Consider the following 57,671-nt stretch of genomic DNA (forward strand, 5'->3'; position numbering starts at 1 on the left):
TGTTCTGCGTAAAGCAAACTACTTTATTTTAAAATAAAAGAGAATTTGACAAACTACCCATACGATCACCCACCGTTCTTGCCGAGACAACACCTCCGTCCTCGTCTCTTTAGCATCTTCTGGAAGCATTAATAGTAGTCATTGTTTAATCAACATAACTTTTTATTCTAAAAGAACTCCCATCTAGCTTAAAGAAACTATTATCAAAATATATGCCATCTCGTATACCACGCTTGATCCACTCTTGATCTTCAGGATCATCACCATATGGCTCACAACCAAAAAAAGTACCCCATCCTAACTCACTAGTTCCTGCTCTATACTGCGCCCAACCTGCTGCACGAAGTAATACTTGCTCTGGAATCTCCAGCGCATTACCTATTACTCCGTAATGATAATTTCCGAATTCTTGATACTCACTACCAAGCTGCTTGAAATCCCATCTCGCACCATTTTTTACCGAGTCGTAAAACCACTGATAAACTTCCGCTCGACTATGGCTCGCTGCATATTCACGAGCTTCTTTTACGTTTGCGTCGATAGAAACGCCAGGTGGCGTCTTTGGAGCATATGCATATTGACTTCCCATAATAACACTTTCCCTCCCTTCTTTTTTTAGATTATACGATATTCTTCCTTAGCAACTTCCAGACAATATAAACTGAAATTGGAAAACATATTGTAAAAACAGCGGCAGACAACAGTAAGCCTAAAAGTCCCAAACCATAATCGTTAGTCAAATCGCTCCGATAAACAATGTTATTCGTTCGCATGTACCAGAATATTAGTAGTTCCGATGAAATATACTCAATAACCGCTACAGGCATAACACCCAATAATAGAGAAACAAAAAAACATATATATTTTCTTGTTTTTAAGCTTAGCTCGTTACTATTAGTTTTTTTATCTTTCATACATTAACGTCCTGTCCTTTAAACATTATTCATATGGATCATTGTATGTCCATGCCTGACCCGTCTATTTATCGAACCATGCAACCCTTTATCGCTGTCATTCATTTATTTTTTCATCTTGTTATAAATAGCTTCGACTACCACTGGAATTAATATATAAATAACCGCAAGCACACCTAAAACTAAGATACTATTATCTATCAATTCCTTTTTTCCAGAACCAATAAATATTACAAGCAAGCATAAGGCAGAAAAAGGATAAAAGATATACGCAATTCCAGCCAAAAAATCAAAATAACCGAGGAAAATTTTCGATGCGATGAAACCAACTAAAAATCTGCAAATCACAATACACGTCTTTTGGGTAATTACTGGTTGCTCTCCACTACCCATTATGCCCCCCCATTCTTCACTGACAAATTTTAGCTGGATCTTTTTTAGTATTCAAAGCCCAAGTATCACGGATTTTCCGTCTCTGTGGCGGCGGCGATGGTTTCCACTTTGTCGTCGACACTTTCGTTGCGGTCACTGATTTGGGCGCTATTCGCGATAATGGGCTAAGCTTGACTCAGTTTTCCTAATCAATGGTAAAATACAGCTTTTGCAGAGAAAAAAACACTTAAGTAAAGCAACAAAACTTCTACTTAAAGAAATTTACGCCTCCATACGGTGATGACCACGACAATCCTCGTAACCCCCGGCCCTTTGCCGGAAAAAGCGTTCCGCAGGAGAAAAGCCGTGCGGTATTCCGTTAAGAAATTCGTACTGTTTGAGTGCAGCGAGTTTACGGATTTTAGGAGTACCGCCTGGCTTTTCAGCTTTTGGAGGCTTCGGGCCTAGACCTTTTGTTACTTTTGGGGCAATGCCAAAAGTAAGACCCCTTTCTTCCCCCAGCTTTATATGGCGATTAAACCTAATATTTCGCTGCTAACTTAGGGCACCTTACGGAGCAGATTCTTAACCATGTTTATATGAGTCGCGGAACCGTCCGAAACCATTGAAAAAGTCTATATTTCAAAAATCATACTAAAAGTAAAAGATTGCTATGGCGCTAAAATGCGCTGTAAGAATCTTTTTTCCTATGCTTATACATTTCAGTACCCCTGAATTTTGTTTGTAATTTTAAATGTAATACTTTTTCAGTGGTTTCGAACCATCCCCTGACTCTCTCAAGTAATTAATACGAAATTTATAACCATATCAATACTGCTTTATATACTCTTCCCAAGTATTCGGGTGAATCTTTTTAATCTGCTTCAGCCTATCACTTGGAATCTTAGTATCCCAATAATTCACACCCTGCCGGGCAAATTCCTCAACAATCTCCATTTTCATCTTATATTCTTCTGATCCTATAGCAACAATCCAACCCCTTAATAAGTCTACCGGAAAAAACTTTTCATTCGGGTCTCCATCGCCATAACCTTTACCTCTGTAATATGGTTCCGATACTTTTGCTTTCTTTTCAACAATCAAATAATGGGCATATGCATTTCTTTCTAATGCCGGCCCCCCTGCTAATAATGCTTGTACTGCAGCTGTGTCCCCGCTTTCCGTTTTATGGTTAATATCAGCTCCTGCTTCTACTAAAGCTTTTGTTTTCTCAATACCACATCCAATAGATTCCATTAATATACTGGTGCCCGGCTCCATACCATGTTCATGACCAATATAAATCCAATTAGGGTCAGCACCATATTTCAGCAGCAGCTTGACATATTTCGGATCCTTTTTGGCAACGGTATCCACCCAGGAAAAACCTGCTGCTACTGAAAGGGGTGTTTCTTCTGAATATGTCTCATACCTTACAGATGCTATATTCGGGTCGGCGCCACATTTTAATAATGCTTCTGCAGAATTATATTTCTCCATTCCTATCGCCCATAATAGTAAAGTCACTTTGTACTTAGAATCCTGATAATTCAATTGCTCCGGTTTATCTTTTGCTATTTTTTCTATGGCTGCAGTTTTTTGTTCCTTTACCGCGATTGCCAATTCCCAAACAGGAGTATCCTTGAAAATATTTATATTCGTCATTTTATATTCTCCCTTCGCGCCTTCACTCTCTTGGCTATGACATCCGGATAATAGAACAGAAAAAATGATCAGCATCATGGGTGCTATAAAGAATAACTTTTTATTCATTGTCTAGTTTTCTCCCCCCTTTTCTTTAATCCCATCTAGTACTGCATCCATCGAATGATTTTTAATGGATCTTTCTTTGCCTCATCAAAGGATTTGGTATAATGTGACCGAGCTTATATTCAAATAATTCATACGAAATTTATAACCATATCGATACCTTTTAACAGAATTCTCATAACAATTCTGCCTATCTTTGGACGTTTTCATCTGCACTCACTATACAAAGCCTCATTAATTTTTTGCCGGGAGATGCTTGCAAAAAAACTTCTATAATTGAAAATACGCTTATACACAGCAGAAATACACCCAAATAATATACAGGCGATTCCACTATAACATCCACTAATTTTGACCCTTTATTTAAAAACTCGTCATAACGAATCCCTATATCCGACAATCTTATCAATATACCTCCCACAAATCCAATAATAGAAAGACTGGCAAAAAGCAAGATTATGTATAAGACTAGAAAACTATCATATCTAGAATCCCTGCTATCAACCTTCTTCCAAAGCCTGCCGGAATTTTATTCGTTATCTCGCATTCTTTATCCGCCACTAAGCCACCTTCTCTCGTTCATTGACTATTAACTCGTCATAGCATTTTCCTCATAAATCACCTTTGTCTTTGTAACTTTGTCATGCCAAGCCTGTCGATGTTTATTCTTAAAACAAACAAAATAACCCACACCACAAAAACCAATACTGATACATTTTAAAATATTCCTTAAAAAAAGAATGCCGCATCCGATACGGTTTCCTTTTATACTGGCTACCCGTAGTCTTACTAATTTTTTCCCAGGAGAGGCTTGTAAAAAATTCTCAACAACTGAAAAGAAATATATACATAATAAAAAGAAAAGCAAATTATAGACACCAGATTCTACGATAAAATATAACATCATGGTCAATTTTCCCACGAAAAATTCTGAGATAATACCATTATATAGCATTATTATGAACAAACCTGCTAAGAATCCAATGATTGGCAAACTTATCGAAAGCAATACTATATATATAAATACGAAAACTACTATATCAAGAATACCTGCAATAACCCGCCGCCTTGCGTAAGTTGGTATGTCATCCGCCACACTAATACACACTCCTTTAGCTTCTTATTGTTATGGCGACCGGGCTTATATCCAATTTAATGAATACGAAATTTATAACCATATCAATACTGCTTTATATACTCTTCCCAAGTATTCGGGTGAATCTTTCTAATCTGCTTCAGCCTATCACTTGGAATCTTAGTATCCCAATAATTCACACCCTGCCGGGCAAATTCCTCAACAATCTCCATTTTCATTTTGTATTCTTGTGATCCTATAGCAACAATCCAATCCCTTAATATGTCTACCGGAAAAAACTTTTCATTAGGGTCTTCATTGCCATAACTTTTACTTCTGTAATATGGTTCCGATACTTTTGCTTTCTTTTCAGCAATCAAATAATGAGCGTATTCCATACCTTCTAATGTCGAATTTGGCCCTCCTGCTAATAATGCTTTTACTGCAACTGTTTTCCCGCTTTTCGTTTTATGGTTAATATCAGCCCCTGCTTCTACTAAAGCTTTTGTTTTCTCAATACCACGTCCAATGGATTTCATTAATATACTGGTTCCCGGCTCTTCTAAACCATGTTCATGGCCAATATAGCACCAGTTAGGGTCAGCACCATATTTTAGCAACAGCTTGACATATTTCGGATCCTTTTTGGCAACGTTATCCACCCAAGAAAAAGCTGTTGCTACTGAAAGTGGTGTTTCTTCTGAATATGTCTCATACCTTACAGATGCTATATTCGGGTCGGCGCCACATTTTAATAATGCTTCTGCAGAATTATATTTCTCCATTCCGACCGCCCATAGCAGCAAAGTCACTTTGTACTTAGGATCCTGATAATTCAATAGTTCCGGTTTATCTTTTGCTAGTTTTTCTATGGCTGCAGTTTTTTGTTCCTTTACCGCGATTGCCAATTCCCAAACAGGAGTATCCTTGAAAATATTTATATTCGTCATTTTATATTCTCCCTTCGCGCCTTCACTCTCTTGGCGATGACATCCGGATAATAGAACAGAAAAAATGATCAGCATCATGGGTGTTATAAGGAATAACTTTTTATTCATTGTCTAGTTTTCTCCCCCCTTTTCTTTAATCCCATTTATTACTGCATCCATTGAATGATTTTTAACTGCATTTTCACCATTCGTCACTGGATTCCACGTATTAGTAGGGTATTGTGCAGGTAAATACTCTACGCTTCCAATTGGTTTTGAAAACCAGCCTTCAGCAGTGTGTAAAATTTCACCATCTACAATATGTGCAGTCATTGAGGCAGAATAGTCTGAACCATTTGGGGTATAAGCATCTAAATTAACAGCTGCAGGATTAAATAGTATCGCATTTCTGTTAGTTTCTACTGCGTTAGCTGCAGCTTCCGCGCCACCTTTGGAATGACCTACAAATGTTATATTTGAGCCAGAATTTCTTGTAACAAAATTTCTTGAATAGGCTATTGAATTCCGCACATCGTCTGATGCGCCAAAAAGCTGTTTAGCATTATCATCTCCATCCGCACTCCAAGCCCAATCTTGTGTTCCTCTATTAACCAGCGTATATTCCGTTTGCCCTCCTATACTCCTTGCATATACGCCTATTTTCATACTTCCTTTTTCCTCAGCATTAACTAACTTCCAATCTCCGGGTAGTGTATCTTTCTTTGCCTCCTCAAAGGATTTGGTATAATAAACATGAGCTGCCATTTCTGCTGCTTCCATTAAAGTGGGTCCGCATGCTGCACCTAACGCATTTTCCGCCTCTGTGGCGGCAGCAATTGCCTCCACTTCGTCGGCAGCGGCCTCGTTGCGGTCGTCGATTTGGGCGCTGCCCGCGTTAATGACGATGGAGATGACGCCGCCTTTGACGCAGGTGAGTTTGCTCTGTTCGATTAGGGCTGGTGCGCCCTCCAGGATATGTTTCTTGTTGACGTTGATCCAGGCCAGCGGCGTTACGGGCGAGCAGGGTAATTTTGTCGCTGCGCAGAAGCCGTATTTCAGAATATGCTGGCCCGGCTTGTGATCGTTGGCGTTTAACAGCGGCTCCAGGCTCGGCGTGTACGCCACGCCGTGATCCTCAGGCAAATTCAGGATGTTTTCCGAACTTCCTTTGCTGCATTTGGATTTGGTTCCCCGAGGGATATACGCGGGTCCTGATGCGGTGGTTGACATATTACTCCCTCACTTTCACCCGTTCCAGGCCGGCTGCCAGCGGTCTTCTTCTTAAGATGCTTTCGGCGGCGGCCAGCGATACGAGCCAGATTTCTTCGACGAGTCCGGCCACTTTGAGAATGTGTTTACCCCGGACGGACTCTTGTTTCACCACGAGTTCCTCCACGATGCCTGTATCGTAAATTTGGGCCGTATCGTGCAGGCACTCGGTCGGTTCGATATAGGGAATCCAGTAGAGCGGTACCGGCGATTGGATGCCTTGCTCCGCGTCAAAATCGAGCGGGTAGAGCTGGACGCCCTTAAACTGGAGCTGGGGTTCGAGGAGCGAGAACAGATCCCGGAACCGGTCGGCGATCATAAAGCAGGGCGATTGGAGCATATCGCAAATTTCAAGACCCATATCGGGCTGATAGTAGGCGACGACCAAGTCCTCCAGTCTGGTAAAGGCGGCCCGATCCATTTTGTAGGGATAGTGTTCCCGATCGAGGTTCTCGATGACAATGGGATTGGATACGATATGGCTTTGGAAAAGCCGGAAATATTCGTCTGTCATGTTATTTCTCCCCGCCTTCCGTCGTTTGGACTGCGGCCAGTTCCTGAAAATCGGAATCCGTATAGTCGCCGCCCTCGATTTCCATTTCCGTCAGCAACGAGTCTGTCAGCAGAGCGCCCGGAAAGCGGCAGTTTATGAGCTGCACATCTTCCAGCGTACAACCGGCGAATTCCAGGCTGCGGTAGACATCGTTTCTTTCATTGTCCCAGCACAGCGGTTCAGCCAGTACGTCCCGAAACCGGACTTCACGGAGCTGCGTATCGAGAAACAAGGCGCCGGACAGCCGGGCCTGCGTAAATACGGTGCGCGCAAAACGGCAGTTGGCAAAGGTGACGTCGCTGAGATCAACGTCATCAAAGGTGCAGTCTTCGAAGGTGCAATCCTGGAACCGACTGAGGCTCAGATCCAGCCTGGTAAACGTTTTTTTGTGGTAGCGACACTTCTCATAGGTACGAAACCGCAGGGAGTCGTCCGTACTGCAATTAAAAATGTCGATGGGCGGCAGAAGGGCAAACACCGCCCCCTGCCAGTCCTGATACTCGCCAAACAGGATATAGAATTCGTCTTCGCGTTGTAGAGTGCAAAGCACCGGAGATGCGGCGAGGTCCTGCAGCCAGTATTTGAGCTTCGTGTACAGGCCGTAGGCAAGCAGCCGGACAGATTGCCAGCGCAGGCTTTCGAGGTGGGCGCTCCGTACCCAGGTCCGCTGGTTTTTTGCCGCTTCCATCAGGGCGTCTTCGTGAAAACGCCAATGGGCAAACAGCCAAGCGGCGTCAATGTATTCGCTGTAAAAAGGGTCGGCTACCGGCCACTCGCTGCTGTAAAAGTCAAGGCGCAGTTTGGTCTCGCCAAAGTAGACGGCGGTGTACAGCACCGATATAGACAGATAGGCAGCCGGCGGCAAGCCTTCCAGCTGACGCCGCGCCGCGTTTTCCATCGCGCTTTCCACGGCGGCCACGCACGGCGCGGCGGCGGCCTCTTTGGCAATATCCCGCATTGTGTCCGCTATCAACCGGTGCGCTAGCGGGACATAGTGTTCCGCTTGGAACGCGGCGAGAAAATTTTTCATGACTTCCCCCTCCTTCCATCAGGTAATGACAACGTCCTTGGCCGCCAGGGTAATCTGGTCTGGCAGCATATTGATGAATGATTCGCCCGATTTGAGCAGGATCTGTTCTTTGGCCAGCACCTGGATGTCTTTTTTGGCCTGTACGGTGACGTTGGCTTCCGATTCGACGGTGATATTCTGGGCGGAGACGATCTTGATACCGTCGTCCTGCGTCAGGTCAATAAAAATTTTCTGATGCTGGCAGATGATATACAGGCCTCCGTCCGTCATCAGGAGTTCTTTGCCGCTGGGGGCTTTGAGGCTCTTATGGCGCGGGTTAGCCAGCGGCGCCGTATTGATCGAGCTGGCAGCAAAACCGTCCGCTTCGTTTTTGGAAGGGAACATGATGCGCACGTAATCGCCAATTTCCGGCATGCAGTACCAGCCGCTGCCGTCGCTGCTGGAGTAGGCGGTCGAATAGGGAAACCACCAGTCGCCGCTGCCGTCATACTCTTTGTCGATCTCGATAAGATGCACTTTGACGGTATCGCGCTGCACGTCTTTAACCTGGCCGATCAGCACCCGGCCGGCGCAGGCGGTGTTGGACACCTGCGGCGCGACAAAGCCGGTTTTTCCGGCGAGGAGGTATTCCATTTCCAGGATGCCGTCGACGAGCCGGGCTTCCACTCTCTTGACGCGGCACTCGCTGCCGTTGATGGAGATGATGTCGCCGAGGTAGACATAGTCGTAGGACCGGGCGATCAAGGCGGAGAAATCCTGTCGCAGCGCCTCACCGCCGTCTGCCATATAGTTCTCAGTAACCCGGTTGTATTCGTCGTCCTGCTTGCCATGCAGAAAGGAGGTTGTCGTAATTTCCTTGGTGTTGGCCACCGGCGGCAAGCCGACGAACACCAGCGGTTTAGGCGCAGTGATGCTGGTGAAGACCGGTACGTTGAAGCGGGAGGCCATGCGTTTGGTAAATTCCCAGTTGGTCTCGTCCATCTGCATGACGAGCGCGCCAATGGCCTGGTCGGTTACGGTCAGTTCCACGCTGCCGTTGCCGTCGTAGGCTTCGTTGAGGATCTGTTCGTAGGTTTTACCGCCGTTTTGATAGGTGCGCGATATTTTTTTGATGTCCTGTAGGAAACTGGCGGTAATGCCCCGGACGGTCAGCACGCTGTAGCCGGCTTCGTTCGCCACCGACAGGTTTTTTACGCCGCCTGTAAACAGGGTGACCGTCTCTTCGCCGGCCGAACTGGTCACGGTAATCGACGTGGTTTCGTCGGCCCGCTGCTGGCAGTCTTTGGCATCTTCCGGCGCGATTTCACCGACAATGGTAATCTGGCCGTGTTCGTTGGGCCGGTGCGAAATATACAGTTCCTTGATACGCGTAAAGGGGAAGCCTTCCACTTGAATCATGTTGTGTATGATACTCATGCCGTTCTCACTCCCTATTTACCAAAATCCGGTAGGATGCAATGATTTCCTCGGCAAGCGGCTCCAGCCGCTTGCGGTCCTGATAACGGAAATTGACGAAGCCAATAAGCAGCCGGGCGTCGACGTTGGCATAGAACATCATGTTATAGAGCGCGCCTTCCAGCGTCTGGCTGATAAAATACATTTTCGCCACCTGCCGGCCACCGCAATGGATGGTTTCCGTTTTGACCACTTTTACCTGCGGGCCGCCTTTTTCCAGCAGGCCGCGGGCCAGTTTGGGAAATTCCTTGATCTGTTCTTCGGGTACTATGTGCCGTGTATGGTTAAAGCCCACCATAAAATACAGCGGCTCGTTGCCCAGTACAAGCTGCGGGCGGTTTCCCAGGGGAAACAGCGCCTGTACGACGTCTGCTTCCAGAGGAATAAAGTCTGCGGGAAGCCGGATGGAGATTTGTCCGTCCAGTAGTTCCCGGTCGGCAAATACGGTCGGATAGCCAAAAATATCGACCGTTTCGTCGTAAATGCTCTGCGTAAGTTCCCGTTCGACAGCCTCGTCGGCATGGGCGTTTTTTTCTGCCGCTTTCACGCTATTTTTTAGTTCCAGGATTCTTTCGTCCATTTCCATTCCAGCATTGCCTCCTTTGTCAATCCACAATAACCTGGCGCCTTTGGCGCTCCGTGCGGGAAAGTTCGCGTTCGCCGTTGTCTTTGATCCGGCTTAATATGGTAAGCAGCGCATCAAAAATCACCAGGTTGTCGCAGTCGGCAACCGCTTTTTTCAGCTTGGTGGCTGTATAGAGGAGTATGACCTCCCGGTTCAGTGCCTCCTTAGCGTTCAGAGCCTGCAGACAAAACGCCGTATCGACAGGGTCCATGGCGTACGCGGCCGCTTCCCGGGCAAAGGCGCGGGTGATGTCCGGCGAAAGCGAGCTGGCCCCGCCAGCGGCAAAGGGTGCGTAGATGGTGTTGACGGTATCGAATTCGGTATTGCGGTCGGCAAAATCCACATAGTTCATCCGGAGCCTGGCGCCGGCCTGCAGTTTAAAGCGGCATAGTTCCATTTCTTCTTTGCCCAGCCTGAGATTGTCCGCAAGCGCAGTTTCCACTTCGCGGTAGATATAGCCGTCTTTTCGGACTTCGTCCTTGAACTCCAGCTTGAAGACCGCCCAATTGTCGGTCGGATAGTAAGCAAGGGAAAGCGGTTCGGTAATCAGGTATACATTGTCCTTATAGCGGATGACGCCCCGGTGTAAGGTAATGGTATCCACCGTTGTCGTAATGCGGCAGCCGCTGACAATACCGTCGCTATAGTCTTCGTGGATAAGCCGCCCGTATTCGTACGCGTAGTCGCGCAGTTCTGTCAGCATGGTCGTTCGCAGTACATGTGCGTGTTCAAAGAGGGGAAAAACCTGTCCATTCATAAATCATTTGCCTCCTTTTTCAAAAGCAGTCCTAAAACAGCGCGATGGCGTCGGGCTGCATGGCAGCGTCTACGCCGATGATGCCGAAATGGTATTCCCAGAACAGCCGTGCCGAAAAGCCAAAGGGCAGAAACAGTTCGAGCAGGAACTGCAGGATTTGCGCCTTCTCTTTTGTTTCTTTCTCGCCGAGATACAAGAGCAGTTCTTTGTTGTTATAGTTGCTTTGGTACAGCAGGCTGCCGGTAAACGCCGTCCGGACCGCCCGGCGGAAAACCCGCAGGCTGGTTCCGGTCTGAAGCTGGGTTAGGAGTTCGTTGGCCAGACTAAATTGCAGCTTCCGGTCCATGACCGCCACCGCCGCGGCCGCTTCCCGGCCGTAAACGCCGTCCAAAAGCTCGGCCCGCAGTTGGCGGACGAAGTATTCCCGCTTGGTAAGGCCGTGCTTTAAATCGATTTCACTTAAGAGATGCATGACAACATCGAAAAAGCAGGCGGCGCATTGGGCAAGATCCCGGTTTTCCGGCCGGGCCAGCAGCTCGGGATGCAGAAGTTCCTGAAAAATATGGCTGAACCGATAGAGCGCGTTGATCTCGACAACCGTGCTTTCGAGCCTGTCCTGATTGATGCAGGGGAACGCCTGCTCGCAATACGGACTGTATTCTTTCGCCTGCTGAAACAAGAGCTCGGCTTTGTCCATGCCTTGCGCTTCGGCCTGTAAAACGATGTCCCAGATAAAATTCACGGCTCCCCCTCCTTATACCAGCCGGCCGCAGCATTCGTATTCGGGAAAGTGACGCTGCACCACGCCCACCAAAAAACTCATAATATCCCGGTTGAGGTAAAAATCGTAGTCGGCAGGCTGAAAATCAAGCCGCATTGCCGTTTCCCAGGTACCTGTCCTGAGTTCGTCCCGGATGAAGTCGTCCACGATATAGGTTTCTTTGTCAGGAAAATTGGCTACCAGCTCCACACCGGCAAAGGTCAGGTCCCGTTCGTAGCCGCAGGCCTGAATCAGCCGGCTCAGTTCCAGCTTGGTCTTGATCGGCTGCCGGAATACGCCCATGAGCGTATCGGCGAAAGACGCCTGTTTGGCGTTGCCCATCAACCGGTTGGAATACTCACGCTTGGCCTGGGGATTGCACTGGTACATTTCCCAGGTCACAGGATCTTCCAGCGGGCAGGTGATCAGAAGATCGCCTTTGGTCCAGCGGATGTTGGCAACGCTCACATCGGAATTGGTCACAAGATACCGCGCATCTTCCTGGAATTTATGCCGGAAAATCCGGTGTTCGTAATTAATCTTGTCCACACACGGCTCCGGATAGGTGCTCGTACGGATGGCAACCGTCTCCAGATTCCACAGCGGCACCTGGTGGTAACGGATCGCCGGGGCGTATTCTTCGAAGTCAATTACGGCTTCTTCAATAATTTCCTGTGCGTTCCAGTTTTCGATCCCGTCGATATAGACGTCGAACAATTTGTATAAATACGGCGCACAGACGCTGCGCCAGGGCAGGTAGTTCAAGTGAAAAATCCGGTACAAATCTTCAATCTGCCGCCTGTATGCCAGGTTGCGGCGGACATGAAACTGTGCAGTGTATTCGCTGTGCCGCGTCTTGATGACGCCGCGGAATTTCCGTTCGGGACGGTCGAATTGGCAGGCTTCCAGATGGTCGGCCTGCAGAAAAACGGTATAGAGAAAAAACGGCGACTTTTCATTGAGGCTTGTAAGGAGCGCCTCGGCGTCCACCTGATGAGGCCGCATGTCTTCCGGCCGCATGGGCAGTAAAAAGTCATCTGTCACGTCATAGAGCCTGCGGTCAATGATATTCGTTACAATCGCCGGGCCTTCCACCGGCATCGGCACTTCCTCAAACACGCGCTGCTCCAGTCCCTTGTACTCTGCTGCGATTTCGCCGTGCAGTTCGAGAAACAGTCCTTCGACAACGGATGTGAAGACACGGCGGCTTTCCAGATTATCAATTTCAAGCAGCCGTTTTTTTATATAACTTTGCATGTCAAATTCTTCGTCAAATATGCGCATGTCTATCCCTCTTTCTCCAGCCTGTCCGCCTGCTGCTGTGCATCCGCGATGCCGGCCGCGCCGGCCGCGCGGAAAAGCTTGAGCGCCAGTTCCTTGTTTTTCTGCACCACGTTGCCGGCCAGGTAGGCTTTGCCCAGCATATACTGGGCCAGCGGCTCGTTTTGGGCCGCCGCCGTTTTAAAAAGTGCAATCGCTGTTTTTTCGTCCTGCTCCACACCGCGTCCGGTGTAATACGCCGTTCCCAGCAGCGCCTGTGCCGCCGCATAGTCCTGACTGGCGGCCAGTTGCCACCAGCGGACGGCGGCCGCGTAGTCCTGGGCAACAAGGCGGCCCCAGAATGCATTGGTGCCTGCCTGCGTATAGAGTTCGGTCAGGGGCGTCTTTTCTGCTTCTTTTTTCCAGTCGAGGTTTTCGCCAAAGTCCAGCTTGGTGTCCGTCCCCTTCTGCCCAATTTTTTGAAGAAAGTCTTTCGCCTGCGGATTGCCCTGCTGCGCCGCCGTACGGAACCGCTTCACAGCCGCCGCTTTGTCCGCCGGCATGTTCGTTTTATAGCCGTCAATGCCCAGCAGCACTCTGGCCAGCGCCGATCCGTCCTGTTCGGCCCGCAGGTAACGCCGCTCGGCTTCCGCCGGGTTTTTCGGCCTACCGCCGAAACCTTCGGCATAGGCAAGCCCCACATAGGCGCCGGCGTCCGGATGGCCGCTGATGGAAGCCCTGCGCCACCACTCGACCGCCGCCTTATCGTCTGTGTCTACCTGGCGGCCGGTATAGTATGCGATGCCCAGGATATACTGTGCCTGGATGTCGCCGGCTTTGGCCATGGCCTCTACCTGCCCAAATGCCTCGTCGGCCGCCTGCTTGGCGGCGTCGGCTTTTTCCCTGGCCGCTTTTTTGGCTTCTTTTTTATTGACCGCCGGCTTTTCCGGCGATGCGCCGGGAATATCCACCTGTGGCGTTTTCGGCACTGCCGGCGGTTTGGCTTTTGCTTTCATTTTTTCTACCGCCGCCACTGCCGTACCGGCGACGGCAATTTTCTTTACGTCGTCCTGACTGATCTTTACCGCTTGCGCTTGAGGCAGTGCGGCCAGGACGACAATCACCGGCAGGAGTGCCGCCATCCATCGGGCTGCTTTTTTCATCGGTACCCTCCTTATGCGTCGGTTGTCACTTTGTCCCGTCGAAGAAATTCTCCACCCAGGCGTCGCTTTCGAAGCTGAAGAACTGCGAGCGTCCCAGCATCAGGATTTCGCCGTCGCGATAGACCGGCAGGACGAGAAATCCCCAACGGCGCGGTTCTGTCCAGGCAAAGAACTTCACTTCGCGGTCGACAATGCTGTCGACGTCATCCTGCGGGATATTGACGCCATACACCTCGCAGATTTTTTCGTACTCCATCGCGCAAAATTCGCCCAATGTGCAGGCGTAGGTGAAATTATAGCGCACCTTTTCGTTCATGTCCTTGAGATAGAGCTTCAGGGTCAGATCGTCCATATTGCGCGAGATATGACCGCAGCTTTTGCCCTTTTGCAGTCCGTGGATCAGGACAATTTCCCGGCCGGTATGCGTGTAGGCGGTGATACTATACGGCAGCGCCGGTGTACGGCTGGTGATTTTGACGTCGGCAAAGCCGTATTTTTTGTCTTTGAGGTACTTTAAGGCGCCGTCGATGCACGTCATTTTCAACTCGAAATCGTCGGAGAGATCGCCGGATTTGCGTTTGAATTTGATGGTCTTGCCCGGTACGAATTCTTTTAACGCGTCGCGGAAAATATCGATTTTGCAGGACTGGCCGGTAAGCTTGATCATGGTGTATTCATCAAGTTCGTGGCTGTCATACATCTCGTCCATAAATTTGTGGATGACGCCGTAAATGTCGGCCCGCAGAATGAGCATGATGTCAAAGATGCTGAAATACACTTCGGGAAATTCCTTGACGGTTACGAGTTCTTTGCCCTGCATCGCCGTCAGTTTCCATTTGTCGACGAAGAGCATGGTGGCCGACGGTTCGCTCTTTTCGTGGCAGGACAGGCCGACGCGCAGCGTGCCCACTTTATTGTAGAATTCTTTTTTGATGCGCTCGGCGGTAGAAAAAAGAAAATAGAAATTGTTTTTCACCTTGTAGTAGTCGGTGCGGCTGAGCTTTTCCCAGTCGCGGAATTTCGTCGGCAAGAACGTTTCGGCTCCGGTGTAGGCGGCGTCGAATTGTTCGTAAATTTTATGCGGACCGTATTCGTCCACATACCGGAACACGTCGAGGTCGAAGGTATTCAAAAGGTCGTTGATGTCCGGGATGTCCTCCTGACGGTCCCGCGGCGCAAGCGCTTTGCACAGCCGTATTTTTAAAAGCTGCAGGATGCGGAAGGTCAGGTTGTTGCCGCCGAAGTCGGTATCGCCGTTTTCATAAGCGGTTTCGATGTCGATTTTATAGGAGACGCGCTGCGTGCTGACGCGAAAGCTGCAGGAGGATAAGTCGGTCGTGCCGCCGCCGCAGTCGATGATGAGCGCTTTATACGTCGTATTTTCCTGGGCGCTCTTTTGCGTGATCATTTCGGAGATGGTATTGTATAGCACGGCGATTCCCTCATCGAGCATATCGTCTTTTTCCACGGCGTATTCGGGCAGGATTTCGGCGAACAGCGCCTGAAACAGGTATTTTTGCTTGACGGGGCTGGAAATATGTACGGCCTGGATATCGCATTTGAAGCGGTTTTTCATGGCTTCGACAATATGGCGGAAATACGCTTTTAGAATGTCCTTGCGTTTGACAAAAGCGCGCCGTCCCTGTTTGTCGATGATTTCCTCGCTCTTTTCATAGTCGCCGATCCAGCGCTTGATATCGTAGAAAACGCAGAAGCCTTCGTCGATATAGCTGGAATTGGCCAGTTTTACGGCATCATAGCCGAACAGGTATTCCGGCTCCGTTCCGCCATTGATCGCCAGGACGCCGACCACGCTTGGCAGGAGCGTCGTCTCATGATAGTCCTGGGTGGTATCGTAGAATACGGCGTAATTGACGTCATTTTCCAGCAGGCCGAGCTGTCCCGGCTCCATGTCGGTGCGCTCGAAATAGAGGCTGTCCAAATACACGCCGGCCGTGGTACTCGTGGTGCCAAAGTCGATGGCAATCGGCATGGTAAGCGACACCGGCTTTTTCACCATAAAGTCTAAGAGCGGCACACGATAGACGATCAAGTGCTGCGGCATATAGGCGTAATCGCCGCTGTAAATGCGGTGCAGCATTTCGGAGTTTGCCTTGTTCATGCACAGCAGGCTGTAGTTCTTGATTTGGGCTTCGCTGCAGGGCAGTCCGGCCGCTTTGGTCAGATACAGGGATTCTTTGCCGCCGCCTTTCGTCTCGACATTCAGGATACCGCACAGGGTATTGTCGGCACTGACAATCAAGGCGTTCGTCCCGGCCAGTTTGGCATGATATTTGATGGTCAGTTCGTCATAGTAGTCGAGGGACAGCCCTTCATAGACGACAATTTTGGCGCTGCAGTCCGGCCGGATGTCCGTTTCGTAGTGGATCTGAACCCTGGAAATCACGTTTTGCAAAGCCGCGTACCCTTCTTTATCATACGTTTTGATCAAAAGATTCTCATCCGCGCCGCGATACCGGAGAATGACGCGAATCAGATCGTCCTTGTCGAGCGGGCTTACCACTCCGTGAATGATCTTTTCCCGCCGGCAGATTTCCCGGAGCTGATGCCCCGTCATCAGTTCCAGGTCGCGTTTATAATAGCAGTTTTGCATTTTTTTGATCGCATTGCCATCAATATTCAAGGTATAACCGTATTTATCCATAAAGTATAGCCTCCATAAGAGCAGACTTGGGACTTGAGCGAAACCATCTGTTCCCGCTCAGGGTCTGACGTCGGTTACTGCGGCAGCGCCGACATAATCGCGGCGTCGGCGTCGATTCGGTCAAGGATGGTCTTGATCTCGTCCGCTTTCGCCTGGTTGCCAAGCGCCAGGTAGAGCTGCTGCGCTTGGCGGTACGCCTGTTTGGCGGCCGTGTATTCTTTCTGCGCGTAGAGTTCGCCGGCCTGGGCTTGTGCCGCCGCGGCGTCGGCCCTTTGCTGGTCGAGCGCTTGTTGCTTGGCGGTCACATTTTGCAGTTTGCCGCTGAGGATGGCGCTCTGGGCCGTATCGCCGAGCGCGGTGTACTGAGCCAGCGCCGCGTTGTAGCTGGCCGCCGCCCCGATGTAGTCGGCGTTCGCGAACGCGGCGTCACCCTGTCCGGCGAGGGCGGCGGCGGCCGTATACTCGGCAGCGTGTTTTTCCGCTTCTTTTTGCGCTGCTGCCGCCGCTTTGCCTCTGGCCTGACCGAGCTTGTCAAGCGCCGCCAGTGCTTCTTTTTTGCCGTCGGCGTGGTAGTGTACCGCTGCCAGAGAGCGCGCGGCCAGGTATCTCTGTTCGGCCATATCCAGATCGCCGTACTCTGAGAGCGTGTCACCCTGGGTGATCAGATCACTGATATCGCCGGTTAACCTTTGTTTGTCTTTCTTTTCCTGTTCGTCTTTTTGCTTTTGTTTGGCGTCGTACAGTTTGTCGAGTGCGGCCTGCGCCTGTACTTTGCCGTCGGCGGCGTGGATTTTGGCAGCAAATGCTTTGGCCCGCAAGTAGTACACTTCCGCCTGGCCGAGGTCGCCTTGTTCCATAGCTTTGTCGCCGAGATTGATGAAGTCGGCTACCGTCAGGTTGTCTTCGGCGCTCGAAATCCGGCGGTTGATGTACGCCTCGCCGAGTTTATCGGCGTAGCGGGACCGTTCCAGTGCCGTCTGATAGCCTTGATACGCATCGTCGAATTTCTGGTTCTGGTAGGCATCGTCAGCCGTGATCACGCTTTCAATCAGCCGCAGATAGTTATTAAGCTGCTGGATTTTTTCCTTGTCTTTGAGATTTTCCGCCTGCTGCAGGGCTTTTTTCACTTCTTCCCGGGCCCGGATGTAGTTGTTGTCCTGGATGCAGGCAATGGTGCTGTCCGCCCTGAGGTTCATTTCGTCCACTTTGTCTTTGTGCCGGCTGTACAGGACGTAGGCAATAATACTCACAATGAGGAGCACAATAAGGACAATAATCGCTATCTTGATTATGCGTTTACGACGGCGATCGCGGTTGGGGTCTGTGAAGATTTTGTTGATAAAGACGGCCGCCATCGTGTAATTGTCAAGGTCCGGCGGCTGCTTCGACAGCAGCATGTCTTCGGTGTTGTTCAGCGGTTCCTGGGGATCGTCGGTCGTCTCGGAAAAGATGTCGTCGATGTCGGCCTCGTCAAGGTTTTCCCAGATGCCGCGCGTATACAGCACGGCGATGTCGCCGTTCATGAGCTTCAGCTTGCCGGATATGTGCGGACGGAAGTCTTTTTCCTGTCCGAGATAGGTATAGAGGTTATGCCTCTCTTCGTGTCTTGACAGCACGTTGGGCGTAATTTCGTCTTTTTCGACCAGGTCCTGGCTTAAGGACATGTCCTTTGATTTTGTATTCAGCGTGCCGTCGCGATACAGGCGGAAGCGCGTGTTGCCGGCGGCAGCGTAGCGTACGGCTTCATAGTCGGTGACAATCACGGTTACCGAGGCCTTGAGCACTTCGCGGCCATTCGCCTGCAGAAGATCGCGGTTGGCGCTTTCCAGGCAGGCGCGCAAGGTCCGCCGCGTCAGTGACGGACGTTCCTGAAAGTGCAGGATGACGCTCTCGACCGCCTTTTGGGCGCTTTCCGACTGCGCCAGGTCCGTAATGCCGTCGGCAATGACGTAACAGGCGTAGTCGTCGAGTTCGACGAAGGCAAAATAGTCGTTGTTCGTCAGCGCCGCCCCGGCTTCCGATATAAATGCGGTTTTAAATTCACTGTTCAGCTTTTTCATAGAATCCCCCTGTATGGACGTTGGACGCTGGATTTTGGCTGCCAAAGTCTAACATCTATAGATAACAATGCTGGCGTTGTCTTTGTCAGGCAATCTGCTGCGGTTAACGCGTTCGATAATCCGGAGCGCCTGCTGCTGCGCATCCCGGCCTTGCGCAAGCTCGTGCTCGATCTCGCGCCAAAGCAGCGTCTCGTAGATGCCGTCGCTGATAAGGACAACGGCGTCGCCGGCGCGCAGCGGCAGCGGCTGGCTGAAGAATTCAATGTCTTTAAAGCCGTCCTGACCGACGAAGTTATACAGACGGTGCCGGTTCAAGAGCTCGATCGCGCTTTCCTTTGCCAGACTTCCTTGCAGGTATTTCTGCTGGGCCAGCACACCAATGGTATGGCCTTCGCTGACCGGCACGAGGTCGCCGCCGTGATAGACGGCGATTTTGATATTGCCGACGAGCGCGTAGTAGAGCGTATGGTCGGCAATGAGGGCCGCGGCGACGCTGGCCGAGCCGCGCCCGTCTTCCACCTTGTTCAATATAGCACGATTGGCTGCATGAAAGGCTTTGCGGAAGTAATACTGCGGTTTTTCAAACGCCTTATATTCTTTAAATAAGTCCACGAACGTCTCCACGGCGATGCGCCCGGCGATTTTGCCGCCGTATTTCCTGCCCATGCCGTCGGCCAGCACCAGCAGGGTTCCCGTCTGATTTGCCAGAACGCCGTAATTGTCTTCCTGTACTTCGCGGTCGCCGATGGTCATGCACTGACCCACTCTGGTATTGCGGGCAGGCGTAAGCGTCATCCGCTTAATGACCAGGGCAATCACCGCTATGGACAGCACGAGGATAAGGGCAGCCGGTGCATGGATCATGCTCTTGCTCCCGCAGCGCTGTTTTCCGTATCTTTCGGCTTCTTCACATCTTCCCAGTTAAATTGCTCGCCACAGAACGGGATAAAGAGGAATTTGCTGTCGCCCAGTTCGATGACATCATATGTATTTAACACTTTCGGCGTATAGACGGCGTCGCCCTGAAGGTAGACGATGCCGTTCGATTCGCCCGGCAAGAGCACCATTTCTTTTTTCTTGGGGTCAAAAACGATGATGCCGTGATTACGGCGCGAAATTTTGTTGTCACCGAGAATCTGAATGTCCATATCGTCAGCGCGGCCGATAAAGTTTTTGCCGTTCTTAATCTTGTAGTCCTTGCCCTGCCGCGGCCCCGAAATACAAACGATCCAGCCGCAGACAGGCTGCACGTCTTCTAAAAACAGCAGTTCTTCCACATCTACGTCCGTCTGGCCGGTTTCCTTTTTTTCTTTGGTAGCCGTCTCGATATTGCAGTACGGGCAGACGGTTCCGTAGCGACGGGAACTAAACATATGCCCGTTTTGGCAGCGAATTAAATTGCTCATACGATTCCTTCTTTCTCTAATGTTTTATCCGATGACTAATCCGCTCTAAGGCTCCCGTCTTGGTATAAGCGGGAGTTAAGAGCGGCTAACTCCCTGGATAATTCCGACTAACATTCAAAAGAGTGTAAAACGTCTCTCGAATCAAGTCTCCATTTATCTTGCCAGCAGTTTGGTCAGGCCGACGATGATGACGTCGCCCGCGTCCAGCTTGCACGGCTGGTCGGCGGCAAGCTTGTATTTCCGATCGTCGACTTTTTTTTGCAGCACGACTCCGTTTTTCGAGCCCAGATCTTCGATGTACCAGTGGTTGTTGGCGTAATTTAAAACCGCATGCTCGATGTCGATCATCGAGGCGTAGACGCTCTGGTTCAGGTTAATATCCACATGGTTTTCTTTGATGTCCTTGCCGATTACCAGGGCCGTCTTGCCGAACATATCCCAGGCAGCAATGGGTTTTTCCTCTTCATTGAGGAGTAACAGTTCCGTGATAGCACCACCCTCCGGAACCGGCGTTTCCTGCACTGCCCGCTCTTTGGTGGCGGCCGTCAGATAAAAGACCAGGAAGGTGATAAAGCCGCTGCCGGCGCAAACGGCAATATATAAACTGATGGGCGCGTCTTCCATCCCGTACAGTGCAATCAGAACGACCAGACCACACAGGATCGCGATGGCCAGATCGATATTTTTTTTCTTGTCCATTGATACACCTCCTCACTTTTTGAAGTCGGAAAAGAAGCTTTCGAACATGGCTGTCGTATCGAGCGGGTTTTTCTTTTTTTTGGCGTTGACGTTGAGTTTTTCCTCGCGCGTAACCTTGCCCGTCTGCGGATCGAAGCCGAAGTAACGTTCAAAGCTGCCTTGCATGCCTTGCGCCATATTGGCAATGTCAAACGCGCCGCCGGCCGGCGCGCCGGCGGACTGCCGCCGGGGCTCTTCTGCCGCCGCGGCCGTTTTTTGCGCTGCCTCATCGTAGGACCGGCGCGCCTGTTTGTCGCTTAGAATCCGGTAGGCTTCGCCGACCTCCTTGAATTTTTGCCCCGCCGCCGGATTGTTCCGGTTGACGTCCGGATGATATTTTTTGGCAAGTTTCCGGTACGCCTTTTTGATCTCGTCTTCGCCAGCGTCCTTTGACACTCCCAATATTGCATAAGGATTCAGATTCATTTTGTCACTCGCTTTCGTCAGTCAATTTAGAAAAGGCGTGTCCGACCGGGACACGCCTTTTCGATTGCATTAGGCAGGGTATCCGCCTTCTACGGTAACGTTCGCTAACTTGTCCTTCTTCTGCCGGAGCGCCAGCGTGAAGGTGCCTGTGCCGTCCACATCGCCGTATTTTTCTTGGTAATCGACGACAAACGCATTGGGAAAGTGGTATTTTCGTTCGATTACGCCTGCCGCGGTCAGTTCGATGGTGACTTTGCGGTAGCAGTCGGCTTTTTCCGCCGGTACGACGGACCACAATGCCATTTTGCGCGTGCTGTCGTCGGGGTCGCCGTCGGTGGCGGCGAGAATTTTACCGATGATGACGAGGCCTGTGCCCACGTCTTTGGTGCGCGCATTGGAGTCGAGTGGAATTTCCGTCGTGAATTGTACGCTTTTGGTGCATTCCGGCGGAATGTCAAACGGTTCCTGTCCTTCGATTTTGATTCTAAATGCCATATTGTTTCACCCTTCCTTTCGCTTATTCCGCCCCGAAGCCGCCGTCAAGCTTCACTGCGGCATTCTGGTCTTTTTTCTGCTTCATATGGAGATAAAAGGTGCCGACGCCGGTTTCGTCGTCGAGTTCTTCCTTGTATTCCATCACGAAGGCATCCGGCAGCGTGTACTGCCGTACCATCTGGCTGGCGGCGACGATGTCAAGCTGGGCGCTTCTGTAGCAGTCCGCCTTTTCGCTCGGTACCTGCGACCATTTCGCCACGTTCAGCGTAGCGTCGGCTTCTTTGCCGCCGAGGGAGTAGAGCATTTTGCCCCACACTTTGATGCTGAGCGCCACGTCGGTCGCTCTCGCATTGGAGTCGTTTGGCGAGTCGGAGAAAAACTCCGCTTTGACGATGGCTCTTTCGTCAAATGCAATATCTTCCGGTCCGCCAGTGACCTTTAATCTGAAACCCATACTAATTCCTCCATTTCATTCTTTATATAAACTTGCCGGCGCAAATCGGATATGGCAAATACATTTAAAAATTCGCGCCGGCATTGGGGCAACGTTTTACGCGGTTCGGCCTGCCGACGTCAGACGGTTGATCTCGATTTCGAGGTTCTTCACGTTGCCGTTGAACGTGATATCCAGCGTGCAGATGCCGTTGGCTTCGTCGATGACGTAGTTGATGTCGTCGCCTTCGCTGATGATCGAGTTGACCTTATCGCGTTTGCCGATCCACAGGCTCTTTTGGCTCTGCGGATTGTTGGAGAAGAATTTGATGATATTGTCCTGTTTGAAATCGCCGGTGCCGTGGCGCAGAACGCGTTCGATGTACGTCGTGACCTGTGTCTTGTAGATCGGCTCGTACACGCCAAGCTCCGCGTCGTAGAGAAGGTTGCGCGCCTTGTAGACCATGATGTCCGTAATGTTCAGGCCGTCAAAGGCAGCGTTTTCCGAAGAGAAGACGAAGCCAAAATTCTTGCGGTTAATATCATCCTTGATACTATTTGTAAACCCGGTGATTTCTTTGGCCAGCGACGTCCGCACGCGCAGCGGGTGGTCGCCGGCTTCGATGTCAAAGCGCACGCCGGGCAGTTCGGTGTCAACGTTGCGCTTGAAAGTTTTCTTAAGGTATTCCGGGCATTGCGTGGCCGCGTACAGACCTGCCGCGACGAACGCCGCGCCAATATAGACACCGTCGATCCACAGCTTCATGATGTCTTCCTTGGCGCCAGATAGTTCCGCCATATTGGCGTCGTTTAAGAACATTTTTTTGTCGAGCACGACACCGGATTTGTCCTTCGGCACGATGGTGAAGTTCGGAACGCAGGGGATTGCAAATTCGCTGTAGGGTTTACCAGTCAGGCTTGTGCAGCGCTCGACGAATTTGTCGATGCCTTCCGTGGCCATGTAGTTGAAGGTCGTCTTGTCGCCCGTCTCGTAGCTGAAGAAGCACTGTACCCGATAGTCTTTCAGAACGTCAAGGATGCGGGCCAGCGATTCCACACTGTTGACGTTGGGATTTTCGACGACCTTGTTGCCCTGGAACCGTTCACGCGTCAGCTTCATCTTGGAGTTTTGATCAAGGGAGACGGACGGGAAGATCGAATACCAGACCGTATTGTTGAAGTCATTTTTCGCATTGACCGTGTTGAGGAAGGTGATCAGGCGCGGAATATTGGACGCTTTGGCCACCATTTCGTTGCTGGCGTTGGTAATGAGAAGGGTCGGCCGCATGCCTTTAAGCTTGGCCGGATATTGTTCAAAGAACAGTCTGACGCCCAGCACTTTTTCGATAAGCGGCTTGACTGTTTTGATGAAATCGTCTTTGGCGGTTTTATAAAATTCCAGATAGGAGTTGTAGTTGGCGATTTCTTTTTCCGTATCGACGGTCGATACGATCGTGGACGGCAGCGGGCAGAACGTCCGAGCGACGAGCGCCTTGACATAGTCGTTGTGATTTTCCTCGTTCAGCGCTTGGTAGTCATCCTCAATTGCCGTGATCAATCCCTGATTTATCTGGTCGTCGAGCGTGGCCAGGGCTTTGGTTTCCGGTTTCGGCGCTTCGAGTATCTTCAGTTCGCCCTCCTCACCCATCGACAGGACGCCTAAGGTAAGCGGCGTGTTGTTCTTGCCGTCGCCGCCCGCGCCCAGAAGCAGCCGCGTCTTGATGTCTTCGATCGCCAGCGGCAGCATAGCCATTACGTTGTTGTAGTTCATGCTGGCTTCTTCAAACATGACGTTCAACTTGTCGCCCACGTCGAGTCTTTTCGGGTCGCCTTCTTCAAGCAACGCGTACTCGGAGTAGACGTAACGCATCTCTTTTCTGATCTGGCGGATGTCTTCCATGACCTTGGCCGGCGAGATCAGATTGGTCAGTTTCTCAAATTTAAAATCGACGTTTAAGAGTCCTTGCGAGCGCTTCGTTTCCACCAGCGTCAGCAGCATCTTGAGAAAGTCGTTGTGCATGTTGAGATGGATTTCCGTCAGTAGTTCGTCCGGAATGGTTTCCGGTTTTTTCAGCGTGTACATGACGCGCTGGTTGTTGGCATTGTAAAAGGAATAGACGACAGGATCGAATTTTTCCAAAAATTCGTCAAAGCTCTTGACCGAGAGATGCTCGTTGATCTCTTTGATCTTCTCATCGTTAAGGCTGTCCATTCCCTTTACGTCGCCCACCATGGTGAGCAGGTCGAGTTTCTCGGGATTGATCTCTTCTAAAAGCAGGGTCCGGTTTGTTTGCGTAATAATAGCCAATTTGTCCACTCCTTTGCATTAGGGCCGTTCAGACGGCTTGACATTTTTGTATTCTAAGATCAGTTCGCTGCGCTCGTCCTCAAACGTAATATGAATTCTTTCGTGGAAATAGACGAGGCAGCTATGATCTTTTACCAACAGGTCCCGGTTTTTCAAAATGGTGCAGTCCGACTTGTTCGTAAGCACCAGCGCCTTGTTGGCACCCGGACTGAAAAAGACTTTATACGCGCCGGCCAGGGCAAAGGAAAGTCCGCAGTTTTCCAGAAGCGCCCCCAGACTGATTTCTTCTTTCCTGAAGTGGCGGTACAAATTGTATTCCATGGGCGCGATGTCGCTGTCGTCCGGTGCCTTAGTGACATAGATTTTGAGTTTGCCGGCGTATTCGTAGCGGCTTGCGGGCGGTGGAGCCGGCGGCACCGGTTTCGGTTTTCGCGTTCTCCACCAGACCAGCACAGCGATGGCAATGGCAATGGCCGCAACGAACGCAATTATTTTCCCATATCCTTCCGGCTGGTTGATCTGCACAGTTGTTGTATCCGGCGCAATGATGTTGACGCCGAGATCTTCGTAACGGACTTTCACAGCTACGCTGCGTGTGCTATCAGCCGGCAGAGAAAAACGGATTGCCCCTTTCTCCACCACCGCCGTGATTTCCTGACCGTCCGCCATTACAAGGACCTGTTTGCCTTCAAAATAGGGGTCATTCAAAAGATGCAGATTCTGATTTGCAGCGCTGACGGGAATCAGCCGCACCTCGGCCGTCTTTTGCTCCGATTGCCCAAGGGTCGTATTCTTCACTTCCACCTGAATCGACGCGTTCATTTCCAGAATCAGGTCGGCCTGCACATTGCCGCCGCCCGCAGACCCGAAACGGATCTCCGCCGTGTCGCTTTGCGGATGCAGCAGGTTCAATACGGCAAATCGTTTGCCGACTAAAATTTCGCCGCTTTGGGCTGTGTAACTGGCGCCGATATTGCCTATCGGTACAGTGGAAGTGAGGAGAATTTTCGCTCCATTGATTGAGTCGCTGCGTGCAAACGGCAAGCGCACGCGCAGCGTATCGCTTTGCAGATCACCGCTGCTGACGGCTGATTTGGCAATGCCGAATACCTCGTATAAAATCTTTTTGGCGATGCCGCTTAGCTGTGCGACGTCACTAACGTTAAACAACAACCCCTGCCGGTTGGCGGAATCGTAAATATTCGCCTGCGGCACGTTGCCCGGCTCACCGATCGCGACCGTACAGACGCGGATGCCGCGCTGAGCCGCCGCCTGCATCGCCCGGTTGAACTGCTCCTCAGAGGCTCCCGTCGCGACCGGATCGTCCAGCCTGATTTCGCCGTCGGAAAGCAAAACCACCGTTTTGTCCGCTGTACTATCCTTAAATAGCGTCAACGCTCTTTCCAGTCCCGCCCCGGCGTTCGTATAACCGGTATAGTTCACCTGGCGCAGCGCAGCGCCAATTTGTTCGCGTTTGGCGTCCAACGGCTTTGCCACCTGCACGTCGCTGCCATAGGCAACAAGGCCTACTGAATAATTCGATGGCAATGTATATAAAATTTCTTCCAGACCATCCGGCGCGAGTTTTTCCGCATCTGTCGTGTTCATAGAATTGCTGACATCGAGAAGGAAAACGACTTCATGTCTTTTTACTGCTTCCGCCGCCGTCGCGCTGTGGGAGGCGCTCCCAAAAAAGATGAGCAGTGCGAGCAACAAAAGGAAAAGAAGCGCCGGATTCTTTATAAAATTCGTTTGTATCAATCCGCTTTTCACCACCTTCCCAAAAAAGTTTTTTGAAATTCTATGTAAAATTATGCCTCATGCTTTTACCCCGCTTTTGGCTAAATTTCTTATCTCCTTTCCAGTATTTTCTTTACCAATTTAAACCATTACCGTTACAATAATACATTTTGATAACTATTTCATCTGCCAAAAGGTATAGATTTTAACATTTTTTATTAAAATCATATATTTATTTACAAAATTGTAATGTAAAGAAAAGTAAAAAGACTACCATAAAAATGGTAGTCTTTTTACTTTTCTTTTTCTATTCTATCTAAAGTATCCAATTCCAGCGGCAAATAGCTGTTGATCTTTGCTGCCAGGGACATTTTTCACTACCTGGTTGCCAATTCGTTCCGAATGACCCATTTTTCCTAATATTCTTCCGTCTGGGCTGGTAATTCCTTCTACTGCTTCTACAGATCCGTTAGGGTTGTAGCGAATATCATAGGTAGGCTGTCCTGTTTCATCTACATACTGAGTAGCAATCTGTCCCTTTTGCCGCAAGCTGTTTATCACTGCACTGCTGGCAACAAAACGACCTTCACCGTGAGATACAGGAATAGTATGAACCTCACCTAATTCTATGTTATTAAACCAGGGAGAAAGTTTTGACACAAGTTTGGTGTTCGCCATACAAGAGATATGTCTGCCGATTTGATTATAGGTTAACGTAGGGCACTCTGGTGATAAGTCAACAATGTCACCATAAGGTACTAAACCTAGTTTAATAAGAGCCTGGAAACCATTACAGATGCCCAGCATCAGCCCGTCTTTTTGTGATAAAAATTCCCGCAGGGCTTCTTTAATTTTTGGATTTCTAAACATGGTGGCAATATATTTGCCTGAGCCGTCTGGTTCATCTCCAGCGCTAAAACCACCTGGCAGCATAATAATTTGAGATTGATAAATAGACTTGACCATTTTTTCTATAGACTCTTCTACTGCTGATGGGGTGAGATTACGAATGACCATCGTATCTACGATACCGCCTGCCATTTCAAATGCTTTGGCAGAATCATATTCGCAGTTCGTTCCGGGGAAAACCGGAATAAAGATGCGGGGCTTGGCAAAAGAATGTTTTGCTTTTTTCGGATTGCTGGCAAACAACTCCTGCTTCGGTTTTTCCTTACTTATTTCTGTTTGCGTGGCAAAAACCTTAGTTAGAGGCTGTTCCCAAGCAGTTTGCGCTTTTTCAAGGTCAATAGAATAACCATTGATATCAATCCTTGGTTGCTCCTGGGTATGACCTATAACAGAATATGTCATCTCGCCTAACATCTCTTTTACAGCGATACCGGAAGGGATCTCTAGTATCAAGGAGCCATAATCGGCAGCAAATAAGTCTTGGGATGACAATGGAGAAGTAAAGGCCATGCCGATTTTATTACCAAAGCTCATTTTACTAATAGCCGCTGCTAAACCGCCCCTTTTAATTGTATGAGCGGCTAACACATGACCAGCTTTTATTAATTGAGTAATGTTAGCATAGTTCTGACACACGACAGGAAAATCTGGCAATTCATATGCATCACGAACTAACGGTACTCGTATGATCTGACTTCCGATCTCTTTGAACTCTGGAGAAATCACCCTGTCCGCTTGAACCACGTTGACGGCAAAAGCCACTAAAGTAGGAGGCACCGTCAGCTCTTTAAAGGTCCCAGACATACTATCCTTGCCGCCAATGGCAGGAATCGAGAACTGTTCTTGCGCATGAAGAGCGCCTAAAAGAGCACTAAAAGGTTTGCCCCATTTTACCGCATCCTGCCCTAATCTTTCAAAATACTCTTGCAAGGTCAGGCGAACGGTGTGATATTCACCACCCATAGCCACGATTTTTGCTACTGCTTCTACAACAGCATATACCGCACCATGGAAAGGACTCCAGGTGGATAGCTGAGGATCATAACCATAAGTCATTAACGTAGCTGTATTCGTATTCCCTTTAAGGACAGGAATTTTACTCGCCATTCCTTCTGCCGGTGTGGTTTGGAACTTACCGCCAAAGGGCATCAATACAGTACTTGCACCAATCGTACTGTCAAACATTTCGACAAGACCTTTTTGGCTGCATACATTAAGATCACGCAAATTATCAAGCCAAGCTATTTCTAGATTGTCTATCTCATTTGCTTTAGCAGCAAAATAATTTTCAGCTTCTACTGGCGCAGTCACCTGTACATCTACTTTTTGTTTAACACCATTCGTATTTAAAAATTCCCGGCTAATATCAACAATGGGAATTCCCCGCCATAACATGACGAGTCGCCCAGTATCCGTTACTTTTGCCACTACTGCCGCTTCTAGATTTTCTGTTGCGACATAGGACATGAATTCCTCCAGATGATGAGGTGCTATGACTACAGCCATACGCTCTTGGGATTCGGAAATCGCCAGTTCAGTACCATCCAGGCCTGCATATTTCTTCGGCAGCGCATCTAAATCAATGACCAGGCTATCTGTCAATTCTCCAATAGCAACAGATGCCCCGCCTGCGCCAAAATCATTACAGCGCTTAATCATCTGACTTGCTTTGGGATTTCTAAACAGCCTTTGTATTTTCCGTTCCGTAGGCGGATTGCCTTTTTGTACTTCTGCACTGCAGGTTGCCAGGGATTCTTCCGTATGCTCTTTTGAGGAGCCCGTTGCCCCGCCGCAGCCATCCCGACCCGTTTTTCCGCCCAATACAACCACGATGTCATCCACTGCTGGTCGTTCGCGTACTACATTTTCTTTTGGAGCAGCAGCGATCACTGCGCCAATTTCCATTCGTTTTGCGATAAAACCTTCGTGATAAATTTCTGCTACCTGACCTGTGGCTAAGCCAATTTGATTTCCATAGGAGCTATACCCTGCTGCCGCTCCCAAGGTTATTTTACGCTGGGGCAATTTTCCGGCTAAAGTATCTTCTACTTTTGTACGAGGATCACCGCTCCCTGTAACTCGCATGGCTTGATACACATAAGATCTGCCTGATAATGGATCACGAATGGCTCCGCCTAAACAAGTCGCCGCACCACCAAAAGGCTCAATTTCTGTTGGATGATTGTGGGTTTCATTCTTAAACATAACCAGCCATTCTTCTATGCTGCCATCCACATCCACAGGAACAACAATGCTGCAGGCATTAATTTCTTCCGAGTCATCCAGATCTGTGAGTTTGCCTTGCAGGCGCAATTCTTTCATCCCCATAACGGCGATATCCATCAAGCAGATATCTTTTTGTCGATCCTGATATACAAGGGATCTGGCTTTACGATATTGATCATAGGCTTTAGCAATCGGCTCTGAAAAATGACCTGTTCCTATATCTACATTTTCAATTGTAGTGAAAAAAGTGGTGTGACGGCAATGATCTGACCAATAGGTATCCAACACCCTGATTTCTGTGATTGTCGGGTTGCGTTTTTCCACATCACGAAAATATTGTTGGCAAAATGCAATATCTCCTAGTCCCATGGCCAGTCCCATACCTTTTAACAGCAATTCTAGTTCTTCTGCTGATTGGGTAATAAAACCGGGAATCATCTTTACATCAGCAGGTTTTCCCACTGTTAGCTCAAGACTACGTGGTTTTTCTAAAGAAGCTTCCCGCGCTTCTACCGGATTGATACTATACTCTTTTATTTTCTTAAACTCATCTTCTGTAATATTGCCTTGTAATACAATTACTTTGGCAGTACGAATGGATAAGTTTTCTGTTTTTGTTAGTATTTGCACGCATTGCGACGCCCAATGAGCTCGCTGGTCATATTGACCCGGCAGATATTCTACTGCAAATATTTTATCCTCTGGCTCTATGTTGAGTATTTCATCATAAACATCATCAACAGTCGGCTCAGAGAATATACTCAGTTTTGCTTCTGCAAACTCTTCCTGACTAATTCCCGATATATCATAACGATTGACAAGGCGTACATGTTTCAAGCCTGTAATGCCAAGATTCTGGGTAAGATCAGCATACATCCCCTTGGCCTCTACCGCAAAATCCTGCTTTTTTTCTACGAAAATTCGTTTGACTTCATATGGCATGTTTTTCTACCTCCTAGTATCGTCTTGCTATTGTTATTGTAATATATTATCATTAATTATAATAATTAATAGTATTAATAAAACTCATAAGGAGTGTTTATATATGGACGTTAATTTTGAGCTGTATAAAGTGTTTTACTATGTTGCTAAGTACTTAAGTTTCTCAGCAGCTGCCAATGAATTATATATCTCCCAGTCAGCTGTCAGCCAGGCAATAAAACAATTGGAAGAAAAGCTGAATACAAAACTTTTTTTTCGCAGTACCAAACACGTACAATTATCAGAAGCAGGCACACTTTTATTTACCCATGTAGAGCAAGCCTTTCACTTTCTAAAGACAGGTGAACGCAGCATCAATGAATTACATTCCTTAGAACAAGGAGAGCTAAAAATAGGTGCTAGTGATACCATTTGCAAATACTACTTACTTCCTTATTTTAAACAATTTAACCTTCTGTATCCTAAAATCAAACTCAATATTACCAATCGCCCATCTCCTGTTTGTGTGGATTTATTAAAAAAAGGCTTAGTGGATATTAGTGTTGTTAATCTTACCGCCGAAAAACTGTATCCGGGCATGACCATCAGCAAATGTAAAATGCTGCATGATGTCTTTGTCGCCAGTCCTGCTTTTGCTCATCTGCAAAGTCTACGTCTGGTTCTTAAAGATATCGCTGCCTTACCCATTCTCACATTAGAAAAGAATACAACGACAAGAACCTTCCTGGATTCTATGTTCGTCCAGCATAATCTCCCATTTGAGCCTGAGATTCAATTAGGCAGTGTGGACTTAATGATCGAACTGACAAAAATCGGACTGGGGATCTCATTTATCAGCAAGGAATATATACAAAAAGAACTGGCCGACAATCAATTATTTACCCTTCCCCTCACCACTGATATACCTCCGCGAGAGTTAGGGATTATGACTCATGATTATCTGCCAGTTCCACTTGCAGCACAGAAATTTATTGAATTGTTATAGTGACATAGCAACCACTAAAGATTTACACCTTGCATAGGTCACTGGTATATGACATTAAAAGCGTAGGTTAAGTGGCACGGCGAAGCGTTAATGTCATATACCAGTGGCCTCACTATAGAGTTTCTTTAATGGATCATAGATGACTTTCACTTCACTTTAGGAATATTACGACCAGCATAGATTTCTGACATTTCTTTTTTCAAGCGCTGTTTGATTTTTTTCTTCTCACCAGGCAGAAGTTCACCTTTGGCTGTGCCAAACAAATAATTATCCAAATCAAATTCTTTTAAGATCATTTTCGTATGGAAAATATTTTCCTGATAGATATTCACGTCAAGCATCTGATATAACTCACGAGTATCGTGTGCAATGTAATTTTGAATGGAATTAATTTTATGGTCAATATAAAACTTTTTCCCTGTAACATCGCGGGTAAACCCTCGTACTCGATAATCAATAATTGCAATATCAGAACTAAAGCTGTTAATAAGATAATTCAGTGCTTTTAGTGGTGAAATCTCTCCACAGGTAGAAACATCAATATCAGCGCGAAACGTACTAATCCCCTTATCAGGGTGACTTTCCGGATAGGTGTGTACGGTAATATGACTTTTATCTAAATGGGCTACCACAGCATCGGACTTAATTTCTTGCAGATCGATCAGCTCCGGTGCCTCAACTGCCATTTTTCCTTCTGAAATCAGCATGGTTACACTAGAACCTTGAGGGTCATAGTCCTGCTTTGCAATATTTAAGATGTTCGCACCAATCATAAGAGCGACTTCTGTTAAAATATTTGTAAGACGCTCCGCATTGTATTCTTCATCAATGTATTCAATGTAGGCTTGACGATGTTCCGGACTTTTCGCATAACATATATCATACATGTTGAAACTAAGTGTCTTGGTCAGGTTGTTAAATCCATACAATTTTAATTTTTTAATTGACTTTATTTCCATATTTCTTCTCCTTACTTGTTGTACAATTTCAAAGTCATGCCCTGAATCAGTACGGTATCATCGCCTGCTAGGAACTTTGTTGCTTTGACACTTATCATGCTAAAGAAACTTTGGAGTCAAATGGAGTTTTACCCACCTAACCTAAGTCCTACTTATCCGTCACATTTGGCCCCTCTAGGGCTCCACCTACTAAAAATAGGAGTCGTAGAGCGGCTTATTCATCGAATAAAATGTACTTCTAGTACTACATAATAGCCTACTTTTTTATTGCTGTAAATAGTATTTTTTCGAATCCCTCTGCGCTTAAAAAATAAAGGAAAAAGGATGCAACTCTCCTATCTTTAGTATAGTGTTTTGTCAATAAAGTATTCTTAATAGCTATAAAAAAAGAACGCTACAACAAATTTTCATCTGCGAGAGTTCTTCCTTTCATAGCTAGAAATTAATTATTATAATGCAGAAAGGGCTATTTTTAGCACTACCTTTTTAACTTTGGTCGCCGAGTGCAACGTACAATTGGGCCGATGAACATCATTAGGGAAAAGCACGGCATATATCCCAGGTTTTAGCAGCAGTTCTACCTCTTGCTGTACCCCTTGATAAAAAATCAGATCTCTTAGAGTCAGTTCGTCCTGAAGGACTTCATATTCTGGAGATAGCGGACTACACCCAATCATTTCTTCCCCCGAAACTACATATTGTATATCAATATACTTCTGATGGGCCTCTGGTTTTCTTTTCTCTTTAGGTTCCGTTTCATATTCTGAAACGGAGGCAAATATAGTATCCCCTTCAATATCATGCCGACCAACTGGCAAACTAGACAAATCGGTATTGATTAAATACAGCAAACCTCTTTGTAAGGCAGGTGACAAAGCAGCCTTCTCTTGTTCAAAATTTTTTAACTGTCCATAAATCATGTTAGCATTCTCCCTTTTTAAACCTATTTTATATCTATTCTTTATTTTTATTGCCTTTCCTCTGTCAATGAAGAGTTTTTTAAAATTTGAACCACAAAGACACAAAGGTCACAAAGGGGTGTGTGCCGCAGCAGCGGCATTGTGCCTTTGTGGTTCATAAATTCTATGAAAATAGAGGCAGTTTGCACTGCCTCTTGCACCTACTTTTAGCCAGCAATCTGACCATGGATTTCCTTGCCGCGAATTTCCTTAACTTTATTATTCTCACCTACCATCACTACAGTAGGAGTAAAGTCTTTTGCTTCCTCTTCAGTCATCATCCCATAGGAAATAATGATGACCTTATCATCAGGCTGTACTAAACGAGCTGCGGCCCCATTTAAACAAATGACTCCAGAATCTTTTTCTCCAACGATCACATAGGTTTCAAAACGATTACCATTGTTATTATTTACAATTTGCACTTTTTCATTAGGCAGAATTCCTGAAGCTTCCAATAAGCTTTCATCAATGGTGATACTTCCCATATAATTAAGATTAGCCTCCGTCACCGTGGCACAATGAAGTTTGGCCTTTAAACATGTAATAAACATAGAAATTATCCCTCCAAAATGATGTTATCAATTAAACGAGTGCTGCCAATGCGCACGGCTAAGGCTAGAAGAGCTTTACCGATAATCTGGTCTATATTTTCTAATAGCGGATAACTGTGTATTTCTACATAATCAATCTGCGCCAGTTCTTCCAATTGGATGTTTGCTATCACCTGCTGCCTGATGACTTCTACGTTCATCTCACCACTAGCAACAAGCTGCTTGGCCAGCAGCAAGCTACGAGACAGCACCAATGCCGCTCTGCGTTCTTTAACAGATAAGAAAGCATTCCGCGAACTCATGGCGAGTCCATCTTTTTCCCGCACAATAGGTACAATCTCAATGACTACATTCATATTTAAATCAGAAGCCATACGCTGAAGCACCAACACCTGCTGGGCATCTTTTTGACCAAAAAAGGCTGCCTCAGGCTCAATGATATTAAGTAACTTAGCTACAACAGTTGCTACGCCACGAAAATGACCTGGACGGGACAAACCGCATAGTTTCTGAGTAATGCCATCAACCTCTACAAAACTGCTATATCCCTTGGGATACATTTCTTGTACTTGGGGATGGAAAATGACATCTACCCCAGCAGTACCCGCTTGAACACTATCGCCAGTTAAGTCTCTTGGATACTTAGCATAATCTTCATTAGGACCAAATTGGGTAGGATTCACAAAAATACTCACTACAACGACATCACACTGTTTTTTGGCCTGACGCATTAACGCAAGATGTCCTTCATGCAAGGAGCCCATGGTGGGTACTAAGCCAATTGACAAGCCTTTTGCTTTTACTTGCTTAACAAAAATCTTCATTTCCTCTATGGTTTCAATAATTCTCATGATTTCATTCCCTTTCTTCCTCAGCTGCCTTAGTATAATTTTTCTAAGATGCCATCAGATATTTTGAAACTATGCTCCGCCGAAGGAAATATTTTTTCTGCCACTTCCTTTTTATAGTCGGCTACTGCTTGCGCTATTGCTACATGCAATGCAGCATATTGCTTCACAAATTTAGGAGCAAACCCAGGATATAAGCCGAGCAGATCATTGATGACCAATACCTGACCATCACAGTGCGCACCTGCGCCGATACCAATGGTTGGTATATTGAGTTGCTGAGTTACTTTTTGTGCTAGTAAGGCTGGCACACATTCTAGAACAACAGCAAAAGCTCCGCTTTCTTCTAGAATCTTGGCATCATTAAGCAGTTTTTGTGCTCCTTTTTCTTCTTTTCCCTGTACTTTAAAACCGCCCAAACTATGAACTGACTGGGGGGTTAAACCCAAATGTCCTACTACAGGAATCCCGGCAGCAACTATTTTCTTTACTGCTTCAGCAATTTCACTGCCGCCTTCTAATTTAACAGCTTGGGCACCTGTTTCTTTCATAATCCTGCCTGCATTGGCTATTGCCTGTTCTGTGGAAACCTGATAGGACATAAAGGGCATATCTACAACTACCATTGCTTTTTTTGCCCCTCGGCATACTGCTTTTCCATGATGAATCATATCCTCCATCGTAACAGGCAGAGTCGAATCATATCCCAATATCACATTTCCTAAAGAATCGCCTACTAATAGCATGTCAATCTGGGCATCATCAAGAAACTTTGCCGTAGAAAAATCATAAGCTGTTAGCATGGTAATGGCTTTTCCCTCTATTTTTCGCTGCTGAATCACTGTCGTTGTAATCTTTTCATTGCTACTCATGATTATTTCCCCCTGTTATCACTTCTTACTATTTCTTCTATGCTCGCAGCTTGTTCCTGATCAATTGTACCTTTCTCTAAGGCAATCTTCAGAGTATACATCCCAAGCTCCCGATATAGACTCTTATCTCTTTCATTTTCCAAAGCCTTCAAGTGCGCCTTTACCGTAATACCATCTCCACGACTAATTGGGCCAGTCAGCCCTTGGACCACTCCCATTTCCTTTATGTTCTGCAGGGTTCCTTCCAGCAACGGCAATAATGCGGCTAAAGCTTCCTCAGAAGATAAACCAAATTTTCCACACAGCCGACTTGCCCAGTGCATCAAGGAAACCGTGTAGTTCGATACAATGCAAGCAGCCCCATGATAAAAAGACTTATCTGTATCTAAAATATGAAAACTTATTCCTCCTAGATCATTCACAATTTTTTCAGCTTGCTGTATGACCTGAACCTGTCCGCTTAAAGCAAAATATATGCCCGCTAACCTTTCACTAGTATGCTCTTTATTTGCAAAGGATTGCAGCGGATGCATACAGCCAATCCACGCTCCTTGCTCTTTTGCTGGCATGAGTACTTCCGCTGGCAGACATCCTGAAGTATGAAGCACCATTTGCCCTCTTTTAAAACCATTCTCTCTGGCTATTTGTGCTGCAACTTCCCCAATACAACGATCAGGTGTTGTAATGAATAGTATCTCAGCATCTTGCATCAAATCGGCTGCTTTTACTCTCGCGTCTACTCCCAATTCCCTAGCCAGCTGACTTGCTGATTCTAGAGTATTACTGACAATTCCAGATAATTGATACCCCCTATCAAATAATCCTCGTGCCAACACACTACCCACTTTTCCAGCTCCAACAATACCTACTTTCGGCTTTTGTACGTTCATATTTCCTCCATTTACCTAGCAGCATACTCTCTTTAATAGCCGTGATCAGGCAAAGATGAGACTTTCCAAGAGACTACTTGGCAGCCAAAGGAAAAGAAAATATAAAAAAGCCTTCCGGAGCTTGTCCGAAAGGCATACTTTTCCCATGCAACCTCCCGTCTCAGTCCATTAAAAGATCTAAGCGGCTATAATTCGATATGAAACTGTGGAATACTATAGCAACAAGTTCTTTTTACAGTATGGTTCATAACTGATACCACCTAAAGAACACTTCGCCATTTTAACTACAAAACGATAATATCATAAACCATAATAAAAACACAAGGATTTTATATGACAAACTCATTACTTTTAACTTATATGATTATGTTTTATTGACAAGTATACATAACTGAAAATCTTCGAATAAGATATACAAACGATCGAACCTACTATAAAATATATTTAGGAGGTGTTCTTATGAACGAAATAACAGGAGAACAAAAACTCTTAGCTATTTTAGCCCATATATCCTATTTCCTAGGAGGATTGGGCTTTATTATTGCACCATTAGTCATCTTCTTATTAAAAAAAGACGACGCTTTCGTCTTTCATCATGCCAAACAGGCTCTCGTTGCCCATTTGAGCATACTGGCTGCATCCTTCATTGTTAGTTCCTTATGCATATTAATAATTGGTGTCTTTCTGCTTCCTATCGTAGGTCTTTTGTGGCTTATTCTGCTCGTAACATCTATTATTGCAGCAAGTAAAGCTTTTTATGGCGAATCCTATCAATACCCTTTTATCCAAAAACTGCTCAATAAACTCTAGATCTTTCATTTTATACTAGGAGGAACTACATGCGTTATAAAATTTATCAGTATCTTTCTGTTGGTATTGGCTGCCTGGTAAGCGCTGTTGCGATCAATAGTTTTCTCGTACCTCACCACTTGTTAAGCGGCGGAGTAAGCGGGTTAGCCATTATCTTTTATTATCTAGCTGGCTGGCCTATTGGTCTGCAAATCTTTGCAATGAATCTCCCCCTCTTCTATGCTGCTTATCGGTTCATTGGAAAAGAATATTTTTTAAAGACCATTTATGGAGCGGTACTTTATTCCTTCTTCGTAGATGCAACGGGCTACTTGTCAAATTTTATGGTCGTGGATGATCCGATCCTCTCTGCCATTACTGGCGGTATTGTTACAGGCATTGGCTCAGGTCTTATATTTAAGGCCAATGGCAGCGGCGGAGGGCTTGATGTCGTTTCCAGCATCCTCAAAAAATACTATTCTTTGAATGTAGGTATTGCCTCTTTTTCGGTTAACTGTGTGATTATGGTGATTGCTGCCATTCTCTTCGGCATTAAACTTGCCATATTAACCCTTATTTCCATGTTCATTGCAGCCAATATTACGGATAATGTGGTGGGAGGATTTAACCGTAAGAAAACCGTATATATCGTCTCTTATAAAACCGATGAGATTATTAAAGTCATTTTGAAAGAGGTAGGGCGAGGCGCAACGATCCTCCATGGAGAAGGTGCCTTTACCCGCCAAGAAAAACAAGTGATTTTTGTAGTCGTAAGTTTGACCCAAATTGGTCAGATTAAACTTCTCATCCAAGATGTAGATCCCAACGCCTTTATGATCGTTCAAGATGCTGTAGAAGTTCTAGGGAGAGGCTTCACACTGCCTGGATACAAGCAACTATAAAAACGAATTGAAATGAACCGCAGAGGCGCAGAGAACACAGAGAAAAAATAATTAATAGCGTTAGAAAATGCCCCTCAGCGCACTCTGCGTCTCTGCGGTTTAATCATTTTTTCCCTGCGCCACAAAGCTACGTCAAAAGGCTATCTATACTGACAGAGTAGCCTTTTAGTATTCTTTTATTCGATGGCCAAAGCCATGCTTATCTTTCGCATAATACAGGGAAAAGCTTCTTGTAAATCATCAATGTAAGAAGAGACATGGCAATTCCTTTTATCATATTAAAGGGTGCAATCCCCAGGGCAATGAAGGATTTTAAATCAACAATCTGGGGATTTGCGATTGTTCCTAAATTAATAATTTGCTCTAAGGGAAAATGCAGCACAGCTTGATATAAAGGCAACAGAATAAAATAATTCAGCAAAGACGCTGAAAACATCATAGAGAGGGTTCCAATAAGGAGAGAAACCACAGCCCCCGTAGGGCTCTTATGGCGCCGATACAAATAGCTCGCCGGCAGAATAAAAGCCACTCCCACCAAGAAATTAGCAATCTCCCCAATTCCCATTGTCTGCGTATTCGCAGCATGTAATACGTTTTTAATTAATTCAATAGCAACCCCTGCCATAGGTCCAAGTACAAACGCTCCAATAATCGCAGGCAATTCACTGGCATCTAATTTTAAAAAACTAGGCATCATCGGCAACGGCACTTCAAAAAACATCAAGATTACAGCAATTGCTGATAAAATCCCAATTTTAGTAATATATCGCGTATTAGCAGAAATCATATCCAATCCCCCTATAAAAGTAATCGTTAAAATCAACTTATACAAATAAGAAAAATGCTACGCATCCTTTAAAACAGATAAAACATAATCGAACCACAAAGACGCAAAGGACACAAAGGGTTTTATTTATATTTTTTTGTGCACTCCTTTGTGTGTCGCATCAGCGACATTGTGCCTTTGTGGTTCATAAAATCTCATTTTTTTCCACCTATTAAACTATATTTTCTCTACTTATCAAAAAAAATCCCCGAAATGTCTTCGGGGATTTAATCACTACATGCAAACACATCTTTAATGTCGGCTTACTAAGCCCCATACACGGATGTATCTCCAGAAAGTTAAACTTTCCGTTATACATACAATGTGCTGCTTTCTCTTCTTACATCCAGACTATACTGTCGGCTTTGGAATTACACCAAATCTGCCTTACGGCTCGTGGGCTTGCAGAATCTGCTTACCACCGGTCGGGAATTTAACCCTGCCCTGAAGATATTTCAATTTATTTAATTTTAGCCCCAGAGATAATCATTATCACCGAGTGATGATGATGGATTCATTGTAGCAAATTTGCTGCCTCTTTGCAAGTTAAAAAGTAATACGAAAAACGTGACTCATCTTTTCTTACTCTTTCTTACACCATTATTTAATAAAATCCCACAGCAACATCATATTCAATGCGGAAACAATAAGGCCGATACACCATAGCACGATTTGCTGTAAGCCTGTATTTGCATATTTTCCCATGACCTTTGTGGATGATGTCAAATAAATCTGCAAGAATATCGTCCAAGGCAATTGAATGCTAAGAAACATTTGGGAATATACCAGCCCCTGAAACGGGCTTTCGATAAAAAAGATGACCACAACTGCCAGACCATAGGTAATCGCTACTCCCATCCAAGAGTGACGGTCCTTAATATCATAGGGTTCTCTAAAGATTCCTGCAAAGATACTACCACCAGCCATACCTGCAGTAACGGTGGAAGAAATGCCTGCAAATAAAAGAGCGATCGCAAAAACAACCGCTGCAGCGTTCCCCAGTAAAGGCCGCAACATAAATTCTGCTTGCTCTAATTCATCAACAGATACCTGATTGCTAAAAAATACGGCAGCAGCAACCAATATCATAGCACTATTAATGGCCCAGCCAATACACATAGAAAATAAAGTATCTGCAAACTCATACTTTAACTGACGCTTGATCACAGCATCATCTTCTAAATTCCATTGCCTGCTTTGAATTACTTCAGAGTGCAAAAACAAATTATGAGGCATGACCACTGCCCCAAGTACACTCATGACTACTAACATGGCTCCATCCGGAATAACAGGTGTTACCCATCCAATAGCGGCTTCGGACCACTCAATATTGACTAAACTTAGTTCAAATAAGAAAGCTACACCAATGATAGAAACAAAACCCATAATCCATTTTTCCAGTCTTTTATAGGAATTCGCCCATAACATCAAGCCGCAGCCTATGCCTGTTAATAAGGCTCCAATTTTCAGAGGAACATGAAATAGCATATGTAAGGCAATGGCAGCACCTAATATTTCAGCCATACCAGTGGCCACTGCCGCCGTTATTGCCGAAAACAATACCGTTCTTGATACTAAGGGCCGCAGATATTCAGTAGCTGCTTCCGATAAGCATCGCCCCGTAACAATTCCTAAATGAGCTACATTATGCTGCAAGACGATTAACATAATGGTAGATAAGGTTACCATCCAAAGCAATTTATAACCATATTCTGCCCCTGCAGCTAAATTGGCGGCCCAATTCCCAGGATCAATAAATCCGACGGTTACCAGTATCCCTGGTCCAATATATCGTAATATCTCCCTGGCCCTTAGATTCAGCCCATGCTCTTCCTGAAAAAAGCCCTTCATTCCTTTGAGCATAAACAGATTCCCCTTTTTATTGTAATATCGCTTAGGTATTGTCTCATTTAGATTATTATTAGTATTTATTCTTTATTCATCAATTTATCCCTCTTTAAAATATAAGAAAACCATTATTATAAAATAATGATCCATTCTATCGATTTATATCTCAATAATTTATATTGACAAGACCTTAAGAAAAAGATAAAATTTGTTTCATAAGAAATACCTATATTTCATAAAACGGATACAGAACTGGCGGATCGTGGAATAACCACAAGGGACTGTATCTTGAATTAGCCGACCGCCTGGGCATAACTTACTTAGTTGTGCCCAGGCGGTCTTCTCTATTTAAAAACTAAATAAATCATAAAAATTATTTAGTATATGATTTATATCATAGGCAAAACATGATAATACGGTTATAATAAAGTTAATTGATAATAATTATCAATTCAAGGAGGAATCACAATATGAATCAAGCATGGAAGGATTTTAAACCAGGTAAATGGCAGACCTCGATTAACGTACGAGATTTTATTCAACATAACTATACCCCTTACGAAGGCAATAGTGATTTTTTAGCTCCTGTAACGCCTCGCACTAAGAAATTATGGGACAAATGCAGCTCATTATTATCCCAAGAGCGGGAAAAACAAGGTGTATTAGATGTTGATACCGATATTGTTTCCACAATCACTTCTCACCAGCCAGGGTATATTGAAAAAGAGTTAGAAATCATTGTTGGTTTGCAAACAGATGCCCCTCTTAAGCGAAGTGTTATTGCCAATGGCGGCGTTCGAATGGCTGAGCAAGCTTGCGAAGCTTATGGCTATAAGCTGAATCCTGCTATAAGTGATATTTATCGTAACCATGTTACCACACATAATACTGCTGTATTTAATATGTATACAGATGAGATGAAAAAAGCCCGCAAATTAGGAATTATTACTGGTTTACCTGACGGTTATGGCCGAGGACGCATTATTGGCGATTATCGCCGCATAGCACTCTACGGAGTCAATCATCTATTAGAAGCTAAAAAAGCTGACTTACAAGGTCTTGCCAATCAACCAATGGATGAAAAGACACTGCGCTTGCGCGAAGAGGTATCGGCCCAAATTGCAGCTCTTAAAGATCTAATGCTTATGGGAAAATCCTATGGTTTTGATATTAGCCGCCCGGCTGAAAATGCTCTAGAAGCCGTCCAGTGGTTATATCTTGGCTATCTTGCTTCTATTAAAGAACAAAATGGTGCTGCTATGTCCATTGGTCGTGTATCCACCTTCCTTGATATTTATCTTGTTAGAGATTTATCCAATGGTAAGCTGTCAGAAAGTGATGCGCAGGAGCTCATTGATCAAATGGTCATTAAGTTACGTTTAGCCCGTCATTTGCGTACACCTGATTATAATGAGTTATTTGCTGGTGATCCATTATGGGTAACAGAAGCGATTGGGGGCACGGGACTGGATGGCCGTACCTTAGTAACTCGTACTTCTTATCGAATCTTACACACTTTATATAATTTGGGTCCTGCTCCTGAACCGAATTTGACTATTTTATGGTCAGTAGATCTGCCAGCTGATTTTAAAAAATTCTGCGCAAGAGTCTCATTAGATACTAGCGCTATCCAATATGAAAATGACGACATTATGAGACCTGTATATGGTGATGATTATGCGATTGCCTGCTGCGTATCAGCAATGCGGGTCGGTGAACAAATGCAGCTTTTTGGTGCTAGAGCGAATTTAGCAAAAGCCTTACTATTAGCAATTAACGGCGGTCGTGATGAAAATAGCGGCGAACAACTGGCACCTGTTATGCCAATTCCTGTCGGAGAGTATTTAGACTACGATATTGTTAGGAGCAACTTATCAAAAGTTCTTAGCTGGCTCACTGGCTTGTACGTAAATACAATGAACCTGATTCACTTTAGTCATGATAAATACGCGTATGAAAGAGCACAAATGGCGCTGCATGATACCGATGTTAAACGCATCATGGCCTTTGGCGTAGCTGGATTATCAGTAGCAACTGACTCCTTAAGTGCTATCCGCTATGGGAAAGTGAAGCCACTGCGTGATGAAACAGGTCTTGCTAAAGACTTTGTTATTGATGGGGAATTTCCATTCTACGGTAATGATGATGATCAGGTTGATACTTTGGCAACAGAATTAAGCCAAGAATTCAGTCAAAAATTAAAAGAACACGCTGCTTATCGTGATGCGGAACATACATTATCCATACTTACTATTACCTCTAATGTTATGTATGGTAAAAAAACAGGTGCAACTCCTGACGGACGTAAAGCAGGTCAAGCATTTGCCCCGGGTGCCAACCCAATGCACGGTCGAGACAAAAAAGGAGCACTCGCTGCTATGCAGTCCATCTGCAAACTATCTTATGATGATTGTCGTGATGGTATCTCCTACACTTTCTCCATTCTTCCTGCTACCTTAGGAAAAACAGCAGATACCAGAATACAAAATTTAGCAGGTATACTAGACGGCTACGCAGCCAACCAAGGACACCACATTAATGTAAATGCCTTGGACCGCAGCATTTTAGAAGATGCAAGAAAGCATCCTGAAAAATATCCTCAACTGACCATTCGGGTATCAGGCTATGCCGTTAACTTCATCAAACTCACCCCCGCCCAACAGGCAGAAGTAATTGACCGCACATTCTATGAGTCATTGTAAGAAAAATTCCAATAAATCAATGGAAAGTCTCAAAATACGATTAAAAAGATAATTTGAACCACAAAGACACTAAGGACACAAAGTTTTTTTCACAAAGGGTCTATAAAAATAGTCTTTTGTAGTCCTCTTTGTGTGCCGCAATAGCGGCATTGTGTCTTTGTGGTTTAATTATTCTTTAACACTGGGAGATGTTCATTATGCAAGGATATTATCATTCTATAGAACACTTTGGGACTGTCGATGGACAAGGCATTCGTTATGTATTATTTTTATCAGGCTGTCAATTGCGTTGTCGCTTCTGCCACAATCCTGATACTTGGCAGCAAGGCTGTCAATCCATTACCACGGAACAGATTCTAAAAGACCTATTACATTATCGCCACTTTTACGATGCCTCTAGCGGAGGAATTACAGCAAGCGGTGGTGAACCATTGCTTCAGTCTCAATTTCTTGCCGAACTATTCTCCTCCTGTCAAAGCCATAATATCCATACTACCATTGATACTGCTGGATATTATGATCAAAAGCACCTCACTGCTGTTTTGCCCTATACCAATGCAGCATTATTTAGTATAAAAGCTGTAGATCCCCAAAAGCACCGTTGGTTAGCAGGGTTTGATAATCAGCAGATTCTTGAAAATTTAAACTATGTAGCCCAGTCAATTCCCATAACGTTACGCTATGTAATCATCCCAGGACTCACCAATTCATTAGAAGATTTACAGGCACTTGCTGGTCTTGTTCATACTCTGCCGGCTTTAGTTCCTGTAGAATTGCTGCCCTATCACTCTTTAGGACGGCACAAATGGAAAACACTGAATATGAAATACACCTTAGATGATGTCCCTGATGCTACCACCCAAGATATAGTAATTGCCACCAATATCCTAAAATCGGAAGGTATTATTATAGTATAAGAAAACGCTGACGCGTCCTTTAAAATATATAAAAAAAGGAACCACAAAGACGCAAAGGACACAAAGGGGTTATTTATAACTTATTATTGATTCTCCTTTGTGTACCGCAGCAGCGGCATTGTGCCTTTGTGGTGTGAATGCTTTCCAGCAACTTAGTTATATGAAAACCTTGATCAACGCCAAAACTGCTATTGTACCTCCAGTCCATATGATCCATTTAGAAACATTCCATTTCCCTGCTGTTGCTTGTACTTGATCATCTATAATTGTCCCCACTTCTTTTATTTTTTCCTCTGCGTCTTTTATGAGTTGTTCTACGTCCTTACTACTTCTCTCAAAATTATTTCTCATATATTTCACCTTGTCACCCCCTTTTTCGTAACGATTCCTGAAACCAATTACTTACCATACTATATGCATTATGTATAGTAGATGTTCTTATTGTAAATCTCAAGAAAAATAATAACACTTCTTCATTAAAAAAATAAAACATTTTGAACCGCGAAGATACGAAGAATCGAAAGACTATGAAGGATATGAAATAACATACTATCTCTTCGTGTCTTTTGTTTTCTTCGCGACCTTCGCGGTTCAAAATGTTTTTCGATATTATCTCTATTTAATTCTGTTTTCTATTTTAGTTTTCCTACTTTACGAATAATCTCAACAACAGTCTCAGCCGATTTAATTAAAGATGTTACTGGCAGAAATTCATATTTACCATGAAAATTGTGTCCGCCAGTAAATAAATTTGGGCAAGGTAATCCCATAAAGGATAAGCGGGCCCCGTCCGTACCACCTCGAATTGGCTTTATACTTGGCTTTACGCCGACTGTTTCCATAGCCTCACATGCTAAATCAATAATATATTTAACAGGCTCAACTTTCTCTCTCATATTATAATAAGAGTCCTTAATCTCGATTGTCGCAGTCCCTGCACCATATTTCACATTCAAAAATGCTATCATTGATTCCAACAACGTTTTACGGTTTTCAAATTTTTGACGGTCATGGTCTCGTATTAATATATGTAAGGAAGCCGTCTCTACAGCGCCGCTAAGTTTATGGGCATGAAAAAAACCTTCATAACCATCTGTATATTCTGGACTTTGACCTGCTGGAAGCATCTGCTGATATTCAGCGGCTATGGATAGTGCATTGACCATTTTCCCTTTAGCCGTCCCAGGGTGAACACTTCTTCCTTGAATGAAGACGGTTGCATTGGCAGCGTTAAAATTCTCATATTCAATCGCTCCAAGCTCCCCACCATCAACGGTATAAGCAAATTCTGCACCAAAAGCTGTTACATCAAATAAATCAGCTCCCCGCCCAATCTCTTCATCAGGTGTAAAGCCAATACGCACCTTGCCATGAGGAATTTCCGGATGACTCAATAAATACTCTACAGCACTGACAATAGCACACATGCCAGCCTTATCATCAGCTCCTAATAGTGTCAATCCGTCCGTAACCAATAACTCTTGCCCAATATAGTTCGCAAGTTCAGGAAAATCTTTTGGGGAAAGCAGGATCGACTTTTCGGAATGAAGTACAATATCCCCGCCATCATAATTTTGTACCAAACGAGGTTTGACTGGACCGCCAGCCATATCGGGACTCGTATCTACATGAGCAATGAAGCCAACTACTGGAGCTTCTTGACAGCCATTGGCTATTAAGGTAGCTGTGACATAGCCATTTTGATCCACTTGTACATCAACTAACCCCAACTTCCTTAACTCTTCTGCCACATATTGAGCTAAGTCCATCTGCCCCCTTGTACTGGGGCAATGGGTTTGCTCCCCATCAGATTGGGTATTAAAACCAGCATACTCGATAAATCGTTGTACTAACTTCTCTTTATTTGATTCCATTTCATACACCTTCCCTTCCGTATTATATATTTTTTTGATAAATTAAAAAACCGATAAAACGAATGGAACCACAAAGACGCAAAGGACACAAAGGGTTTTTATTTATTTTTTCGTGTACTCCTTTGCGTGCCGCGTTAGCGGCATTGTGCCTTTGTGGTTCATATAATCTCATCTTTTTCGCACCTAAAAACTTATACTTTCTATATCTTATAAAAAACGATTACACAACAGTCATCACCTATGGATATCCTTTTATTCATCAGTGACAAACTATTAATCCATAAGTTTTTAATGCATTATATATTCAAAATTTCTTACAAGCAATTTTCTGCCTCGCCAGCTAAAAGCCCGACCCCCATATCTTCTGCTAAACTCTTTATTTGATATACTCATCAATTCTTCATAGCTTAGTTGCTGCACAATATTCTCCTGGAATTCTCTTATGTTAGATAAGACAATTTGAGAATTATGAGGACACACATCCTGACAGCTATCACAGCCAAAAACTAGATTCGTCTTTTTTATAATCTTGATTTCGTCTTCTGTCAATTGCCCTTTTTTTTGCGTCAGATACGATTTGCATCTTCTTGGATCAATGGCAAAGTTACCAAGAATAATCTCTCCCGGGCATGCTTTACTGCATCGGCCGCATTGCAGACAAGTACGCTGTAATGGTTTATCAACTGTAAAAGGATAATTGGTAAGAATATAACCGATTGCTACATAGGAGCCATATTTTTCAGTAATAATATGGCTGTTTATCCCATAAAATCCGAGTCCGGCTAAATATGCCAAATAACGATCAACTAAAGGTCCATTATCAACATAAGCCTTATATTCAAATTCAGGCAACTGTTTCGTTAAGAAACTTCCTATTGTCTCTAATTTATCTCTTATAACTGTATGGTAATCCAGCCCATAGGTATATCTAGCGATATTTGCTTCTGGCTGCTCTCCAACATAATAAGGAAATATGCATACAATAATCGACTGTACATTTTCCATTGTTACCTTAGGATCAATTCTCTTTTTAAGATCTTTTTCCTCAAATTCCGTATACTGCCCTTTATCAATACGCTCTTTTAAAATCCTTTCTAATTCCCAATAAGGTCCAATGCCTGCTATGCCCATGCATTCAATATGAATTGAATTACAAAAATTCCTTAACATCTCTTTCATCTGGTGCATCTCCATTTTACTGATCAAATCTTGTCTTCTATTATAATACCAAAAGAAAGACTTTCCTATTTGCTTTTTATTTATATAATGCATTAAAAATGGATCTCCAGCAAAAACTGTAAGATCCAATTTTATGATAAGAAAACGATGAGGCGTCTTTTAAAACATATAAAACGAATTGAACCACAAAGACGCAAAGGACACAAAGGGTTTTATTTTTATATTTTTTGTGTACCTCCTTTGTGTGCCGCATCAGCGGCATTGCGTCCTTTGTGGTTCATACAATCTTATATTTTTCCACTATAAAACTTATACTTTACAGCATCATAGGAAAGCGATTACGCTTGATCAGAGAATCGGTAGGCATTTTTGCCAGATGCTTTGGCTTGATACATGGCATTATCGGCCTTCTTGACTAAGCTGTCTACATCCTCTCCATCCGTAGGATAAAAACTGATTCCAATGCTGCTGGAAATGGTCACCGTACATCCTAATAACTCAAAGGCCTGATTTAATTGCTTTTTTATTTTTGCAGCAACGATTTCAACATCCGCACTCTTCGCAACTTCCGGCAGAATTAAGGTAAACTCATCACCGCCCATCCGGGCAACAATGTCGCTTTCCCTTACACATTCTTTTAAACGATCAGCAACTGCTTTCAGCAGCAAGTCTCCTTTGTCATGCCCTAAGTTATCATTTACATGTTTAAAACCATCAAGATCAACATACATCACAGCCATCATATGATGATAGCGTTTCGCCAAGGCAAGACATTGATTGATCTTCTCATAAAATAATATACGATTGGGCAAACCAGTCAAACCATCGTGATAGGCATGAAAGCGAATCTTTTCCTCATATTTCATACGTTCTGATAAATCTCTAAAGATTCCGCAATACATAGTTACCTTACCTAATTCATTCTTAACAGCATCAATTACTACCCATTCAGAATAATGTTCACCATTTTTCCGTTTATTTATAATCTCGCCTCTCCACTGTCCATCTGTATGTAACGAATTCCAGATATCCTGATAGAATTCCTCTTGATGCCTGCCTGATTTTAATATCCCAGGCGTCTTTCCTACGATCTCATCCATGGAGTATCCCGTATGCTTTGCAAAAGCGGGATTCACATATTGAATAATCCCTTTTATATCAGTCACCAAAATACCATCGCTGGCATGTTCAAACACTTGTAAAGCCAGCTGCAAACGATTGCGCATTTGCTGCAATTCCGTTATGTCCTTTAACGTAATCATTAAATATTTTTCACTATCACGTTGGGCAACTTTAAAGGAACTGCCAACATAGAGCATCTGTCCATCTTTACACCAATATTGACGTAAACCGATTTCTAGCAGCCCATGATTTACGATTTTATGAATATTAGCGTTTACCTCTTCCACTTCAGCGCCAATGATATCATATATAGAAAAATTACCTAAATCTTCAACATCATACTTTAGTAATTTTAAAAAAGCATGAGTAGCATCCACAACGATCTTTGTATCCACATGGATAACATATGTTTTTTCAAGACTATCTTTATCTAATGAACAACAATAGTACTTCGTCCCAGGAAAGTGCTGTATATCGCGGCTACTTCTACATAAAAATGCTTTGTGAAAATTGAATGTTTTCAACATATGCCTCCTGTATTCTTTTCTAGGATCAGCACTTTGCATAATCTTGTATATAATTTCGCCCAATTATGAGCAACACCTTCTAATCTTTTTACTGTATATCAACTTTTTTTGTCAGCTAAGAGCGCAATGGAACTGGCAGAATATAAAAGAATACAGCAATAAAATGAGATATGCTCCCTGCTAGAACAAACAAGTGCCAGATGGCATGATTATAAGGTATCTTTTTCCACAGATAAAAAATACTTCCTAATGTGTAAAATAAACCACCCACCAGTAGCCAAGTCATCCCTAAGGCAGGGACTGTTGCAATCAGAGGTTTGATCGCAAAGACAATAAACCAACCCATGCCAAGGTAGCACAAGGTAGAGATAATGTTAAACCGTCCAGCAAAAAAGATTTTCAAAACAATTCCAATCATAGCAAGCCCCCATACAACACCAAAAACAGTCCATCCCAGTACACCATGAAGTGGTACCAAAGTAAATGGTGTGTATGTCCCTGCAATAAGTAAATAAATAGCAGAATGATCCAGGATCTTAAAGATTCTCTTTATTCTTTCATTCGTAAAGCTATGATAAAGGGTCGAAGCCAAATACAACAACACCAATGTCGTACCATAAATACTGAAACTAACAATATGCCAAATATCTCCATGTAAATAAGCCAATACCGTTAACAATACTAATCCTGCAACCGCTAATAAAGTACCAATACCGTGAGTAACCGCATTCATAACTTCTTCCATTTCAACCTCCTAAAAGCTAGATTTTAATCTATTACTTAATAATAAATATTATTTAATCCTTACTTATAAATTATATCATATTTAGGAAGACCATACATATAAGAATAGTTCTCAATTTTAAAAATAATCTTCTTTTTTTGCGCAGGAGTGCATTGAATCTTGTCGTATTTATACTATAAATACTATGACAAAGAGGTGTTTTATATGAAGCCGGCTCTTTTAGTAATTGATGTGCAAAAAGCATTCTTCAAAAACCCTGAAACCACCCAATCTCTCAATCAGGCAATTGCCCAAATTAACATGGGAATTGAATTATTTAGAGAAAAAAGATTACCAATTATTTGTATTCAGCACATGGTAAAAGAAAATGGTCTGCTGCCAGGTACAGAAGGGTTTGATCTGCCAGAATCTCTTGGGATTCTACCTACAGATCCTCACATTCATAAGACCTATGGCAACGCTTTCAATAAAACCTCCTTAGAGGCATTATTGCGTGAACTGCATGTTGATACTCTCATTATTACAGGATATTGCGCGGAATATTGTGTCTTTTCTACTTATCGAGGCGCCCTTGATCTTGATTTTACCCCTGTCCTACTGCGTGGTGCTATCGCCAGCCGCAGCCCAGCTAATATTCCTTTTGTTGAAAATGTGAATGATATCATTTCTTATGGCATTTTAAAAAAGCTTTTAACATCCTTTAAAACAAGCCAGGATAACAATCAAGAATATTATAACCTTAAAAAAATGCTATAAAAATAGACTGCCCAATTTTGTGGCAGTCTATTTTCACTTTATTACCAAAATCACATTTTTTTCTATAAAAACTCTTACATTTTAATGCCTGTCTACCAATATCCAAGAACTTTCCACCAAACGCCCCCGATACTGAACTAAAGGGAGGAAGAATGTTTTGTTCATTGAGTTCATAATGACATAAAGAAGTCTATGATTCAAAGCCAGTTTTAACTTCAGCTGAATCATAGCTTCTTTTAGGAACGAGGACGAACGCGATGGGTTGGCATGGCCTTAAGCGGATCATCCGGCCAATAATGCTTCGGATAACGTCCCATAAGATCTTTCTTCACTTGAAAATAGGTATTCTCCCAAAAGCTAGCAATGTCTTTGGTTACCTGTACCAAGCGATGAGCTGGAGATAAGAGATGAAGAGTTATTGCTACTTTTCCCTGTCCAATTTTCGGCGTTTCTTTTAAACCGAACATTTCCTGCAGCCGTACTGCCAGTACAGGTACAGTAGCATCACTATAGTCAATGGGTATACGCTGCCCACTAGGAACAAGAATATGAGTTGGTGCCCATTCATTTAATTTTTGCCCTTGTTCCCAACTAAGCATTCCTCCAAGAATGGCTGCCAAGTTTAGTCTCTGCAGGTGATCACAGTTACTCATGCCATATAAATAGGAACCTAACCACTCCCCTAATGTCGTCATCAGGGAATCATCAGACACATTTGGCCAATCAGGATCAATTTCGTGCATAAACATAAGCCGCTGACGAAATTGACATGCACTTTTTGTCCAGGGCAGAAGATGCAATCCTTCCTCTTTAATTCCTTGAAGGAGAGCAAAGAGAAGTTCTTCTGAATCGCAATTTACCAAAGGCATACTTTCTAAAAGCAGAGCATCTAATTTTTCGACTCTTCGTGCTCGTACAGCTTTTACTTCATGGTCCCAGGCTATACGATCCTGCACGCTAATCTGTTCTTTAAAATGCTCTTTTATCATGTTTAGGTGAACTGGTGCTGCTAAAAAAATACGTTTTTCGCCTTGCTGATCTCCCCCTAACTCAGCGGCTACCAGATAGGGTTCCGTCGCCAGCAATTGAGGTTCTTTAAACGCTGCGCCATGACCATTACGCAGCAGAAAACGTCCATCTCCCCGCCCTTGACCAACCCGCTCCGGATAAGCAAAGGCCAGCAGCAGACCACAGGCTTCCAGGCTATCAATGCCCCCATTAGTAACCGCAAAGACCTGTTTCCAATAACGAATCTCGGTTTGGATGGAATGATAGCTACCTTTACGTACCATTTCAATGCGTAATCGCAAATCAGCATCAGACAAGCCTTGAAAAAGCTCTCGATGACTCAGTACAGCTGCCATTTCACAAGCTAGTTTTCCATATCCTAACCTTATGCCCTGAAAGATCATATGAGCAATACGAGGATGAAGACCGATTTTTATCAACTGCTGACCATGAGGAGTAATACATCCGTCACAGGATAAAGCTCCCAGCTGAAAAAGCAATTGTCTCGCTTGAAGGAAGGCAGGCTCAGGCGGCAGATCAAGCCACTGTAATTCACCTGGATCTTGTATCCCCCAAGCAGCTAATTCTAATACCAAGGAGGTCAAATCAGCCTCCATAATTTCCGGAGTGCTTTTGTCCCTATGAGCCAATTCTTCCTCGTAGGTCCATAAGCGATAACAAATTCCTTCCTCAGTACGTCCTGCTCGACCACGACGTTGATCAGAAACGTCCCGCGACACCTTAACCGTCTCTAAATGCATCATACCAGTACGAGGTGAAAAACGAGGTATCCGCATAAGACCGCTATCAATCACAATGCGCATTCCTTCCAAGGTAATACTCGTCTGGGCAATGGAAGTTGCTAATACGATTTTTCGTTTTCCTAATGCCTGGGGTAAAATCGCCATATCCTGCTCTTCTTGAGATAAGCCGCCGTATAGTTTAGTAATTACTGCATCCTTTTGCATGCCGATTTTTAAAAGCTGGGACTCAACTCTATGTATTTCGCCAGCCCCAGGTAAAAACACTAATATATCTCCCTGCTCTACTATAGCAGCCTCCTGAATTTTCCGGACAACAGCTAACTCAATACGCTCTGTAATTGGACGCTGTATATAATGAGTCGTAACAGGAAAAGATACACCTTTACTGATGATGACAGGTGCATCTCCTAGTAAAGACGCACTAGGCGCCGTATCTAAAGTCGCAGACATAATTAGGATTTTTAAATCCTCACGCAGTACAGACTGGGACTGCAAACAAAGAGCCAGTCCTAAATCAGCATGAATACTACGCTCATGGAATTCATCAAAGATTACCATCCCAACATCTTCTAGTCCAGGATCATTCTGCAGCAGCCTCGTTAAAATCCCTTCGGTAATCACTTCAATACGAGTTTTAGAACTGATGCAGCTATCAAGGCGAATCCGATAGCCTACCGTCTCTCCTACTTTTTCTCCCAAAAGAACTGCCATATGTCGAGCTGCAGCCCTGGCGGCTAGACGCCGCGGCTCCAGCATGAGAATTTTTTTCCCTGTAAGCCAACTTTCCCCTAGGAGGGCCAAGGGAAGACGTGTGGTTTTACCAGCCCCTGGCGGCGCTACTAAAACAGTATTCACAGAATCACATATCGTCTGTCTTAATGTAGACAGAATCTCATCAATCGGCAGTTTTTTCATTTCGGCAGAAACTTTCTAATTGCTTCTGGCACTTTATCTTTAATATACTGTTCTATTTTTAACTGATTTCGATTATAGAGAATACCAATATAAATAATTCCAATACCAGCAAAACTCAAAACAAAGGGAAAGAGTATTGAATGATTAAATACCCGATAAGCCAAATGGCCAATATAACCATTTACCCCAATCGCACCGCACACCAAGAATATTTTGCGCTGCAGGAGAACTCCTACAATTAATAAAACGACATTAATGAGACAATATAGTATTTTGGACCACTCCTGATTGCTGTCAAGAAGCGTAAGCCCCAGCCAAAAAACACTGGTCCCAAACAAGTATCCCCAAAAAGCATAATCTTCTTTATAGCTATGTTTGCGGCAGTAATAATCCGTAAGAAATGCGAGAACTATCATCACTAAACCAAATAATAATGACATCCAGCGTACATTCGTCCACTCACTGCCTGTCCCAAAGAAAAAAGGCGTTACATCAATGGACAATAAATATAAGGAAAAAAATAAGGGAGCTGTTAAAAAAGGGAATTTAAAAAATCGCAGAGCCAGAGATGCACTGACAATTGTCCCTAATTCGATCCAAATCCAGCCGCCGCGCATCCACTCATAATGATCCAGATAATGACCCGGATAGGATTGCGGCCACCACCCTAGAGTCCGCTCTAAGCCAAAAATAGCTAAAGGAGTCATACAAACTGCCATTACAATCAGTAACCCTCCTGCAACTTTCAGGCTTTCTTTCTCCCATAAGCGCCTTCCAACGAAGACAAAACAACATGCATATAATACAGCAATGCCAAACATTCCCATACCGCCAAGAACATCCCAAGCAGTATCCATAAACCATCCCATAGCGGAAATAACAATCAGCGCTCCTACATAATAGGCTAAATGTGAAATCTGAAAACCGTTTTTTCGCTCTTCCTTTCCACTCCATAAATGCCACAAACTCTCCCCTTGCTCCTGGGTAATAATATTTTGGGAAACTGCCTCTTCGATTTCTTTATTCGTAATGTTCACTTCAATCCACCTCCTGGAACGTTCTTGTAGTCTCTTTCGAAAACAACTATCTATAGCCACAAACAGGTAAAGGATGAGCATAACTATAAGCGTAGGTTAAGTAACACGGCGAAGCGTTAGCTATGCTCATCCTTTGCCGTCCTAATGAGACTTCCATTCCCTTATACAAATTTCTTGGCACCTGCAATAATACTCTTCAAAAATACTGATTTAATAGGTTCAATAGCTAAGAATATAAAAACCGGTGAATAAGATGCCCCTATTATATTACGATCTAAGCGTTGCTGAAGTAAACGATATTCCTTTTCACTATTAACAATATGTCCCATTTCCCCCCCTGCGCAAACCATGATTTTGAAATAACAGAAATTAAAGGTGCGATGATTAAATATAACATATATATGAACATTAGTGAATTTTTCAGTCTATCCTTACTATAGCAAAAAGACGATCGCTTTAAAAGAAGCAAAGCTGAAAACGCTACGCTATCTTTTTAAAAATAAAAACATTTTGAACCACAAAGACGCAAAGGACACAAAGGGGTTTTATTTATTTTTTTGTGCACTCCTTTGTGTGCCGCGTTAGCGGCATTGTGCCTTTGTGGTTCATAATATCTCACCTTTTCCGCACCTAAAAACTTATACTTTCTATGCTTATAAGAAAAAACCTATTCATCACTTCATTTTAAGCGATGAATAGGTCTGCCCACGGGCATGTATTCCAACAACATTTGCAGTTTTCCTTCCATCACTAGGTAATCCAAATACCGACGAGCTGTAACGCGAGAAATTCCAACTTCATTTGCTACTTCATCAGCTGATAATGCTTCACTTGCATCACTTAATAAGCTAACAATGGAATCTAAGGTTAACCCATGCATGTTCTTAGGTAAATGGTCATTGGTCTTAGTCATTTTAGCAGAAAAATCTTTTTTTCTTCTGGTTTTGCCAGCATTAAATTGACATGACAATATCCATTGGGTGTTTTCTGTAAATAATCCTGATGATATGCTTCTGCCAAGTAAAAATTCTTTACAGGCTCTACTTCTACTACTATGGGTTCTGAATAAGATGACTGCTGCTCCTTAATAAATTCCAGTATGCATTCTTTTTCCATCTCGTCGGAATAATACACGCCACTGCGATACTGGGTCCCCTGATCCGGTCCTTGACGATTGAGAGTTACTGGATCAATAATTCTAAAGAAATGCTCTAGTAATTTCCTTAAAGGCAGCACCTCTTCATGATACGTAACCTCACAAACTTCTGTATGTCCTGTTGTTCCCGAACATACTTGCTGATACGTAGGATTTTCTATCTGCCCTTGTCCGTATCCTACTTTGGTGTCTGCTACTCCCTTAAGTTGTTGAAAGTAGGCTTCTACACCCCAGAAGCACCCTCCTGCCAGCCAAATTTTTTTCATAACCAATCTCCTCTCCAGCTTCTATTCGAAGGACTGCCAACTCTCTTGACTATTTTTTTCTGCTAAGTACTTCTCCATTTTACGATGAGGTCCGGCAAAAGATAGTTTCTCCCAATCTGTACGATTTACCCACTTTAGTTCCCTATCATTCGGCACGATCCTATCTGGCGCAGCGATACAATAATAGAAGGAAATATCCCATTGGCGATGACTAAAAATATGTGTGCATTGGAGCAGCAATCTTTCTAATTCAATTACTTGACCTGTTTTTTCTTGGATGCCCTGACGGAAGATATCCATAGCTTCCCCATCTTCCCCAATTTCTACCGTTGGAAATTCCCACATTCCCGCCAATAAACCTCTATTGGGCCGCTGATGCAACAGAAAAAATTCACCTTGACGAATCACTCCTGCCATAAGACGCACTGCTTTAGGCGGTGCTTTTTTCTTTTTTACAGGAAGCTGTCCTTCCTTGCCTTTTCTTTTTGCACAGCAGCAGTCTGCTAGTGGACATAGGGTACACCGGGGCGTTTTCGGAATGCAAATGGATGATCCTAAATCCATTAAAGCCTGATTAAAGTCACCTGGATGCTCTTCGGACATCTCATCGGCAACCAGCTGTTTTATGACCTTTTTAGCAGCGGGAGAAGAAATTTCTTCCTCTACACAAAATAATCGGCTAAAAACCCGCAGAACATTCCCATCAATAGCTGGCTCTTTTTTATTATAGGCAATGCTTAAAATGGCCCCGGCTGTATAGTCACCAACACCGGCAAGACCTATTACCTCTTCTTTCGTTTGCGGTACTTGTCCCCCATAGGACTGGCTCACCTCTCGTACCCCCTGCAGTAGGTTTCTGGCCCGGGAATAATACCCCAGTCCTTGCCAGTGACGAACCACTTCCTCTTCCTCGGCCTCTGCTAAACTTTCTAAGTCGGGGAATCTCTCCATCCATCTATCAAAGTAGGGTTTAACAGCCTCTACCCGAGTTTGCTGCAGCATAATCTCTGAAACCCATATCCGATAGGGATCTTTATCCCTGCGCCATGGTAAATCCCGTTTAGAATTTTCATACCATGTCAATAATAACTGTGCGATTTTCATTTCTTCTCCTTATTGCTACAAATCTTTGTCAAAACACTTTCTTATTATTATATAGTTTACTATATCACAAGCTGTTACACAAAATCCGTATACTACCTATTATCTTAGAAAAACGCTACGCGTCCTTTAAAATCGATAAAGCGAATAGAACCACAAAGACGCAAAGGACACAAAGGGGTTTTATTTATTTTTTTGTGCACTCCTTTGTGTGCCGCGTTAGCGGCATTGTGCCTTTGTGGTTCATAAAATCTCACCTTTTCCACACCTAAAAACTTATACTTTCTAAGCTTATTATAAAAAACGCTGACGCGTCCTTTTGAAACATAACCGTTTGAAACACAAAGAACGCAAAGGCGTAGAATCAACACGTCTGTTGTGTTCTTTGTGTCCTTTGCGTTTAACGTTCTCTTTATAAAGACTTATACTTTCTAGTAAAAAAGATTCTCCATAATTCAGTCTTTGCTTATCACCGGATATTTTCTTTTTCCTGCACTTTATTACCACTATCCACCAATGTTGCAGAATGTGGTACTAATAACCATCCTGCCAGTATGGCTGTGAAGGGAGCTACTAACACCACACCAAAGCTTCCTACAAGAGTGTGTAATATCTCTGCTGCAATATAAGTCAAGTTTAGTATATTCACTACTGCCGTTCCTTGGGCCATAAATACCATCATTAAAGCTGTAAATGCACCTGAATATGCCAAAAGCAATGTTGTTGTCATAGTCCCTACAACGGCTCGACCAACATTCATACCTGAAGTGATAACTTCTTTTCTAGTTATACTTGGCTTTTGCTCCACAAGCTCTGCAACGGATACTGCAATATCCATCGCCACATCCATCATGGCTCCAGAGGATGCTAAAAAGATCCCTGCCAAGAATA

General features: G+C 44.6%; 52 protein-coding genes and 2 riboswitches (1 of these 54 only partly in view). Of the genes, 6 read left to right on the forward strand and 46 right to left on the reverse strand.

Annotated features, from left to right (window positions below):
* Positions 1-145 precede the first annotated feature (145 nt).
* The 26 genes from LMF89_RS00225 to LMF89_RS00350 all read right to left on the reverse strand — a co-directional run bounded on the left by LMF89_RS00225 (position 146) and on the right by LMF89_RS00350 (position 30,279).
* The gene (locus tag LMF89_RS00225) at positions 146-589 is read right to left on the reverse strand and encodes a polymorphic toxin type 44 domain-containing protein (RefSeq protein WP_229533333.1); all 444 of its coding nucleotides are present in this window, start codon (positions 587-589) and stop codon (positions 146-148) included.
* Positions 590-620: 31 nt separating this feature from the next.
* Entirely contained in the window at positions 621-914 is a 294-nt protein-coding gene (locus LMF89_RS00230) for a hypothetical protein (protein WP_229533334.1), read from the reverse strand.
* A gap of 105 nt (positions 915-1,019) precedes the next feature.
* Positions 1,020-1,307, reverse strand: coding sequence for a hypothetical protein (locus tag LMF89_RS00235; protein ID WP_229533335.1), 288 nt, complete (start codon positions 1,305-1,307; stop codon positions 1,020-1,022).
* 807 nt (positions 1,308-2,114) lie between these two features.
* Positions 2,115-3,059, reverse strand: a complete 945-nt coding sequence (locus LMF89_RS00240) for an ankyrin repeat domain-containing protein (RefSeq protein ID WP_229533336.1) — start codon at positions 3,057-3,059, stop codon at positions 2,115-2,117.
* 586 nt (positions 3,060-3,645) lie between these two features.
* Entirely contained in the window at positions 3,646-4,152 is a 507-nt protein-coding gene (locus LMF89_RS00245; RefSeq protein WP_229533337.1) for an RDD family protein, read from the reverse strand.
* A gap of 83 nt (positions 4,153-4,235) precedes the next feature.
* A complete protein-coding gene (locus LMF89_RS00250) occupies positions 4,236-5,189 on the reverse strand; it encodes an ankyrin repeat domain-containing protein (RefSeq protein WP_229533338.1) in 954 nt (317 codons plus the stop codon).
* Between the two features lie 3 nt (positions 5,190-5,192).
* Positions 5,193-6,290: a DUF4280 domain-containing protein gene (locus LMF89_RS00255; RefSeq protein WP_229533339.1), complete on the reverse strand. Its 1,098-nt coding sequence runs from the start codon at positions 6,288-6,290 to the stop codon at positions 5,193-5,195.
* A gap of 1 nt (position 6,291) precedes the next feature.
* Positions 6,292-6,843 (reverse strand): hypothetical protein, encoded by a 552-nt coding sequence (locus tag LMF89_RS00260; protein WP_229533340.1) that lies wholly within the window; start codon positions 6,841-6,843, stop codon positions 6,292-6,294.
* Position 6,844: 1 nt separating this feature from the next.
* Entirely contained in the window at positions 6,845-7,912 is a 1,068-nt protein-coding gene (locus LMF89_RS00265; protein ID WP_229533341.1) for a pentapeptide repeat-containing protein, read from the reverse strand.
* Positions 7,913-7,930: 18 nt separating this feature from the next.
* Positions 7,931-9,328, reverse strand: coding sequence for a DUF2345 domain-containing protein (locus LMF89_RS00270; protein WP_229533342.1), 1,398 nt, complete (start codon positions 9,326-9,328; stop codon positions 7,931-7,933).
* 7 nt (positions 9,329-9,335) lie between these two features.
* A complete protein-coding gene (locus LMF89_RS00275) occupies positions 9,336-9,953 on the reverse strand; it encodes a hypothetical protein (protein ID WP_229533343.1) in 618 nt (205 codons plus the stop codon).
* A gap of 19 nt (positions 9,954-9,972) precedes the next feature.
* Positions 9,973-10,749 carry a hypothetical protein gene (locus tag LMF89_RS00280; RefSeq protein ID WP_229533344.1) on the reverse strand — a complete coding sequence of 259 codons (777 nt, stop codon included), beginning with the start codon at positions 10,747-10,749 and terminating at the stop codon, positions 9,973-9,975.
* Positions 10,750-10,780: 31 nt separating this feature from the next.
* On the reverse strand, positions 10,781-11,491 hold the full coding sequence (locus LMF89_RS00285; protein WP_229533345.1) for a hypothetical protein: 711 nt from the start codon (positions 11,489-11,491) through the stop codon (positions 10,781-10,783).
* Positions 11,492-11,503: 12 nt separating this feature from the next.
* On the reverse strand, positions 11,504-12,793 hold the full coding sequence (locus LMF89_RS00290; protein ID WP_229533346.1) for a hypothetical protein: 1,290 nt from the start codon (positions 12,791-12,793) through the stop codon (positions 11,504-11,506).
* Positions 12,794-12,795: 2 nt separating this feature from the next.
* Positions 12,796-13,932, reverse strand: a complete 1,137-nt coding sequence (locus LMF89_RS00295; RefSeq protein ID WP_229533347.1) for a tetratricopeptide repeat protein — start codon at positions 13,930-13,932, stop codon at positions 12,796-12,798.
* Between the two features lie 25 nt (positions 13,933-13,957).
* Positions 13,958-16,597 carry an acetate and sugar kinases/Hsc70/actin family protein gene (locus LMF89_RS00300; protein WP_229533348.1) on the reverse strand — a complete coding sequence of 880 codons (2,640 nt, stop codon included), beginning with the start codon at positions 16,595-16,597 and terminating at the stop codon, positions 13,958-13,960.
* 74 nt (positions 16,598-16,671) lie between these two features.
* On the reverse strand, positions 16,672-18,657 hold the full coding sequence (locus LMF89_RS00305) for a PP2C family protein-serine/threonine phosphatase (RefSeq protein ID WP_229533349.1): 1,986 nt from the start codon (positions 18,655-18,657) through the stop codon (positions 16,672-16,674).
* Between the two features lie 48 nt (positions 18,658-18,705).
* Complete coding sequence (locus LMF89_RS00310) at positions 18,706-19,521, reverse strand: PP2C family protein-serine/threonine phosphatase (protein WP_229533350.1); 816 nt, start codon at positions 19,519-19,521, stop codon at positions 18,706-18,708.
* The gene (locus LMF89_RS00315; RefSeq protein ID WP_229533351.1) at positions 19,518-20,063 is read right to left on the reverse strand and encodes an FHA domain-containing protein; all 546 of its coding nucleotides are present in this window, start codon (positions 20,061-20,063) and stop codon (positions 19,518-19,520) included. Before LMF89_RS00315 ends, LMF89_RS00310 begins: the two co-directional genes overlap by 4 nt.
* A gap of 153 nt (positions 20,064-20,216) precedes the next feature.
* Positions 20,217-20,762 (reverse strand): FHA domain-containing protein, encoded by a 546-nt coding sequence (locus tag LMF89_RS00320; protein ID WP_229533352.1) that lies wholly within the window; start codon positions 20,760-20,762, stop codon positions 20,217-20,219.
* 12 nt (positions 20,763-20,774) lie between these two features.
* Positions 20,775-21,227 carry a J domain-containing protein gene (locus LMF89_RS26040; protein ID WP_304622589.1) on the reverse strand — a complete coding sequence of 151 codons (453 nt, stop codon included), beginning with the start codon at positions 21,225-21,227 and terminating at the stop codon, positions 20,775-20,777.
* Positions 21,228-21,296: 69 nt separating this feature from the next.
* Positions 21,297-21,722, reverse strand: coding sequence for a membrane-associated protease 1 (locus LMF89_RS00330; RefSeq protein ID WP_229533353.1), 426 nt, complete (start codon positions 21,720-21,722; stop codon positions 21,297-21,299).
* Positions 21,723-21,744: 22 nt separating this feature from the next.
* Complete coding sequence (locus LMF89_RS00335) at positions 21,745-22,176, reverse strand: hypothetical protein (protein ID WP_229533354.1); 432 nt, start codon at positions 22,174-22,176, stop codon at positions 21,745-21,747.
* A gap of 96 nt (positions 22,177-22,272) precedes the next feature.
* Complete coding sequence (locus LMF89_RS00340; protein WP_229533355.1) at positions 22,273-24,462, reverse strand: transcriptional regulator; 2,190 nt, start codon at positions 24,460-24,462, stop codon at positions 22,273-22,275.
* Between the two features lie 18 nt (positions 24,463-24,480).
* The gene (locus LMF89_RS00345; RefSeq protein WP_229533356.1) at positions 24,481-26,223 is read right to left on the reverse strand and encodes a vWA domain-containing protein; all 1,743 of its coding nucleotides are present in this window, start codon (positions 26,221-26,223) and stop codon (positions 24,481-24,483) included.
* A 291-nt stretch (positions 26,224-26,514) separates the two neighbouring features.
* Positions 26,515-30,279: a phosphoribosylformylglycinamidine synthase gene (locus LMF89_RS00350; RefSeq protein ID WP_229533357.1), complete on the reverse strand. Its 3,765-nt coding sequence runs from the start codon at positions 30,277-30,279 to the stop codon at positions 26,515-26,517.
* A 103-nt stretch (positions 30,280-30,382) separates the two neighbouring features.
* Between LMF89_RS00350 and LMF89_RS00355 the strand changes: the two genes are divergently transcribed.
* A complete protein-coding gene (locus LMF89_RS00355; protein WP_229533358.1) occupies positions 30,383-31,264 on the forward strand; it encodes a LysR family transcriptional regulator in 882 nt (293 codons plus the stop codon).
* A 146-nt stretch (positions 31,265-31,410) separates the two neighbouring features.
* Here LMF89_RS00355 and speD read toward each other — a convergent pair whose 3' ends face one another.
* From speD to LMF89_RS00385, 6 genes are all read right to left on the reverse strand, one after another.
* Positions 31,411-32,223, reverse strand: a complete 813-nt coding sequence (speD, locus tag LMF89_RS00360; protein WP_229533359.1) for an adenosylmethionine decarboxylase — start codon at positions 32,221-32,223, stop codon at positions 31,411-31,413.
* A 449-nt stretch (positions 32,224-32,672) separates the two neighbouring features.
* Positions 32,673-33,143: a NanQ anomerase/TabA/YiaL family protein gene (locus LMF89_RS00365; RefSeq protein ID WP_229533360.1), complete on the reverse strand. Its 471-nt coding sequence runs from the start codon at positions 33,141-33,143 to the stop codon at positions 32,673-32,675.
* 206 nt (positions 33,144-33,349) lie between these two features.
* Positions 33,350-33,736 (reverse strand): aspartate 1-decarboxylase, encoded by a 387-nt coding sequence (gene panD, locus LMF89_RS00370; RefSeq protein WP_229533361.1) that lies wholly within the window; start codon positions 33,734-33,736, stop codon positions 33,350-33,352.
* 5 nt (positions 33,737-33,741) lie between these two features.
* On the reverse strand, positions 33,742-34,587 hold the full coding sequence (gene panC / locus LMF89_RS00375; protein ID WP_229533362.1) for a pantoate--beta-alanine ligase: 846 nt from the start codon (positions 34,585-34,587) through the stop codon (positions 33,742-33,744).
* Positions 34,588-34,616: 29 nt separating this feature from the next.
* Entirely contained in the window at positions 34,617-35,456 is an 840-nt protein-coding gene (gene panB, locus LMF89_RS00380) for a 3-methyl-2-oxobutanoate hydroxymethyltransferase (RefSeq protein ID WP_229533363.1), read from the reverse strand.
* Between the two features lie 2 nt (positions 35,457-35,458).
* Positions 35,459-36,346 (reverse strand): Rossmann-like and DUF2520 domain-containing protein, encoded by an 888-nt coding sequence (locus LMF89_RS00385; protein WP_229533364.1) that lies wholly within the window; start codon positions 36,344-36,346, stop codon positions 35,459-35,461.
* A gap of 459 nt (positions 36,347-36,805) precedes the next feature.
* Between LMF89_RS00385 and LMF89_RS00390 the strand changes: the two genes are divergently transcribed.
* Complete coding sequence (locus LMF89_RS00390) at positions 36,806-37,156, forward strand: DUF4870 domain-containing protein (protein WP_229533365.1); 351 nt, start codon at positions 36,806-36,808, stop codon at positions 37,154-37,156.
* A gap of 29 nt (positions 37,157-37,185) precedes the next feature.
* A complete protein-coding gene (locus tag LMF89_RS00395; protein WP_229533366.1) occupies positions 37,186-38,037 on the forward strand; it encodes a YitT family protein in 852 nt (283 codons plus the stop codon).
* 199 nt (positions 38,038-38,236) lie between these two features.
* Here LMF89_RS00395 and LMF89_RS00400 read toward each other — a convergent pair whose 3' ends face one another.
* On the reverse strand, positions 38,237-38,824 hold the full coding sequence (locus tag LMF89_RS00400) for an ECF transporter S component (RefSeq protein ID WP_007960344.1): 588 nt from the start codon (positions 38,822-38,824) through the stop codon (positions 38,237-38,239).
* 369 nt (positions 38,825-39,193) lie between these two features.
* Positions 39,194-39,319: riboswitch (FMN riboswitch) on the reverse strand.
* A 144-nt stretch (positions 39,320-39,463) separates the two neighbouring features.
* On the reverse strand, positions 39,464-40,726 hold the full coding sequence (locus LMF89_RS00405) for an Nramp family divalent metal transporter (RefSeq protein WP_229533367.1): 1,263 nt from the start codon (positions 40,724-40,726) through the stop codon (positions 39,464-39,466).
* A gap of 223 nt (positions 40,727-40,949) precedes the next feature.
* Positions 40,950-41,029: riboswitch (ZMP/ZTP riboswitch) on the forward strand.
* A 152-nt stretch (positions 41,030-41,181) separates the two neighbouring features.
* Between LMF89_RS00405 and pflB the strand changes: the two genes are divergently transcribed.
* Positions 41,182-43,413: a formate C-acetyltransferase gene (pflB, locus tag LMF89_RS00410; protein WP_229533368.1), complete on the forward strand. Its 2,232-nt coding sequence runs from the start codon at positions 41,182-41,184 to the stop codon at positions 43,411-43,413.
* Positions 43,414-43,610: 197 nt separating this feature from the next.
* Positions 43,611-44,330 carry a pyruvate formate-lyase-activating protein gene (pflA, locus tag LMF89_RS00415; RefSeq protein ID WP_229533369.1) on the forward strand — a complete coding sequence of 240 codons (720 nt, stop codon included), beginning with the start codon at positions 43,611-43,613 and terminating at the stop codon, positions 44,328-44,330.
* 156 nt (positions 44,331-44,486) lie between these two features.
* Here pflA and LMF89_RS00420 read toward each other — a convergent pair whose 3' ends face one another.
* The 5 genes from LMF89_RS00420 to trhA form a co-directional block, all read right to left on the reverse strand.
* Positions 44,487-44,681 carry a hypothetical protein gene (locus LMF89_RS00420; protein ID WP_229533545.1) on the reverse strand — a complete coding sequence of 65 codons (195 nt, stop codon included), beginning with the start codon at positions 44,679-44,681 and terminating at the stop codon, positions 44,487-44,489.
* A gap of 281 nt (positions 44,682-44,962) precedes the next feature.
* A complete protein-coding gene (pepT, locus tag LMF89_RS00425) occupies positions 44,963-46,204 on the reverse strand; it encodes a peptidase T (RefSeq protein ID WP_229533370.1) in 1,242 nt (413 codons plus the stop codon).
* Between the two features lie 288 nt (positions 46,205-46,492).
* Positions 46,493-47,383, reverse strand: coding sequence for a tRNA epoxyqueuosine(34) reductase QueG (queG, locus tag LMF89_RS00430; protein WP_229533371.1), 891 nt, complete (start codon positions 47,381-47,383; stop codon positions 46,493-46,495).
* Positions 47,384-47,721: 338 nt separating this feature from the next.
* Positions 47,722-49,032 (reverse strand): sensor domain-containing diguanylate cyclase, encoded by a 1,311-nt coding sequence (locus tag LMF89_RS00435; RefSeq protein ID WP_229533372.1) that lies wholly within the window; start codon positions 49,030-49,032, stop codon positions 47,722-47,724.
* Positions 49,033-49,147: 115 nt separating this feature from the next.
* Positions 49,148-49,777, reverse strand: coding sequence for a PAQR family membrane homeostasis protein TrhA (trhA, locus tag LMF89_RS00440; protein ID WP_007960336.1), 630 nt, complete (start codon positions 49,775-49,777; stop codon positions 49,148-49,150).
* A gap of 204 nt (positions 49,778-49,981) precedes the next feature.
* Between trhA and LMF89_RS00445 the strand changes: the two genes are divergently transcribed.
* Positions 49,982-50,533: a cysteine hydrolase family protein gene (locus LMF89_RS00445; protein ID WP_229533373.1), complete on the forward strand. Its 552-nt coding sequence runs from the start codon at positions 49,982-49,984 to the stop codon at positions 50,531-50,533.
* A 236-nt stretch (positions 50,534-50,769) separates the two neighbouring features.
* Here LMF89_RS00445 and hrpB read toward each other — a convergent pair whose 3' ends face one another.
* The 7 genes from hrpB to LMF89_RS00480 all read right to left on the reverse strand — a co-directional run.
* Complete coding sequence (gene hrpB / locus LMF89_RS00450) at positions 50,770-53,220, reverse strand: ATP-dependent helicase HrpB (RefSeq protein ID WP_229533374.1); 2,451 nt, start codon at positions 53,218-53,220, stop codon at positions 50,770-50,772.
* Positions 53,217-54,257, reverse strand: a complete 1,041-nt coding sequence (locus tag LMF89_RS00455; RefSeq protein WP_229533375.1) for a DUF2157 domain-containing protein — start codon at positions 54,255-54,257, stop codon at positions 53,217-53,219. Before LMF89_RS00455 ends, hrpB begins: the two co-directional genes overlap by 4 nt.
* A 161-nt stretch (positions 54,258-54,418) precedes the next feature.
* Positions 54,419-54,586 carry a hypothetical protein gene (locus LMF89_RS00460; RefSeq protein ID WP_229533376.1) on the reverse strand — a complete coding sequence of 56 codons (168 nt, stop codon included), beginning with the start codon at positions 54,584-54,586 and terminating at the stop codon, positions 54,419-54,421.
* Positions 54,587-54,936: 350 nt separating this feature from the next.
* A complete protein-coding gene (locus LMF89_RS00465) occupies positions 54,937-55,170 on the reverse strand; it encodes an HTH domain-containing protein (RefSeq protein WP_229533377.1) in 234 nt (77 codons plus the stop codon).
* A complete protein-coding gene (msrA, locus tag LMF89_RS00470) occupies positions 55,167-55,679 on the reverse strand; it encodes a peptide-methionine (S)-S-oxide reductase MsrA (RefSeq protein WP_229533378.1) in 513 nt (170 codons plus the stop codon). The genes LMF89_RS00465 and msrA overlap by 4 nt, the downstream gene beginning before the upstream one ends.
* A gap of 21 nt (positions 55,680-55,700) precedes the next feature.
* Entirely contained in the window at positions 55,701-56,783 is a 1,083-nt protein-coding gene (gene mutY / locus LMF89_RS00475) for an A/G-specific adenine glycosylase (RefSeq protein ID WP_229533379.1), read from the reverse strand.
* Between the two features lie 466 nt (positions 56,784-57,249).
* Positions 57,250-57,671: the end of a YibE/F family protein gene (locus tag LMF89_RS00480; RefSeq protein WP_229533380.1), read on the reverse strand. It continues 745 nt past the right edge of the window; the window shows 422 of its 1,167 coding nt (coding positions 746-1,167); the start codon falls outside the window, past its right edge — the gene reads right to left on this strand; it ends in the stop codon at positions 57,250-57,252.

Source organism: Pelosinus baikalensis (assembly GCF_020819555.1).
In the GTDB taxonomy this organism is placed as follows: Bacteria; Bacillota; Negativicutes; order DSM-13327; family DSM-13327; genus Pelosinus; species Pelosinus baikalensis.

Coding starts and splice junctions, on each gene's coding strand:
- speD (WP_229533359.1), bottom strand. CDS start 32,223: ATGGAAATAAAGTCAATTAAAAAATTAAAATTGTATGGATTTAACAAC.
- LMF89_RS00405 (WP_229533367.1), bottom strand. CDS start 40,726: ATGCTCAAAGGAATGAAGGGCTTTTTTCAGGAAGAGCATGGGCTGAAT.
- queG (WP_229533371.1), bottom strand. CDS start 47,383: ATGAAAGAGATGTTAAGGAATTTTTGTAATTCAATTCATATTGAATGC.
- pflB (WP_229533368.1), top strand. CDS start 41,182: ATGAATCAAGCATGGAAGGATTTTAAACCAGGTAAATGGCAGACCTCG.
- LMF89_RS00290 (WP_229533346.1), bottom strand. CDS start 12,793: ATGCGCATATTTGACGAAGAATTTGACATGCAAAGTTATATAAAAAAA.
- LMF89_RS00435 (WP_229533372.1), bottom strand. CDS start 49,032: ATGTTGAAAACATTCAATTTTCACAAAGCATTTTTATGTAGAAGTAGC.
- LMF89_RS00460 (WP_229533376.1), bottom strand. CDS start 54,586: ATGGGACATATTGTTAATAGTGAAAAGGAATATCGTTTACTTCAGCAA.
- panD (WP_229533361.1), bottom strand. CDS start 33,736: ATGTTTATTACATGTTTAAAGGCCAAACTTCATTGTGCCACGGTGACG.
- LMF89_RS00310 (WP_229533350.1), bottom strand. CDS start 19,521: ATGATCCATGCACCGGCTGCCCTTATCCTCGTGCTGTCCATAGCGGTG.
- panC (WP_229533362.1), bottom strand. CDS start 34,587: ATGAGAATTATTGAAACCATAGAGGAAATGAAGATTTTTGTTAAGCAA.
- LMF89_RS00250 (WP_229533338.1), bottom strand. CDS start 5,189: ATGAATAAAAAGTTATTCCTTATAACACCCATGATGCTGATCATTTTT.
- LMF89_RS00465 (WP_229533377.1), bottom strand. CDS start 55,170: ATGACTAAGACCAATGACCATTTACCTAAGAACATGCATGGGTTAACC.
- LMF89_RS00260 (WP_229533340.1), bottom strand. CDS start 6,843: ATGACAGACGAATATTTCCGGCTTTTCCAAAGCCATATCGTATCCAAT.
- LMF89_RS00300 (WP_229533348.1), bottom strand. CDS start 16,597: ATGGATAAATACGGTTATACCTTGAATATTGATGGCAATGCGATCAAA.
- LMF89_RS00315 (WP_229533351.1), bottom strand. CDS start 20,063: ATGAGCAATTTAATTCGCTGCCAAAACGGGCATATGTTTAGTTCCCGT.
- hrpB (WP_229533374.1), bottom strand. CDS start 53,220: ATGAAAAAACTGCCGATTGATGAGATTCTGTCTACATTAAGACAGACG.
- LMF89_RS00420 (WP_229533545.1), bottom strand. CDS start 44,681: ATGAGAAATAATTTTGAGAGAAGTAGTAAGGACGTAGAACAACTCATA.
- trhA (WP_007960336.1), bottom strand. CDS start 49,777: ATGGAAGAAGTTATGAATGCGGTTACTCACGGTATTGGTACTTTATTA.
- LMF89_RS00390 (WP_229533365.1), top strand. CDS start 36,806: ATGAACGAAATAACAGGAGAACAAAAACTCTTAGCTATTTTAGCCCAT.
- LMF89_RS26040 (WP_304622589.1), bottom strand. CDS start 21,227: ATGAATCTGAATCCTTATGCAATATTGGGAGTGTCAAAGGACGCTGGC.
- LMF89_RS00230 (WP_229533334.1), bottom strand. CDS start 914: ATGAAAGATAAAAAAACTAATAGTAACGAGCTAAGCTTAAAAACAAGA.
- LMF89_RS00365 (WP_229533360.1), bottom strand. CDS start 33,143: ATGATTTATGGACAGTTAAAAAATTTTGAACAAGAGAAGGCTGCTTTG.
- LMF89_RS00335 (WP_229533354.1), bottom strand. CDS start 22,176: ATGGGTTTCAGATTAAAGGTCACTGGCGGACCGGAAGATATTGCATTT.
- LMF89_RS00265 (WP_229533341.1), bottom strand. CDS start 7,912: ATGAAAAATTTTCTCGCCGCGTTCCAAGCGGAACACTATGTCCCGCTA.
- LMF89_RS00400 (WP_007960344.1), bottom strand. CDS start 38,824: ATGATTTCTGCTAATACGCGATATATTACTAAAATTGGGATTTTATCA.
- LMF89_RS00305 (WP_229533349.1), bottom strand. CDS start 18,657: ATGAAAAAGCTGAACAGTGAATTTAAAACCGCATTTATATCGGAAGCC.
- LMF89_RS00270 (WP_229533342.1), bottom strand. CDS start 9,328: ATGAGTATCATACACAACATGATTCAAGTGGAAGGCTTCCCCTTTACG.
- LMF89_RS00350 (WP_229533357.1), bottom strand. CDS start 30,279: ATGCCATATGAAGTCAAACGAATTTTCGTAGAAAAAAAGCAGGATTTT.
- panB (WP_229533363.1), bottom strand. CDS start 35,456: ATGAGTAGCAATGAAAAGATTACAACGACAGTGATTCAGCAGCGAAAA.
- LMF89_RS00385 (WP_229533364.1), bottom strand. CDS start 36,346: ATGAACGTACAAAAGCCGAAAGTAGGTATTGTTGGAGCTGGAAAAGTG.
- LMF89_RS00275 (WP_229533343.1), bottom strand. CDS start 9,953: ATGGAAATGGACGAAAGAATCCTGGAACTAAAAAATAGCGTGAAAGCG.
- LMF89_RS00395 (WP_229533366.1), top strand. CDS start 37,186: ATGCGTTATAAAATTTATCAGTATCTTTCTGTTGGTATTGGCTGCCTG.
- LMF89_RS00240 (WP_229533336.1), bottom strand. CDS start 3,059: ATGAATAAAAAGTTATTCTTTATAGCACCCATGATGCTGATCATTTTT.
- LMF89_RS00445 (WP_229533373.1), top strand. CDS start 49,982: ATGAAGCCGGCTCTTTTAGTAATTGATGTGCAAAAAGCATTCTTCAAA.
- LMF89_RS00280 (WP_229533344.1), bottom strand. CDS start 10,749: ATGAATGGACAGGTTTTTCCCCTCTTTGAACACGCACATGTACTGCGA.
- LMF89_RS00320 (WP_229533352.1), bottom strand. CDS start 20,762: ATGGACAAGAAAAAAAATATCGATCTGGCCATCGCGATCCTGTGTGGT.
- LMF89_RS00355 (WP_229533358.1), top strand. CDS start 30,383: ATGGACGTTAATTTTGAGCTGTATAAAGTGTTTTACTATGTTGCTAAG.
- LMF89_RS00235 (WP_229533335.1), bottom strand. CDS start 1,307: ATGGGTAGTGGAGAGCAACCAGTAATTACCCAAAAGACGTGTATTGTG.
- LMF89_RS00255 (WP_229533339.1), bottom strand. CDS start 6,290: ATGTCAACCACCGCATCAGGACCCGCGTATATCCCTCGGGGAACCAAA.
- mutY (WP_229533379.1), bottom strand. CDS start 56,783: ATGAAAATCGCACAGTTATTATTGACATGGTATGAAAATTCTAAACGG.
- LMF89_RS00295 (WP_229533347.1), bottom strand. CDS start 13,932: ATGAAAAAAGCAGCCCGATGGATGGCGGCACTCCTGCCGGTGATTGTC.
- pepT (WP_229533370.1), bottom strand. CDS start 46,204: ATGGAATCAAATAAAGAGAAGTTAGTACAACGATTTATCGAGTATGCT.
- LMF89_RS00225 (WP_229533333.1), bottom strand. CDS start 589: ATGGGAAGTCAATATGCATATGCTCCAAAGACGCCACCTGGCGTTTCT.
- pflA (WP_229533369.1), top strand. CDS start 43,611: ATGCAAGGATATTATCATTCTATAGAACACTTTGGGACTGTCGATGGA.
- msrA (WP_229533378.1), bottom strand. CDS start 55,679: ATGAAAAAAATTTGGCTGGCAGGAGGGTGCTTCTGGGGTGTAGAAGCC.
- LMF89_RS00330 (WP_229533353.1), bottom strand. CDS start 21,722: ATGGCATTTAGAATCAAAATCGAAGGACAGGAACCGTTTGACATTCCG.